The sequence below is a fragment of the Streptomyces sp. ISL-94 genome, from assembly GCF_018614075.1.
Lineage (GTDB): Bacteria > Actinomycetota > Actinomycetes > Streptomycetales > Streptomycetaceae > Streptomyces.
On sequence record NZ_JAGGOZ010000014.1, the window covers coordinates 52,179 to 104,356 of the forward strand.

The following is a 52,178-nucleotide window of genomic DNA, read 5'->3' on the forward strand; positions in this document are numbered from 1 at the left end:
ACGAGAAGCGCCTCGCCCTTTGGGTCCGTTGGGTGCTGCGCGCCTTGTCGATGTCGGCAGCCTCCTACGCCGCTTTGATCAACTACCAGTACGGCCAGGGTCTCGTCAGTCACGGACTCACCGCCGGCCAGACGCAGACCGCAGCCATGGGCCTTGCAGCCGTCACCCTCGGAGGCCCGCTCTTCTTCGAAGTCCGTCAGTGGGTCCTCACCCTTACCGCCGCCGTCGGTAACGCGAGGCATCGGCTTGAGAAGAAGGCCCGCGCTCGCCACGAGAAGGCGCGACGTGAGGAGTTCAAGGAGGTGACCGATCGCGCCAAGGCGCTCCTGCTTGCCGCACCCTACGGCGCCCTGTCGAAGGAAGAGGCGTTCACCCGCGCATGGTGGGACATCCAGGGCGCGCCTCCCGGGGTTACCGCCGACGTGATTGCCGACCGGCTTCAGGCTGAGGCGGACGTCGCCGCAGTTCTCGCAGAGGCGGAACGAACCCCTGAGCGGCTCGCCGTTGAGTTCCTCTTGGCCGACTTGTTCGGCTCGGAGGTAGGTGTTCCCGGCAAGCCCTCCAAGGGCGCACCTCAGGGCCGTACAGCCCTTGGGGGTAAAGGGAACGGACCGGTTCTGCGTTCGTCCGACGAGGACGCCTTGAAGCCCCTCGCGGAAGCTGATCTGGCCAAGGTGCGAAAGCTCGCCGATGCGCTTGGCGGACCTGACCGACTCTCCGCCCGCAACGTGCGTGAAGCAGTCGGATGCCGCAACGCCTACGCCCTCCGTCTTCGCGACGCAGTCCAGTCCGAGCAGCAGTAGCCCCCGATCAGGAGAGAGGAGATCGACCGTGACCACCGCCGCCCAACACCCGCGCTTGACCGCTGTCCCACCGCTGCCCGTCGAGGCGCCGGCCCCGCTCGAGGGTGTCGTCGTACCGACCGAGAAGCCCGCTGCCGAAGGCGTCCTGGCACGGGCCATCGACCACGCAGCAGAGCACCGGCTGTACGCGCCGCTCGCCAGCCGCGGCTACCGGCGCCTCGCAGCCCGGTGGCTCGACCGGTACCACGACGACTACCCCCACATGATCGGCACCGCCCGTCAGGCCATCGCCGCCACAGATGACGTCGGCGAGCAGCAGGCCCTCAAGGCCGTCGTCACCGAGCTCCGCGCCAACTCCCGCCGACACCGCATCATCCACTCCACCAAGACCGGCATGTGGGCCACGACCGCGGCGACCGCCACCACCGCCGGAACCCTGTCCGGCGGGCTGTGGGTCACCGCGCTCACCGCGCTCGGCGCCTACCTGTACGGCATCCGCCACGGCGTCGGTGACGAACCCCGCCACCCTACGATCGCCCTCCCCGCCCAGTTCCTGGAGCAGGCCATCAGCCAGGCCAACCGCGCCGCCGACGAGCCCGAGCTCCGGGGGGCCCTTGCCCAGCTCGGTTTCCCCAACATCACCATCGTCGCCAACCCGCCTGCCAACCCCGACGGCACCCGCACCATCACCTTCGACCTCGGCGGCACCGGCACCGTTACCGACCTCCGGAAGAGGACCGAAGGCCTCGCTGCCGCACTTGGCCGCGACGTCACCATGGTCGACATCGACAAGGTCCCCGGCCTAGCCGGACGCGCCAGCCTTTGGACGGCAGACAGCGACCCCTTCCAAGCGGCACGACCCTCGCCCCTGCTCCTGCAGCACGGCCCTATCGACTCGTGGAAGGACGGCATCCCCGTCGCATTCGGTAAGCGCGGCAACACGATCAAGCTGCCGCTCATGAACCAGAACACGCTCGTGGGCGGCATGAGCCGCTCCGGCAAGGGCGTCGGCGCATCCAACCTGATCGTCGGCGCGACCATGGACCCGTGGGTCAACCTGCGGATCGTGGCTGGCAAGCACAACGGAGAGTGGGACCCCTACGCGCGGGCCGGCGTCGCATCTACCTACTTCAAGCCCAGCCCTGAACGCCTCCTCGTCCTATTGCAGGGACTGCTGGCCGACAAGGACCGGCGCGAACGCGGCCTCGGAAAGCAGGGTAAATCCAAGCTGATCCACGGCCTCATCGGCGCCATCGGCGGTATTGAGTTGCTCGTCATCGACGAATTGGCCACCTACACCCGCCCCGGCAAGCCACTCCGCGACGAGATCCTTTCCGCCCTCGAAGAGCTGTCCGCAGTCGCGCTCGGCGCCGGCATCCTCATGGTGCTGATCACCCAATATCCGGAAGTCGATGTACTGCCGCAGGGGCTCGCGATGAACTGCGGCACCAAGTGGGCGATGCGCGTCGACAACGCCACCCAGTCCAACGCCATCCTCGGCGCGGGCTCCGCCGGGGCCGGCCGAGACGCCTCCAAGTTCGACCCGCCGCGGCCCGGCCTCGGCTGGCTCGTCAACCCCTTCGCCGACGTGACTGACCTCGCCCGCTCCTTCGACCTCGACGAGGACGAACGCGGGGAGATCGGCCTGCTCCTCCAGCGGGCCGTCGAGGTCCGTCGAGCAGCAGGCCGGCTCGTCGGGCAGTGGGACGACCCCATCGAGAAATACCTTCTCAACGCCACCAACCTGTCCTCGGCTGCCGGCGGCCCGAAGAGTGATGGCGTACCTGGGCGGTCGGTCGCCAACCTGACGATCGAGCAGCGCGTTCAGCGGGACGCCCTTCGCGGGGCCCTGATGGCCATGGACCAGCTCGGCCGGTCCGAGGCTCAGCTTGACGAGATGGCGCCCCTCATCGGCGAGACACTCACGCCTGAGGGCCTCGGGGCTCTCCTCAGGGCTGGCGGGGCAGGCGGCACCGTCAAGGTCACCGTCCCCCACAAGGAAGGCCGTGTGAACGGCTACCGGCGGGCGGACCTCGAAGACGCGCTGAAGTTCCTCGACGGGGCCTGACAACCCCCGGACAACACCCAGATCATCCCGGTATATCCGCCGGTCAGAGGGCGGACAGCACCCGGACGCACCCCGGACCTGTCCGCCCCGCGTCCACCTGCCTGTCCGGGGGACAAATCGCCGCAAATTGGGACTGTGTCCGCCCCGCCAACTATCGCAAACCGACCACGAAGGAGAACGCCATGAAGAGCTGGACCACCCGCCGCCGTGGAGACGAGAAGGATCTCAACCGCTGGCTGCGCAAGGGCAAGACCGTCTACATCGTCCGCACCCCCGAATACGCCGGGCGCTCCGCCCTTTGGAGCCACGCCCGCTACTGGGTCGCCCACACCTGCACCGGGCAGCACCCCCTCCTTGGCGGCTGGATCTTCGACAAGTCACCCACAACCACCGTCAGCGACCTCTTCGCGCTGGGAGACGGAACCATCCACGACAGCGTCCCCCGCGGCATCCCGCACGTCTCCGACCCCGGCCCCGACTGCCGCGACGAAGGCCTCTACGGGATCGGCCGCGGCCAGGAGTTCAAGGGCAACATCCACGACGGCATCGAGGAGATGGAGCGCCTGGGCGCCGAAGCGAAGGACCGGGCCAAGGAAGACAAGAAGGCCGGCCGCAGGAGCTGGTGGTAGAGATGCCGACGACCACCCTCACCCCCGTCGCAAAGGAGGTGGCCGCACCACTCACCCTCGATGACCGGCTCGCCCTCCGCGCCCTCGCCATGGACGACCGGCTCGACACCGCCTCCGCCGACCACGCGATCCGGACCGCCCACATCGACATCCCCGTCGTCTCACCGGGCCCGCCGATCCTCCCCGCCTGGCAGCCCCAGCACACCAGCCCCGTCGCCCAAGTCCTTGAGCGAGCCGGCCACCTCATCGCCGAGGCAGGCTGGTCCCGGCACTACCTGCGAGAGACGAGCGGCGCCCTCTGCGCCATCGGAGCGATACGCGAGGCAGCCCGCGGCCTCGGACTCGCCGAGCAAGCCACCTCCACGCTCATGGAGCAGATCCTCGCCGAATGCCCCGACCACCTGTCCATCGGCGCCTGGAATACGGCACAGTCCGGGCCGGCGCCCGTGATCCGCATGCTCGGCCAGGCGGCCCGCGAAGCCGACCGGCACTGACTTACCCGCGGCCCTGGCCTTCACCGGCCGGGGCCGCCTGCGTTGACACCGCACGCGCGATCCAGCCGAAGCCGTGCCGGTCAGACGGCGCCATCGTCGGCCGGGCACCCAACAGCTGGCACAAGCGGTCAAGCTCCTGCTGACACAGTTCCCGCGTCCGACCGCGGACCATGTACGAGACGTCAGAGACCCCCATGCGCACAGTGTCCCGCGCACGGGGGTCTCGGCGTTACGGAACGGGCAGGTTACGCCTGATCGGGCGCCCACTCCGGCCGGTAACCCGGATGCGCCGTGTACTCGAAGGCCATAAGACGCATTTGCAGCTCAGCAAGGCGACCTACGCGCCCCTCCACCCAGAGGTACGGATGGACGGTCTCCTCGAACAGTCGGATCTTGGCCTCAACCGCAGTCACCATCTCCTGTGCATGGGCCGTTGCCCGCTCGGGCTGGAGATTCAGCGCGCCAGCGTTCCGGGCCAGCACTCCCGCGGTCGACCGGACACGTTCCCGCTCATCGGCGAGGCGGGCACGGAGGAACTGCACGAGGTCATCCATGGCCAGAGCATCGCAGCCATCCGGCCGGAAGTCGCCTTCCTTGACTGGCTGATCATCGGTATGTCACAGTGACCTCGGCGTGGAACTGGTGTGCCCGCCTTCAGCTAAGCCCCCAGCAGTCGCCGGGGGCTTTTGTCGTTCCTGGGGGTGCCATGAGCCTCTACGACCTGTACGCCCACGACCTCGTCTTCGAGCACGAAGCAACCGAAGCGACTGGCGTCCCGGGAACCGTCATTCGCAAGTGGGCCAGTCGCGGCAAGATCCGGCGGTTCCCCGGTCGGTCTGCCGAATTCGCCGGCACCGGGCACGAGCGCATCGTCATGTACGCCCTCCCCGAGATCCGTGAACGGGCCGCCACCTACCGGCCCATGCCGCAACGGAATCCCAAAGCCGCCTGACCCGAAGCCCTGCGGCGCGGGCCAGAATCGGTCAGCATGAGGCACCCAGAACCGCGACCCAAGAGGTGCCCATGTTCGGCAGCAAGAAGACGCCCGAAGAGAAAGCGGCAGCCGCCCGAAACAGCAAGATCCGAGGCGCAGCCGCAGCAGCCGGCGTCACCATGTTCGGCGGGAAATTCCGGTCCCCCAATCAGATGGACGTGCCAGTCGAGGGCGCGAAGATAACGCTGGAGCGCGGCGAAGAAGCCAAGGCCCGCATCACCGCTACCCGGGTTGCCCTCACCGGGATCTTCGCCCTCTTCCTGAAGAAAGACATGACGCAGCTCTTCATCACCATCGAAGGTGCGGGCGGCGAGGTCCTCGTACAGCCTGTGCCGGCCAGCAAGGAACCCCAGGCCCGGATCTTCGCGACGCTCGTCAACGGCGAGGCCACCACACCCGGCGAGTAGCCCACCAGCCGCACGGCGCGGCGGATCTACCTCGAGGAGGTCCGCCATGCCGCTGCCCGACGGAGTCCAGACAGTCACCGTCACCGACACGCGTCAGCACCCCGACGGCGGGCCCATGCGCGGCAAGGTCATCTTTCGGCCGCGCGTCCGCACCGTCACGTCGACGGAACACGGCCTGATCGTCATGGGTGACGCCGTCGCCGAGTGGGTGAACGGCGCTCTCAGTGTCGAGCTGCTGGCCAGCGACGCCAGCGGCTTCACCCCCACCGGCTGGACCTACCAGGTCATCGAGCGTCCCTACGATGCGGCCAGCGACAGCTACGACATCCTCCTTGCCGCCAGCCTCGGGCCGTCGGTCGAGCTCTCCACGCTTGCGCCGACTAGCCCGGAGCAGGGCGAATACGTCACCGTCCAAGGCCCAGCAGGCCCCGCAGGACCTACCGGACCCCAAGGACTGACAGGTGCCACCGGCCCGTCGGGACCCGCAGGACCGACGGGCCCTGCCGGGGCTGACGGCGCCGATGGATCAAACGCCGACGCCGAGGCCTACACCGACGCAGCCATCGCTACTGAAGTCGCCAGAGCCGACGCGGCCTACGAGACACCCGCCGGCGCCACCGCGAAAATCGGGGCGCACGCCGCAGCCAGCGACCCACACGGAGATCGCACTTGGGCGAACGGCCAGTTCTACCAGCTCGCCTCAGGTAACACCCTGGACGGCAATCTCAGTGCCGCGGTCACCCGGATCGCTGCCATCGAGAACGGCACGGCCTTCCTTGCAGGCATGAACACGACCGCGCCCGCGAGGGTGATCAACACCGACCTGCGGGTCGAAGGCACAGGCGGAATCATCCGACACCGTCTCGACGGGGCCGCCAACACCGTGGGCTTCCACGGAGCCACGCCTGTCGCGCGGCAGACCATCAGCGGATCCCGCGCCGATGGGACCGCGCTCGCCGGCCTCATGACTGCCCTCGGCAACCTGGGGCTGATCACCAACAGCAGCAGCGTCGGCATCATCAACCAGTGGCGCCGCAGACACCTACCCGACCCGGTCATGGCTGAAAGCCTCTACAGCGGCGCCGCACCCTCAATCAGCACCGCCCAGACGACCACCCCTACCGCTGGCTACATCAAGTACGCCCCTGCTGGCGTAGCCCTCTCTGGCTCCGATGTCACCGCCCCGTTCACCTACGCCGGTGCCGGGAACTTCCAAATCGGAACCGTCAGCCCTGACACGAACTACGTGCTGCCGCTGTCTAAGTACCCGAACACCTACGCCAGTGGGCAAGGCGTGTGGTCCGTGGAGTTCGGCACGGATGCGGCAATCTTTCAGGTCCGCATGAAGTACATCAGCGCGGCGACGATGTACCGGCTCACCATCGACGGGCGTAAAGTCACCGACCTGATGCAGAGCAGTGGGGGCATCACCCCTGGCTCCGGTCACCTCATCACCATCGACTTGGGGTCTGCCGCCCCGCGGCGCATCAGGCTCGACTTCTCCACGTTCCCCTTCGGCGGTGTGTACATCCCTCCCACAGCCACTCTTTGGGGCGTACCGCTTCAAGGCGGGCGGTTCATGACCTTCACCGACAGCCTCGGAGATGGCTCAAGCCAGAACGCCGGCGCAGGTTGCGGAACTTGGGTTGACAGGGTTGGACGACTCTTTGGGGCCACCGATGTCTGGCGGCAAGGACGCGGTGGCACTGGTTACATAACCGCTGGCAGCTACGCCACCTTGGGCGATCGAGTCAATGCAGATGTCATCGGATGGAGCCCGGACAGGCTCGTCATCTGGGCGGGCTACAACGACAACGCGGGCAGTCAAAGCGCCATCGCCTCGGCCGCGGCCAGTCTGTACTCCACAATCCGGACCGGGCTTCCTTCCTGCGAGGTCTACGTAATCGGCTGCTGGTCACCCTCCGGGAGTCCAGCGATGTCCATCCAGAACACCGATGCGACACTCCGGACAACAGCCGCCGCTGCGGGCTTTCCGTTTGTCAGCCCACTCACAGGCAGCTGCTACAACGCCTCAGGAAGCCTGGTAGCCACCCACGGAGCATGGATCACCAGCGGCAACGCCGCCGGATACATCGGAGGCGACGGGGTCCACCCCAACGACGCCGGGCACATCTATCTCTCCCGGCGTATCGCGGCAGCCACCCGGGAGCTCATGCCTGCATAGCCCCCAGGGAGAGATGCCCCCCTGCTTGCCCCCCCGGGGCCCCCTCCCCCTCGACCCTTTGGGGGAGAGTCGGAGCACGCTTTCACGGCGTGGCCAAAGCACCCAGACGGCTCGCCCCAGAGGGAGGTGGACCCCATGCCGATGTCTCCACCCACCAGATGCGGAACCGTCGGATGTGCCGAGCTCGCCACCAACCGGGGCCGATGTGAAGAACATCAGCCGCCAGCCTGGGCCAACAGAGCACGCAAGCAGGACCGCTACGGGATGAGCTCGGGCACCATGCGCTCACTCAAGAAGCGCGTCACGGCTCGAGACAACGACAGCTGCTACGTCTGCGGTCGAGAGCGGCAAGACGACGAGATCTTCGACCTCGAACACATCAGGCCGATCAGCCAAGGCGGATCAGCCAGAGACATGGACAACCTCGGCCTGATCTGCCCTGAGGACCACGCCATCAAGTCCAAGGCCGAAGCCGCCCAAGCCAACCGATCAAGAGCCGGAAGGAACCGCAGGCCAGAGGGGTAGGGGAGTCCAAATCCCTGACTTGATCGCCTGGGGGCCCGCCGCGGTCAGTGAAAAACACCCGGACTCAGATCCTGGGATAGGGGGTCTTGATCATGGCCCGTACAGCTCAGCCCGCCGCCCTCAAGCTCCTCAAGGGCCAGGGCCCCGGCAAGGACTCGGGCGGCCGGGAGGTTAACCCCGGTCCAGCTTTCCGGCGCATCGCCCCGGAGCCTCCGGACTGGCTTTCCGCCGAGGCCGCGGCCGAGTGGCGGCGCGTGGTGCCCGGCCTGCAGCGCCTGGACATCCTGAAGCAGGAGGACCGCGCGGTCCTGGCCGCGTACTGCGAGACGTGGGCAACGTTCGTGGACGCGATCCGCCAGCAGCACAGCGAGGGCCTGACCATTGAGGCGAGGCAGGGCACTCTCGCGCACCCGGCTGTGGGCATCGCCCGGGCTGCTGGCCGTGAGCTTCGGTCTTTCGCCGCCCACTTCGGCCTGACCCCTTCGTCGGAGCAGGCCCTCGCGAGGGGGGCCGACGATGGCAACGAGGACGACAACCCGTTCGCGTAAGCGGGCGCCGGCGGGCGTGGATCTGGAGCGACTGCGGCTGTCCCCGGAAGTCGCCTGGTACCTCGAGGACCGCGGTTTCCCCATCCCGGACTGCCCGCCGCTGATCCAGACGCCTTCGCCGGGCGAGGCACCGGGCGCGGTCTTCGATCCGGTCCGGGTGGACAGGGTCATCCAGTCCTTCAGCTTGCTGCGTCACACCCAGGGCCAATGGGCGGGCCAGCCGCTGAAGCCCGACCCGTGGCAGGTCGCTTACATCCTGGCGCCGGTCTTCGGCTGGGTCCGCTGGGACCAGGACTCGGAGTCCTACGTCCGGGTCGTTCGTGAGCTGTATGTGGACGTGCCCCGCAAGAACGGCAAGTCGACGCTGGCCGGCGGCCTCGCCATCTACATGACCTGCGCGGACGGCGAGCAAGGCGCCCAGGTCATCACTGCGGCGACGACGAAGGAGCAGGCCGGATTCGTCTTCGAGCCGGTGAAGAAGCTCGCGGAGGCGGCGCCCGCACTGAAGAAGCACGTCCTGCCCCTCAAGGACAAGATCCTCCACAAGAGGTCCGGCTCGTACTTCAAGCCGATCGCCTCGGTGGCTGGCGCCCAGCACGGCGCTAACATCCATTGCGCGATCGTCGATGAGCTCCACGAGCACAAGACGCCCGAGCTGGTGGAGACCATTGAGACGGGCACTGGTTCGCGTCGGCAGCCGCTTGTCGTCATCATCACGACGGCCGACTCCGGCAAGCGGGAATCGGTGTATGACCGCAAGCGCAAGCGGGTCGAGCAGCTGGCCCGCCGGGTTTTCGCGGCTCCTTCGGTGTACGGCGTGGTGTGGGCTGCCGAGCGGGACGACGATCCGCACGTTGAGGCGACCTGGCGGAAGGCGAACCCCGGTTACGGGGTGTCTCCGACCCGCTCCTACCTGCAGGCTAAGTCCGACGAGGCGAAGCAGAGCCCCGCGGACCTGGCGAAGTTCCTGCGGCTGCACCTCGGCCGTCGGACTAAGCAGGAGACGAAGTTCCTCACTATCGAGTCCTGGAACGCGAACGCCGGGATGGTCGACGAGTCGAAGCTGGCCGGCCGGGAGGCCTACGGCGGCCTCGACCTGGCTGCGACCAGCGACCTTTGTGCCCTGTGCTGGCTGTTCCCGGACGATGAGAACGGCGGCTTCGATGCCCTGTGGCGGCTGTGGACGCCGGAGGACAACGTCGCCGTGCTGGATCAGCGAACGGCGGGCGCGGCCAGTGTCTGGGTCCGTGAGGGCCTTCTCGTGACCACTCCCGGCAACGTGGCCGACTACGACTACATCCAGCTTCAGATCGAGCGGGACCTGAACGCCTTCGATGTCCGCAGCATCGGCTTCGACCCGTGGTCGGCAGTCCCCTTGACGAACAAGCTTGCCGAGTCGGAGGCGCCGATGGTGAAGGTCCGACAGGGCTTCATCACGATGAGCCCGCCCTTGAAGGAGCTGCAGCGGCTCTTGCTGAAGGGGACTCCAGAGGTGCCGCAGCTTCGGCACGGCGGCAACCCGGCGGTGACGTGGATGGTCGACAACCTGGCCGTGGCGATGGACCCGGCAGGCAACGTGAAACCGGACAAGGCCCGAAGCGCAGAGAAGATCGACGCCGTGTCTGCCCTGGTGACCGCACTGTCCGAAGCGATGACCCGCGAAGCCCCTGTAAAGAGCGCCTACGACGACGGTGACCTGATGGTCCTGTGAAGGAGTTGCGATGCGTGAGGCGTACTTCGGCATCCAGGTCGACCCTGACGGGGTCACGCACCACGTTGCCGTCGTCTCACTGCATTCGCCATCCCAGTACCAGGTGTTGACTTTTGCCATTCATGGCTCGCGTGAGACCGAGTTCGTTGTTCGCCGCTCGCCAGACCGCCAGCATTCAGCCGCGATTGATCCCTGGTTCGGTTATGGCCTCGCGGAGCGGCTAACCAGATCAGGTGTACCAGCGAAGGTCGTGCGATTGGCATCCTCATCGCTCGTTGGCGCGGCGGACGACCGGGCTGTCGCGTTGGCCCTGCATCTTGCCAATCAAGTGCATGGGAGTGGCTGATGTTCTGGTGGCGTCGTACCGCCCTGCGCAAGCGGGTGGTGGTGAACCTGTCCGATAAGGCCTTCGCTGGAGTCCTGTGGGCGAAGCGTGGCCCGCTTCTGGTCCTGCGGGACGCCGTACTGATGCAGCACGGGGCAGCGGACACGCCCATGGATGGCGAGGTCGTCATCGAGCGAGCCCGGGTCGAGTTCATTCAGGTGGCGGGAGGCTGACGTGACGTTTGTCGTCTCCCAGGGGCAGCTTTCCGGCGTTGCCGTGGCCCCGTCCCTGGCCTTCCCTGCTTACGTACAGCTGGCCGCGGACGTCTATCAGGAGTACGGACACCTGTACCGGCGTCAGCCCCAGATTCGCACGGTGGTTTCCTTCCTGGCCAGGAACATTGCCCAGCTCGGGCTGCATTCCTACCGGCGGGTTTCCGACACGGACCGGGAGCGCCTCACGGATCACAGCCTGCCGCGGATTCTCGCCGCTCCGGGGGCGAAGCTCACCCGGTACCGGCTGATCGAGCGGCTGGTGTCGGACATCGGCATCTACGACAAGGCCTTCTGGGTCAAGGTCCGCATGGACTCCGGCGAACTGCTCGGGGTAATCCCCGTTCCGCCATCGCGGATGGAGATCAAAGGCGACAACTGGCTGGAGCCGGAGAAATTCGTCGTTCACGGCTCCAAGGGCGACCTCGAGCTGGATCCCGACCAGGTCGTGTACTTCCACGGCTACGACCCTGAAGACCTGCGGCACGGGTCCTCTCCTATTGAGTCGCTTCGTTCGCTGTTGGCCGAGGAGTTCGAGGCGACCCGCTCCCGCGAGCAGATGTGGCGCAATGGCGGGCGCATGTCGGGCGTCCTGAAACGGCCTGCCGATGCGCCTAAGTGGGACCCGACGACCAAGGCCCGCTTCGGCGAGTCCTGGAAGGCGTACACGGCCGGGGGAGGGAAGGCGGGCGGGACCCCGATCCTCGAAGACGGCATGGAGTACGAGCAGATCGCCCTCGACCCGGCTAAGGCCCAGTACATCGAGGCTCGCAAACTCACCCGCGAGGAGGTTGCGGCGGCGTACCACATCCCGCTGCCGATGGTCGGGATCCTCGACAATGCGACCTTCTCCAACATCAAGGAACAGCATCAGCATCTCTACCAGGACACGCTCGGCCCCTGGCTGACGATGATCCAGGAAGAGATAGGGCTGCAGCTGATTCCGGACCTGCCCGCCTCCGACGACGTATACGTCGAGTTCAACCTGCAGGAAAAGCTCCGCGGCTCCTTCGAGGAGCAGGCGAGCCAGCTGCAGACCGCGGTCGGCGCCCCGTGGCTGCTGCGGAACGAGGCCAGGGCGAGGATGAACCTCCCGGCGATCGACGGCGGCGATCAACTGATCACTCCGCTGAATGTTCTGGTGGGCGACATGGCCTCGCCGACCGACACGGCCCCGGAACCGGACACGCTCCCAAAAGCGCGTGGCCGCCTGGTGCTGATGAAGGCAGCGCCGGAGCGGCCCGACTTCGGGGACTTCGACGAGGAGCGTGACGCGTTCACGGCCTCGCTCGAGCGGTGGACGAAGCGCCAGTTCGCCGCTTTGGAATCCCGGGCCGGCGGTAAGGCGGGCGGCATGCCGGACCTGTTGGCCTGGTGGGACGAGGGGTCCGAGGATCGGCTGGCAGAGCTGGCCTCGCTGATATCTGAGCACGGCTACCGGATCGCCCAGCTAGCGGCCTGGGGGGTCCTGTCCGACTTCAACCCGGAGGCGGATGGCTGGGACCCCGAGGTGATGCTGCCCTGGCTGCTGGCCGCAGCGGAAACCCACGCCTCACAGCACGAGGACGCTGGCCGGGAGTCTGTGGCTGCGGTGGACGAGGAGGGTGACGGGTGGCAGGCCAACCTGCGGCATGCCGGCGAGGTGTGGGCCTCGGCGGCCACGGTGCGCGCCCTCACCGCGTCCACGGAAGCGCGCGGGTTCGGATCCCACGACGCGGCAGGCGCGTCCGGCCTCAAGAAGAAGGTCTGGCGCACCGGCGGCACAAACCCTCGCGCATCCCACCGCGCCCAGGACGGCGAGTCCGTCAGCCTCGACGACGTCTTCTCCAACGGCCTTCGCTGGCCCGGCGACGGTGCGGGTGAGGCTAAGGAAACAGCGAACTGCAAATGCCGTCTCGACTACGCAACGGAGTGACGATGCGGATCAAGAGCTGCCCCGTGCGCATCAAGGCGGCGGGCGAAAACGAAGGGACCGAGGAGGGGGTGTTCGAGGCGATCGTTGCCGCGTACAACCTCGACTCGGTCGGAGACAAGATCACGCCGGGTGCGTTCGCCGAGACCCTCGCCGCCTGGAAGTCGACTGGTGATCCGATCCCGGTCCTCTGGTCGCACATGTCGCACGATCCCGAATACCACATCGGGGAGGTGCTAGAGGCGGAGGAGCGCCCGGAGGGGCTGTGGGTGAAGGCCCGTATCGACCTCGACGAGGGCTCCAAGGCGGCCCGCGTGTACAAGCTGCTGAAAGGTCGCCGCGTAACCCAGTTCTCCTTCGCCTATGACGTCGAGGAGGGCGCGTGGGTCGACCAGAAGGACGGCGAGGGCTACTACGAGCTGCGCAAGCTCAAGCTCTACGAGGTCGGCCCCACGCTGATCGGAGCGAACCAGGCCACCGAGCTGCTGGACGTGAAGTCCGCCGACGGCGCCACGATGCGCATCGCCGTCGAAGGCGCCTCTGCGGCGCAAACCGAAGAGCTTCGCCAGGCCCTGACGGGGGCGATGGCGGCGAAGGCTGGGCGCACGCTCAGCCAGAAGAACGAGGAGCGCGTGAAGGACATCGCCCGCCTCGCCAAAGAGTTGCTGGACTCCCTGTCTTCCAGCACAGATGACGACGAGAAGGCCACGCCGACTCCGCCCGAGCAGTCCTCGCCGCAGAAGCCTGCGGCCAAGGAGACTCCGGCCGGTCCGAGCCCCGCCTCGCTCCGTCAGCTCGCCGACCTCGAAGCCCTTGAGGCCGAGGTCTCCACGCTCACGGGATGAGGAACCCCATGCCTGTTAAGACTGACGAGCTCACTGAGGAGCTCAAGCACCACCTGGTGGCCGCTCGCGAGATCGCGGCCAAGGCCGAGGCTGACAATGACCGCGACTTCACCGACGCCGAGCGCGCTCAGGTTGCCGAGCACATGGCCAAGGCCAAGGAAGCCAAGGAGGGCCTGGAGAAGGCCAAGGCGACCAACACCATGCGACAGGCCCTCGCCGATCTCGGCGACGGCGTCGAGCTCAACGAGAAGTCCGGCGAGCGCCGTACCCCGTCCGGTCTGGTGGTGCCGACAACCGGTAAGTCTCTTGGTGAACACTTCACCGAGTCCGCGGAGTACGCCGGCCTCATGTCCCAGGCTCCGCGCGGCGGCTTCGGCGCGAAGAGCCGGGTGCAGTCCCTGCCGGTCGGCTACAAGTCTCTCGTGACGGGCACCTCCGACACGTCCGCTGGCGCCTGGGTGACCAATGACTACTTGGGACAGCGGGTAGGCCTGGACCTGTTCCAGCGCCCCCTGCGCCTGCGGGACGTCGTCACCAACGGCACCACCACCAGCGACACGGTCGAGTATGTCCGCATCACTTCGACCACGAACAACGCCGCCCCGGTGGCCGAGGCAACCAGCTCGGCCGCCCCGACCGCCCCGGCTTCCGTGCCCGGCGCCCTGGTGAACAACGCGGGCGGCGGCTACAAGCCCGAGAGCGCCCTGGCGGCGGCGAAGGTCACCACGCCGGTACGTACAATCGCCCACTGGATTCCGATCACGAAGCGGGCTCTGTCGGACGCCTCTCAGATCCGCACCCTCATCGACTCCTTCCTGCGCTACGGCCTCGAGGAGGAGCTGGAGGACCAGATGATCGCCGGGGATGGCACCGGCGAGAACTTCGACGGGCTCGGCAACGTCTCGGGCGTCCAGGCCCAGGCCTGGGACACCAACGCCCTGACGACCCTGCGCAAGGCGAAGACGAAGGTCCGAACGGTCGGCCGCAGCGTCGCCAACGCGTACCTCCTGAACCCCGCCGACCTCGAGACGGTCGACCTCCTGCAGGACAACGAGGGACGCTTCTACTTCGGCGGCCCGGCTGGCGTCGGCTCAGCCTCCGTGCTGTGGGGCCTGCCGGTCATCGAAACCGAGGCTGTGCCCGCAGGCACCGGCTACGTCGGGGACTTCCGCAAGGCGATCCTCTGGGACCGCGAGCAGGCTTCCATCACGGTCACCGACTCCCACGCGGACTTCTTCATCCGCAACCTCGTGGCCATCCTCGCGGAGATGCGTGCGGCCTTCGGGATCCTGCAGCCGTCCGCCTTCGTCGAGGTCGACCTGACCGCCTGAGGAGGCTGACATGGCATACCTGAATGCTGGCGCCGGAGCGGCGCGCGAGGGTAAGCGGACCACCGCCGTCACGGACGCCGCAGCGGCCACCTCCGTGGTTGCCGCTGGCGCCAACCCGACAAAGGCTGAGTACGACGCCCTGCGAGCCGACTACCTCGCGCTCCGCACCAAGGTCAACGCGCTGCTAGCGGCCATGCGGACGTCCGGCCAGCTCGCACCGTGACGCTGATCAACTCACGAATGGTTCGAGGGCGGTGCCCGTGCGGCGCACGACACGCGGCGTGCGGACCGCCCTCAGCCAGCGTTCCTGTCGACGAGAATCTGGAGGTGGCCGTCGTGGGCGGACCGCTGCGCAAGTACAACGTCACCCTGCCTGGCGGCAGGAAGACCGTCATGAAGCTCAACGAGGCCGACGCCCAGCACTACGACGGCACCCCCGTGGACGGAGAGCCCGAGCCGGAGGCCACCGCGGCACCGGCCGAGGAGAAGGCGGACGAGGGGGCGCCGGACAAGTCCCGCACTCCCGCCAACAAGTCGAGGACGGCCCGCGGCAAGGCCGCCCCCGGTGACGGCTGACCTCCTCGCCAACCCCGAAGAGCTCGCCGCGTGGCTCCCGGTCGGCGCGGGTGACCCGAAGCTCCTCGCAGCACTCAACGCGGCCTCCCGGCGCTTCCGGGGCGCGGTCAGGCACCCGGTCTCCCTGATAGAAGGGGAAACCGTCACCCTCGACGGCAACGGCACCGCCTCGCTGCTACTGCCGGCGGCGCCCGTCACCGGAGTGACCGAACTCGAGGTCGATGGGGTGGCGCTCGTCGATGGTACGGACTACTCGTGGTCCGCCGACGGCTATCTGCGCCGCCTTGGATCCCTGGTCTGGCCGGACAGCCCGCGCTGCATCACGCTCACCTACAGCCACGGCTACGCGCTGATCCCGGAGGACATCCAAGAGGTGGTCATCGACCAGGCGCGGGCGCTGTACGCGATTCTGCCCGGCGTACAACAGCAGACCGTAGGCGCCCAGTCGGTGACCTTCGGGGTGCAGGCGGCGACGGGCGTGACAGCACAGTGGTCCGCCGCGGTCGAGCGCTACCAGCTCAACCGAGGTGACCGAGCATGATGTTCAACCAGTCGGCGGTCCGGATTCGGGCCGGCACCCGCCCGGACCGCGGCGGCAACAGCATCCCGGACTGGTCATCGGGAGCCGCCAGCAGCCTGACAGTGACCGGCCTGAACATCCAGCCGGCCAGCCAAACCGAGTCCGTCGATGAGCAGCGGACAGCCGCCGTGACCGGGTACAAGGTCCAGTCCGCCCCAGGCACCGCACCCGACATCAGGGCAGCGGACCGCATCCAGTGGGGCGGACTGCTGTACGAGGTCGACGGCGAGGTCGGCGTGTGGCCACAACTGTTCTCCGACACCCCCCATCACATCGATTTCCTCATGGTCCGCGCCACCGGATAGGAGACCGCCGTGCTCATCGACTGGCGACTCGACGCAGCTGGTGTACGGGAAGTACTGCGCGGTCCGGAGGTCCGGGATCTCGTCGATGGCCTCGCTCAGCAGGTCGCCGACAACGTGAAGGTGCTCGTCCCGAGCGGCACCCCGATCGAGGTCCGCAAGTACACCACGGACCGAGGGGCAGCCACCGTCGTGGTCGCTCACGTGCAGGCGATGGCCTGGCAGGCGAGGGACGGCGTTCTCACGAGGGCGGCCGGGTTCGTCGGTCTTGAAGTCAAGGCTTGGCAGCGATGAAGCCGCTGACCACGTTCGGCGACGTTCAGGCGGCCGGGGCCGGAGTCCTACGCACCGCCTTGGTTTCCCGGCCAGAGGCCTATGTGGCCGGGGTCGAAGTCGGCACAAGAGTGCCTGGTGACCGTGCCCCCGAGACGCCGCGGCTGCCCTATGTCGTTGTCCGAAAGGATTCCGACTTGCCGCATTCGTCCATGGCGAATGCCAGGTGCACGCTGCGCGTCACCGTGTGGCACGAGGACGCAGATCAGGCACACGACCTCGCCATGCTCTGCCAAGGCCTGTTGCTCGTCCATTCAGGACCGGTCATCCGGGGCGCCCGTCCCGCTACCGGTCCTCTTGCAGCCACAGATCCGGAGAGCGGCGTCGACTTGGCGACGTTCACCGTCCTGGCCAACGTCAAGCCCATCCCACTGACCGCCTGACCATCCGCCCACCTGCGGCGACAACCCTTACCGATAGAGGAGGACGCCGTGGCCGGCGACCCGCTGAAGGCAAATTTGTGGACGGACGCGGACGTCTACATCTCAACGAACCTCGCCGCGACCCTGCCCGCCAACGCATCCACTCCATTCGGGGTGGACTGGGATCTCGTCGGTCTCCTCGATGGAGACGACGGCTTCCCGGAGAGCCGCGACGAGGACACGGACGACAAGTTCGCGTGGGGCGGAATTCTCGTCAAGACCAGCCGAAACCACTTCAAGATGACCAAGTCCTTCACGGCGCTTGAGGACAACGACACGACCTTCTCGCTGCTGTGGCCGGGCTCGTCTGCGACGCAGATCGTGGTGCCGCGACCGGCGAAGGTTCTGGTTGCTTTCGAGACCCGCGAGGGCACCAAGGTCCGCCGGCTGATCACCGCGAACTATGCGGAGGTCAGCCTCGACGGCGACCACGGCGAGAACGAAACCGACCTCGAGAGCATGACGTTCGTCGCCACGATCTATCCCACGGGCGGCGGCGTTCTTTTCGACCGGCAGAACACCCCGACCCTGACCGCCCTGGACGTCACGCCCGCCACCAAGACGCTGGCCGTCGGCGCCATCGGCGCGCTGGTCGCCACAGCCACCTACAGCGACCTCTCCACCGCGGTGGTCACGGCGTCCGCGTCGTGGACGTCGAGCAACCTGACCAAGGCGACCGTGGAGAGCGGCTACGTCACCGCCGTGGCCACCGGCTCCGCCACCGTCACGGCCACCTACGGAGGGTTCTCCGACACCTGCGCCGTGACGGTCAGCTGATCGCCGGGGCGCGGTCCTTCGTCGCGTTTCGGCCGCGCCCCGGTGCACCACCCGAACCGCGAGGAGTGCCATGCCCGTCAGCTACACCGAGCAAGAGATCCGAGATCAGGCCCTCTATCTCGGGCTCATCGGCGACCGCCAGGGTGACGTTCCCAGGAACCTGCGCAGCAAGGTCATCGCCACCCTCGTGGAAGGGAACTGCCCGAGCGCGGTCCCCTCGCCAGGGGAGCCGCAGCTGGCCCAGGCAATCGTCATCCAGCCTGGCGGCACGGTCCTCGTCGATGGCGAGCCCTTCCCTTGGCTCATCACCAGGCAGCCCATGGAAATCAACCTCGACCCCGACGGCACCAGCACTGTGCGGCTGACTCTCATGGCCGCGAGCGTGCAGATCGTCCACCCCGAACCGCGACCCGAAAGCGAGTAGCGTCATGACCACCCGAACCGCGACCAGCAAGCCGTCCGACAGCAACCCTTTCGACTTCAACCTGGACACCGTCGAGGCGGAAGTAGACCTCATCCCCTTCCGCGTCCACCACGGCGGCAAGAGGTTCGAGTTCGCCCACCTTCAGGGGTTGGACGTCTGGGACCTCGTCGGCGCCGCCGAAGCGGGAGACATGGGCGCCACCCTCGGCCTGTTCCGCGTGGCCCTGGGCGACTCCTTCGACGACTTCCGGAAGGTCAAGCTCGCGCAGTACAAGATGCAGGCCCTCTTCGCCGCCTACCAGAAGCACTGCGGGCTGGAGCCGGGGGAATCCGAGGCCTCCGGGCGCTGATCCGGAGGCACGGCAAGGCCCTCGAGGCAGACCTCGCAGCTACCTATCCGGGTGTTCGCCTTCGTCATCTCCACACTGGAGAGATGACGTGGCGGGAGCTGAGCAGTTACGTACAGGGGCTGCCCCCGCACGCGCGCGTCCGCACCGCTCTGCGCGAGGGTCGAGAAGAGCCCACTGGCGAGCAGGTACTCCTCGCCGACGTCTTCGACATGCTCCAGCACGTGAACTGGACGCTGCAGGCGGTGAACGTCAGCGACAAGTCGAAGACGCCTAAGCCTCCGAAGCCCTACCCGCGGTGGTGGCTTGCTTCGACCTCCTCGAAGGCGCCGGACGCACAGCGGCTGGAGCGCCTCGAACGTGCCCGCGAGAGGGCACGGGACCGCAAGCGGCAGATCCAAGAGGGCGCCATCGCCTGACCCATGCAAAGGGGGACCGGTGCCCAACGTCGGCTACGCCACGATCCAGATCATCCCCTCCGTCCGCGGAATCTCCGACGAGCTGCGCCGGCAACTCGGCGGCCCGGCATCGGATGCAGGAGACCAGGCAGGCCAGCAGGCAGGGGGCCGCTTCTCCGATCGCTGGAAAGCGGCCCTCGCGGTTGGTGGTGCCGCTGCGGGCGCGGTGCTTGTCGCCGCGACGATCGGCGCCATCGAGAAGGAGAAGATGGTGGACAAGCTGTCCGCCCAGCTTGGCCTGTCCGGGAAGGGCGCACAGCAGGCCGGAAAACTCGCCGGCTCCCTCTACTCGAAAGCAGTCGTCGCATCCTTCGAGGACGGGGCCGCCGCAGTGCGGGCCGTCATGGGCTCCGGCCTCATCCCGGAGAAGGCCACCACCCAGAGCATCGAGGCGATCACCACCAAGGTCGCAGACCTCGCGGCCACCTTTGACCAAGACCTGACGGGCACGGCAAACGCCGCCGCCCAGATGATCCGCACCGGCCTCGCCAAAGACGGTGAGCAAGCCCTCGACCTGCTTGCGCGCGGGTTCCAGTCTTCGGCCGACAAAGCCGGCGACTTCGCCGACACCATCAATGAGTACGGCACGCAGTTCCGTAAGGCGGGCCTGGACGGTGCGACCGCTATTGGCCTGCTCAATCAGGCGATCCGCGCAGGCGCCCGCGACAGCGACGTTGCCGCAGACGCCATCAAGGAGTTCTCGATCCGGGCAATCGACGGGTCGAAGACCAGCATCGACGGCTTCAAAACGCTCGGACTGTCCGCGGACGACATGGCGGCGAAGTTCGCCCAAGGCGGCTCTGCCGCCACCGGCGTCCTCGATATCACCCTCGGCCGGCTGCGGGATATCAAGGATCCCGTCCTGCAAGCCCAGACCGCAGTGGCACTCTTCGGCACGCAAGCCGAGGACCTGGGTAGCGCGCTGCTGGCGATGGATCCGTCTACGGCTGCGGCCGGGCTCGGTTCGCTCGAAGGAGCCGCGAAAGCCGTCGGCGACACCATCAGAGGTAACACTTCGACTGAGCTGGCGATCCTTCAGCGGCAGCTGATGAGTGGCGTTGGAGTCGTCGTCGACAATCTGGTACTCCCTGCCCTGCTCGGCCTTATCGCGGCTTTCCGGGGTATCGGCGACGTGGTTCGGCCGGCCATCGAGTGGTTCCGCGAGTGGGGTGTCTGGTTGATCCCGGCAGCGATCCTTGTGGGAGGGCTGACGATTGCCCTGAACGCGCAGGCCATCGCGATTGCAGCGGTTACGGCTGTCTTTTCTGTCTACCGTGCGGCGATCCTGATTGGCACTGCGGTGACAAACGGTTTCGCCGCAGCACAAGCGGTACTCAATGCGGTCATGGCGCTGAACCCGATCACGCTGATTGTGATTGCGCTAATCGCACTGGCGGCCGCGATTGTGATCGCGTACAAGCGCAGCGAAACGTTCCGGGCCATCGTGCAGAGCGTGTGGCGGGCCATTCAGGCGGCCGCACTGGTCGTCTGGGAAAACGCACTGAAGCCCCTCTTCACGGGGTTCATGATCGGGCTGCGTGCGATTGGTGATGCCGCGGTCTGGCTGTGGGGTGTCCTGCAGCCGGTCTTCAGCTTCATCGGTGAGGCCGCGAAGATCCTCGCCACGATCATCCTCACCGTCCTGATCGCGCCCGTCTATCTCGCGGCCAAGCTGCTGGGCGCGGTCTTCGGCTGGCTGTGGGACGTGGCGATCAAACCGGCATTCGACGCTATCGCCACCGGTGCGATGTGGCTGTGGAGCAACGGCATCAAGCCCGCCTTCGACAACTTCATGTCTCTGGTCCGCACGGCCGGGGCGGTCGTCATGTGGCTGTGGACTAACGCCATCCAGCCCGCGTTCCAGTTCATCGGCGGCTTCATTGCCTCGTGGTGGACGCAGACCAGGGGCAACCTGCAGTCCGCAATGGATTTCATCCGGGGCCCCCTGGCCGGCGTCTTCGTCTGGCTGTGGCAGAACGTCATCAAACCGGTTTGGGACGGCATCGGCACCGCCATCCGATGGACCTGGCAGAACGTCATCAAGCCTGCCTTCGACGGCCTGTCGCGCGGCGTCGGATCCGTTCGGGACTCATTCGAGACCGGGGTCAGCTCTATCGGCCGAATCTGGGACTCTCTCCGGGACATCACCCGCAAGCCGGTCCAGTTCATTATCGATACCGTCTACAACAACGGCATTCGCAAGGTGTGGAATGCGGTCGCGGACTTCACCGGCGCCAAGCAGCTTGGCGTCCTCACCTTCGCCACCGGCGGCTCGGTGTTCGGGGCGGGCACCGCCACCTCCGACTCCATCCCTGCTCTTCTCTCCAACGGCGAGCATGTATGGACGGCGGCCGAGGTTCGCGGCGCCGGCGGACACTCCGCCGTCGAAGCACTCCGGGCCCAAGCCGCCCGCGGTGGCTCTGCCTTCGCCAACGGCGGGGTGGTCGGGATTCCTCGCTTCGCTGATGGCGGCATCGTCGATTGGTTCTCAGGCAAGGCGCGTCAGATCGGCGGCGCCCTCATGGACGGCGTCCAGTTCATGACCAGCCCGAGCAAGGCCTGGGATGCCGCAACGAAGTTCATCCGCGACCAGATCGGCTCCAACCTGACCGGTTCGCAGTGGGCACAGGCCCTTTCGCAGTTCCCGATCAAGATGCTGCAGGGTCTGAAAGACAAGGTCGTCTCCGCCGCAGAGAACCTCATCGGCGGATCGGCCTCCGGGTCAGTCGCCGCGGCGATGGGCTTCGCCAGGTCGCAGGCAGGAAAGCCCTATCAGTGGGGCGGCGCCGGTGATCCCAGCTGGGACTGCTCCGGGTTTATGTCCGGCATCCAGAAGGTCATCCAGGGTTTGTCCCCGGGCGGTCGCCTTTGGTCGACGTTCTCCTTCCAGGGGGACACCGCTCCGGCCGGTTGGCACCGCAACCTGAAGAGCCCGTTCATGATCGGCATCACAAATGACGGGGTCGGCCACACCGCCGGAACCCTCGCCGGAATGAACGTCGAGTCGCGGGGAGGCGACGGCGTCATCGTTGGCAGCCGAGCCCGCGGTTACAACAATCCGCTTTTCCATGACCGGTACGGATTCGCGCCCGCGCTGAAGAAATACGACAGCGGCGGGTGGCTCCAGCCAGGGGTCACTACCGCGGTCAATGCAACCGGACGGCCTGAGGCCATCCTGACCGCGCCCCAGTGGGACGCCCTGATCGCCGCCAGGGGAAACCGGCCCGACCAGCGCTCGTACCAGATCACGCTCCAGGGCTCGCAGATGACAGCAGCCGAGCAGGCGGCCGACCTCGTTCGGCACCTGCAATTCACCACCTGACAGGAGGAGCCGCATGGCCACGCTACTAGGGCTCCTCCCTGTCACCCTCGGCTCGCTGGACCTCCTGGCGACTGACGGCGCCGGAGTCGACTGGGTCGTAACGGACCTGAAAGGGTGGGACTCCCCAGGGGTCCGAAGCGAGTCGGCGCCCAGGCAAGCCGATCACGGCACCTGGGCGTCACCCGTCTACCTGGACTCGCGCCCCATCACCATCACCGGCAGCATCGACGCACCCACCCAGGGAGCTCGCGACGCCGCCGTGGAGCAGCTCGTCGCCGCGGTCGCGCTGACCGACACCCTTCTGACGGTGGGCGAGGCCATCCCCAAGCAGGTCACGGTCAGGCGGTCCAGTCCGCTGCTCATTGAGCTCCTCGGACCATATGCAGCCAGGTACAGCGCCTTGGTGACAGCGGCGGATCCCCGTCGCTACAGCACGACCCTGCAGTCCAAGTCGACAGGCCTGCCGTCGGTCACGGGCGGCCTGACTCTGCCGATCACCCTGCCGATCTCCATCAGTACGACAGCCACCGGCGGGGCCTTCACGCTCGACAACGAAGGCTCGATAGCGACACGGCCAACGTTCACGATCACCGGACCTGCCAGCATGCCGATCATCTCCTGCACACGGCCCGACGGCACCGTTACGCAGCTCATCTACTCGGACAGCCTCGGAGCGGGCGACACCCTCGTCATCAACACGGCCGCGCACACCGTGACCCTCAACGGCGCCGTATCACGCCGCCGGTATCTGTCTGGCGCCTGGCCCGAGATCCTCCCTGCCAGCTCCCTGTCTGTGCAGTGGAGCGCCCTCGCCTACGACGCCGCCGCAATGCTGACCGGCATCTGCCGCTCGGCCTGGATGTAAGGAGCCCGCTTGTGGTTGCCACCGATCCGCTCTGGCTCCCCTCTCTCAGCTACGACGAGACCGAGCTCCGCAAGATGGACGCCATGATGGCCATGGCCGACGGCACAGCCGGCGGCTCCCGCGGCGGGGTCAGGCCGGGCGATACCGGCCTCGCCGTCTCGCTGGCCGGTACGACGATCAACGTTACCGCCGGGGTCGCTCTGGTTCCGCGTGCGGGGCAGGGCGCGTACCGCGTGCAGATGGCGGCAACCAGCCCGGGGACGCTGACGGCCGCCAATGCCTCCTTCACGCGTATCGACTTGGTCTACCTGCGCGTGTGGGATACCGCCGTTGATTCATCCGGCCTGCGCAAGGCGGACACGGTGTATCTCGCCGGCACGGCTTCCGGGTCCCCGGTGGCACCCACCCCGGGCGGCACCGAGATCTACACTCCACTCGCCACGATCACCGTGCCTTCGACGGGCGGCGGCGGCACCGGGGCGGCAACCGTCTCGACCGCGGTACGGCAGGTCACGGTCGCACCGGGCGGTGTCCTGCCTGTCACGTCGACCGCGGACCTCGCCATATCGGGCACGTACACCGGGCAGACCCGGTACAACACAGTGCGGGGCTCCATGGAGACATGGACCGGGGCAGCGTGGGTGGCACCCGGCGACTGGGTTACCTACACGCCGACGTGGGCAGGCACGACCGGCGCACCCACCCTCGGTAACGGTCTCCTCAAAGGCCGATACTCCAGGATCGGCCGGACGTGCACTGTCCAAATCTTCCTGAAGATCGGCTCCACGACGACGCAAGGAAGCGGCTCCTGGTCCTGGACGCTCCCGTTCAACCAGGCCTCGGCAGTGGATGCAGCCGAAGGCTTCGCCGGGTCCGCCTTCGCCGGTGTCGGGGCCGGCTACCCGGCACTCTCTCTCATCCAGTCCAACGTCGGCTTCGCCAACAAAATGGTGCTGATGCTCGCCGGCAGCCCAGGAACACTCGTCGGGCCGGGCGCCCCGATCGTCTGGACGACCGGCTCGACGCTGTCGGCGACTTTGACCTATGAGACGACGTGAGCGCCCTCGAACTGGACTGGTACGGCTGCGACCTACGCACTGGCGCCATCGCCGAGGAACTACCGCAGCTCACCGCTTCACAGCTCTCTCGGCGCCTGGGGGCGGTCACGAGCAGCAGCTTTGCGCTGGACCTGTCCGAGGCGCCCACCGAGTGGGAGGCGGCTACAGATCCGGGCAGGACGATGCTCGTCGCAGTCGACCGGCAGACGGTCACCCCCCTCTGGGCCGGACTGTCCCTGACCCGAAGCGGGGGATCAGGCACCCAGGTGGAGCTCGCCGCCTGCTCCCCAGAGGGATACCTCGACCGCCGCTACCCGGGCACGTACACGGCCACGCAGGTCGACGCATCCACCGTCATGGCCGACCTTGCCGCGCCGATCGCATCCACTGGATTGCCGATCACGTTCGACACCACAGCCAGCGGGCTGCTCATCGACTACGAGAGCGTCGACACCGACGACAAGACGATCCTCTCCTCCTTGCAGACCATCTCGGCGATGGCTGGCGCACCGGAGTGGACGATCGACGTCGTGTGGGCGGACGCCGCCGAGACCGCGTTCGCCCTAGTCCTGCGTATCCGGCCGACGATCGGCACCGTCGACACTGCCCCCGAGGCCGTCTTCGACCTACCCGGCTGCATCAGCGACTACCACCTCTCCGAGTCTTACGAGCAGGGCAAAGGGGCCACTGTCGTCGTGGCGTCAGGCGAGGGCGAGGGCAACGCACGCATCCAGTCTGACGTGCAGACGGCCGACGGCCTCATCGCCGCGGGCTGGATCCGCTGGATCCATCGCTACACGCCCGGCACCGGCATCATCTCCGTGGGCCAGCTGAACGCGCACGCTCAGGCCACGCTGCAGCTGCTGCAGACCGGCTCACGGGCTTGGACCGTCGACGCCGTGGCATCCGAGGCGCCGCGGCTGGGCAGCGACTGGAACCTCGGCAACAGCGTCAGCATCCAGATCACCCGATCCCCGCGGCATCCCGCCGGCGCCTCCGTCGTGGCCCGCGCCTACGGATGGGATCTCGACGTCGCAGGGAACAAGGTGTCCCCGATCCTGTTGGAGGGCTGACTCGTGCCGATGCCGTCCGCACAGCTGCCGTCCGGGCCGGCCGCCATCTGGCAGGCCATACAGGAGATCCGCCGCGACCTCCGCGAGCTGCGGGCTTCCCGCCGCGCCGAGCGGACCGGCGCCCTGCGCGTGTACACGTCGGCCGGCGTTCTGATCCTCGAGACCGGATCCATGCCCTACGCGCACACCACGGGCACCGATCAGCAGGGCATCCGCGTGTACCGGGAGGATGGCTCCCTCGTCGCCAGTGTGCAGGCCCAGCCGACCGTGACGGGCGTCGACCGACAGTCGCTGACCCTCTACGACTGGGGCAGCAACGCCATCGTCGGGGATGATCCGATCTCCGGAGTCGGGCTCGCCCGCCCGTACATACCGATCTCATTCGCCGACTCCAACTACTTGGAGTGGCCCGCCACCTTCAGCGTCCCATGGGTGGACCTGAAGCAGACGACGATCAAGAAGCAGCAAGCAATGGCCTACGTCGCCATCGGCTACACGATGGACACCTCCGGCGCTACCGGCGAAGTGCGCATCAGCGTCAACGGGTCACCGGTCTCGACATACAGCGTGACGTTCTTCGTGACGACCGCCACCGTCGGACCTTTCCCTCTGCCTGGCGACTACCTCGATGACGTCGACATCCGCCTTCAGGCCCGCTTCACCGGCGGCTCCGGCAGCCTGCGCGGACAAGTCCTGGCCGCCTCACAAATCCAGTCGTAGGAGGCGCCTTGTGTCGACACCACCCGAGGAACCGCCGGGCGCCCGCAACATCACTGTCCAGCTGCCGTTGCCGCTCTCCGAGCAGAACCCGCCCGATCTCCCGCCGCCCCCAGACCCGCCCGACCCGAACCCTGGCGGTGGCGAGGCCACCCTCGCCACCTGACCACCCAGCCCCGGACCGCACCGGCCGGGGCTTCCTCAAGCCCAGGAGGCCTCATGGCCTGGTACCCCGGCGCCGTCCGGATGGAGCTCCAGCCCGAGTCAGACAACCAACAGGCGATCGATCCGACGCAGCTGCTCTTGCACAGCATCGCCGCTCCGTGGACACCCCGGCGGACCTACGAATTCTGGCGCGACAGCACCAACTTGGAGTCCCACTGGGGGCTTGGATACGACGGGTCACTGGCGCAGTACATCGGCACGCAGACCCGCGCCGACGCCTGCTTCAGGGCCAACAGGCGGGCGGACGGAACCGGGGCCCTCTCTCTGGAGAGCGCTTCCAACCTGGACCACAGCGACCCGTGGACGCCCGCGCAGATCGAAACCATGATCCAGCTCGGCGTCTGGGTGCACCGTCAGCACGGGATTCCGCTGCGTATTTGCCGCACTTGGACCGACCCCGGGTTCGGATACCACCGCATGTTCCCGGAGTGGTCCGACGGCGGCACTGACTGCCCTGGCGACGCCCGAGCCCGCCAGTTCCACGAGGTCGTCTTCCCGGGCATCGTCGCCCGCGCTGCCGGGGCTCAGCCCCCGGCACAGCCGCCGACGGTCCCCACCACCCCTGAACCCCCGCGCCGCCGTCGGCCGCGCGCCTACCGAGCGATCGGAGCCTGACCATGAGCACGCCTCCCCCGCCTGCACGCCCCAAGATTCCCCGCCCCGCTGGTGCGCTCCTCACCAAGAGCAAGGGTGGTGGCCGCGGCGGCAACGACGCGACGGTCTTCGTCGCCTTCGCCAACGGCATGATCCGTCGTCTCACCGACGCTGAATTCGCCTGCTGGGACGACGTCACGATCGACTACCTCATCCCCGTCGGGGCTGAGTTCGACTACCAGTACACGGCCCTCGTCGCCTACGACAACGCCCTCCGGGCCTGAAGGGAACCCCCGTGAAGCACTTCAATCGTGAGCCCGCGCTCTGGCTCGGCCTCGTCGCCATCGGCGTGAAGCTGCTCGCCGCTTTCGGCATGGACGTCAGCTCCGAGCAGCAGGCTGTCATCAACGCCGTCGCCGCAGCCCTGGTCGGCCTGATCCTCGCCGTCGTCGCGCACGATGCGATCGGTGCAGCAGTCCTCGGCTTTGCCCAGGCGGCCATCGCTCTCGCGGTGGGCTTCGGCCTCGACTGGTCCGCCGAGCAGCAGGCCGTCGTCCTCGCAGCAGCGGCTGCGGTCGTCGCCATGTGGGACCGGACGCAGATCACGGCTCCGGCGCCGGCCGCCGCGGTGGCTCCGGTCCGGGCGGTGTAGATGCGGTGCCGGGCGGCCCGGCGGCTGCGTCGACAACTGGGCCGCCGCGGCACCATCCTGTCCTGCTACGGACTCGTCTGGGTCCTCATCGGCTACGGGCAACTGGTGATGCCACAGCCCGACCAGCGCGGCCTGCAGACCATCCTGCAGCTGATGCCGCTGTCCGCCTGGGCATGCTGCTGGATCGCCGCCGGCCTTATCGCACTCGCGTCTGCATGGGCTCCGCCGGGCCGAGACGCTGCGGGATTCCTCGCCCTCGCGCTGATCGTGGTGCCGTGGGCGACTTCCTACCTGGCCGCCTGGGCGCTGGGGGACTACCCCCGCGGCTGGGTGGCGGCAGCGATCTGGATGGGCATCACCGTCCCGGTCATCGTGGTGGCGGGATGGTCCGAGCCAGCCCGCCGTAAAAGAGCGGACCCCCCTTATGAATGTTGAGACCTGGGCGTCGGTGGGCGTCTCACTGGCGACCGGCGTATGCGGAGCGTGGGCAGCGCGTGCCGCACGCCGCACGCCCAGGCAGGAGAAGCGCGACGATTTCACCGCCATCACTGACCGACTGAACGGCGAGATCGAGCGGCACGCCAAGCGCATCGACCTCCTACAGCGGCGGGCCGACCAAGCGGAGGAGCGCGCCGACCACGCCGACCGCCGTCTCGAGGGCGCCATGGCGGCGGTCGCCTACCTCATCGACCGCGTCCGCGGCCTGTCCGGCTACATCCGCTCCACCGGCATGGAACCGCCAGCTGCCGCGCCGATCCCCACTGCTGCACGCGAGTTCATCAACAACGACATGTGAGAGCAGCCCCCACCCCTCGCAGGTGGGGGCATTTTGCTGTGGCTGAGGCTGGTGGACCCCGCCCGGAGAGGGCCGCTGGGACGGGATTCCCTCGCCCGAACCGCCCCAACCCGTGCGCAGCAGATCCTCAACTCCCTTGGACGGGCCACGATAAGATGCCGTATTGCGGGCCCGCTCCCACTTGGAGCGGGCCCTTCGCCTTGCCCGGAATCAGTGCGGCAAGCAGAAGCAGAACGAGCCGTGGCACATGTAGCAGCTGGGGCGTCCGACGCAGCGGCACGACTGCAAGCAGTACACCGGCTCGGTGTGATGCTTGACCGCCTCCTCGTCCGACTCGTCGTAGTCCTGTCGGCAGGTGGTGCATGTCGTCATGGAGCGAGTGTGGCAGATCTCTGGAAAGCCTGACGGACGCCAAGTAGATGGTTGATAATGCCAGTTATCCAACATGTCACGCTCCATACCAGGGAGTGATCCAATGCGCGTTCCGATCCACGTCGTGAACCAATGGCGCCCTCAGCAGTGCCGAACCACCGGCTACCTTCCCGGCGAGAACGTCATGCCGTACCTGAGGGAGAGCGACTACTCCACCCGCATCAAGCCCGACACGATCATCGTGTTCTGTGAACGCAAGGCGTACCGGGTCGTTGAGATCAGCGAACGCCCGGTCGATCTCTGGCCGGAGCACTTCGTCAAGCAGTGGGAGCGGTACACCGAATGGTGGGTGGCTCAGGTCATCTCCGGCCGCGACATGGGCGAGCAGCCCGAGAAGGAAACCTGGGAACACCGTCCGCTCGTCCTGACCGTCCGGCCTGCCGACGAGCCCACGGCCAAGCCTACGGACTACGCCGTGCGCGCCGACCGCCCGTTCTACGTGCTGCCCGAGCACTACAGCGTCTGCCGTCTCTGCAACGAGATTCCGCCCTGCACGCACGTCACCACCGAAGCCGCCGTCGACCATGAAATGCAGAAGACGGACCGGCTCATGGCCATCCGCAGCGGCTGTTGCCTCGGCTGCGGGGAGCCGATCACGTCCCGCATGAAGGCCATCCGCTTCCCCGGCCCGAACCTGTGGCGGCCCGACATGGGCAACGACTCTGCGGTGTTCCACTCCCGGCGCAACTGCGCGGACAGCATGTCCTCGTACCGGCAGCAGTGGGAACAGAAGGGGCACGCCACTCTCCAGCCCGAGCTGCCCGAGGAAGCGGCGTGACCGCCCTCGTCCCGCGCCAGTCGTCCGAAGTCTCCACCGCGCGGCACGACCCCCGCGACGACTGGCCCGCCGAAGCCCGCGGCCTCCGCGACCAGCTGACCGAGGTCTACGGCGACCAGGACCCGCTGCCCAACGCGGCGGGCGCCTGGTGTGCCCGACAGAAGAGCGCCCACACGCGCCGCGCCTACGCCCGCAACCTCCTCCGCTGGGAAACCTACGCCCGTGGCGTCGGCATCCACCCCTTCCAAGCCAAGCTGCCGCTCGCCGACGCTTACGCCAACCACCTCACCCAGCAGCCCGGACGGGGCGGCAACACGCTCTCCCCGTCCGGTCAAGCCCAGGCCCTCGCGGCGGCCGGGTCGTTCTACGACTACGCCGTCCGCATTCAGGCCATCCCCGCGAGCCCGTTCACCCACGTCGAGCGGCCCTACGTCGACCCCGACCACAGCCCCACCCAAGGCATGACCCCCGACGAGGTCGACAAGCTCATCACCGCAGCCCGCGATTGGGCGCCCCGCTCCTACGCCCTCGTCGCCCTGCTCTACCTCCTCGGCACCCGCATCGATGAGACCCTCGCCCTCAACGTCACCGACCTCGGCTACGACCGCGGCCACCGCACCCTGCCGCTGCGCCGCAAGGGCGGCAAGCGGCAACTCGTCCCCGTACCCCCGCTTGCGCTCAACGCCCTCGAGCAGCATCTCGCCGGCCGCACCGAGGGGCCGCTCTTCACGACCGAGTCAGGCCGGCGCTGGTCCCAGCCCGAAGTCTGGAAGCACCTACGCGTCCTTGCCCGCGCGGCAGGCATTCCCGGCGCCGCCAGCATCAAGCCCCACACCTTGCGGCACCAGTTCATCACCGACAATCTCGCCGAGAACGTGCCGCTGGAGCGGGTCCAAGACGCCGTTGGGCACAGCGACCCCCGGACGACGCAGAGATACAACCGACGGCGGCGCGCCCTCGACGACCACCCGACCTACGGCCTCGCCGCCCGCCTGGCCGCACGACTTGAGCAGGGGAAGTAGACCAGTGAATCGACCCTGGGTGCGAAGGAACATCGGCCAGACCCGGCTATGGATGTCTATGCCTTACGACAAGGGCAACCGGGCGTGGATTCACGAGGCCTTGAATGAGCGGATGCGACCTGAATGGAACCGTGGGGCGAAGCGGTGGGAGATCGCCAAGACACATCTTCGCCCGCTGGTCGAGGCTCTCGCCGCACGCTTCGGCGAGGTAGATGTCTACCTGCAGTTCTCGCGCCTCGAGCAGTGTCACGGCATGTGCCAGCGCGCTAGCGGCGACGACTGCACCTGTTCCTGCATGGGAGAAAACCACCAGGGTGCCGCGTACTGGAAGCGGTGGATCAACGTCGGCGATGACGTCCTCGTCTCTGCCGAACGGCAGGAGCGTCACTTCCTGGTGCGCCGCAACCCCTAACAAGACGTTAAGCGCTACCTGGAAGGAGTGAGTATGGACGCGACGGACCTCGACTGGGCGTTCACGCAGGGCTGGCCGGGCGATCCGACACTGAACGGCTTCGTGCCGCAGGTGGGCGAGCACGTGTTCTGCTACCGGCCGTCGGACGGTGCAACCCGGTGCGGCACGGTCGACGACAACAGGGCCGGCCTCTTCCTGGCCACGTGCGCCAGCGGGCGCGTGGCACTGACAGCCGCCCGATGGGCAGTCACGGCAACGCCCGCCGCGGCCTGCGCGTGAGAAGTGTTCGGTTCGGTTGCCCGGCGCCGGACCGACCCCCTCCGGCACACTGGAGCCTCGCCGTCGTAGGAGGTACCGTGCCGCTGCTCGACCGCCCCACCCTGTCCGTGTCTGACGCCAGCGCGCTGCTCGCCGAGACTCGGAGCGACGCGTTGTTGCACGCAGCGGCGTCCCTGATGCTGCTGGCCGGCGCTCGACCTCAGGAGGTCTCCGAAGCGCGCGTCGCCGACTACCAGCCAGGGGCCGAGCCCCGAATCTGGCTCGGCCAGCGGTGGATCAGCCTGCGTCAGATCCGCATCGCCCCCGCAGCCGCCCGCGCCATCGACGAGTACCTGGCCACGCAGGACACAGATCCGGAGGAACCGCTGCTGATCGGGCTGCAGAGCGTAAACGAGGTGCACAATCTGGTCCGGCTCGCCGCAGTGCGTGCGGGTGTCGATGCAGGTGCGCACTCGCTGCGCCAGGCGGCGATTGCCGCAGCGCTGTACGACGGGGCGCCGCCGCGTCACATCGAGGCGTACTTCGGGATGAACAAGTCTCTCGACCCTGTGCAACCGGCGGGGGTGCCGGAGGGCTACGACGTGGCGATGGCTCGCACGCTCGAGGCGGCATTCGGCGGATGACGCCTGTCGCACTGAAGCCCCCGCCTTCGGGCGGGGGCTCTTGCGTATCCGGAACTTCCCCTGTCATATGCCTACCGACCGCAGTCGGCCCGTGCGTATGGTGTGGCTCCGGACCATCCCGGGCCCGTCGCCCTCCCGGCTCCCCACGGGAGGGTTGTCGCGCGCCTACGCCACGGGTAGTGAGCCTCGCCCTCCCAGCCAGCCCGCCGCAGGAACGCCACACCGCCGGATTGCGCACACGCGCCAGCCGGGTGAACCTGAAGGAGATCCTGACCCCTCACACACCAGGGATAGCCATGATCAAGAAGCTGCACGAGATGGGCATGCGTAGCGAGCACGCGTACATGGCAGCGTTCGCCTCGATCGGTCTTTCCATCGCCACATGGGTGACGTCACTCAAGGCCGAGCCGGGTGCCGGCCTCGATCGCGCTGACCGGTGGGGAATCTTCGTGGGCGAATGGGCCCCCACCTTCTTCGGGCTCGGCCTGGCCCTGTCCCACTACGAGCAGTCGGAAGGCACCCTCCTCGCCAGCGTCAGCGACATCCGCGAGGAACGCGAAGCCATGTAGCACCTACGTCAGTCCAGCACGCCGAGCAGGGTGTCGGGGCTGCAGTACGGGCACGGCGGAATCTTGTCGACGCCGAGCGCGCGCAGGGCCGCCTGCCGGCTGATCGGCCGCATCCGCCAGCCCTTGCCGCCCATGGTGCAGCCGCCGGCGTGGACCCGGACGGGGTGCCGGCCGAGGTCGGTCTCCAGCTCCCAGTCCGGCGGCGGGGCCTGCGGCAAGCGCGCGGCCTGCTCGGTCAGGCGCTGCTCCTCGGCCACGATCCAGCCGCGGGTTCGCTCCAGGTCGCGCAGCTGCACCTTCTCCAGGAACCGGAGCAGGTCGAGACGAGGAGCGGAATTATCGGACACGTGTTCGAGTCTACCGCTGGAGAGAGCCGCCGTTGTCAGTGGCCAGCGATACGCTCATCGCATCATCCGCAGGCACTCCTACCTTGCGGGGATGCTGCGGGCTGCAGCTGCTCGATCCCGCCCCACCGGACCCCGATCCCGGGGACAGCGCCCGGCGGGGCGGCGGCATGTCAGGCCGCGGGTTCGACCTCGGTGTGGATCGCCGCCTGCCACTCCTCGAGCAGCTGCTGATACTCGGGCGCCCCTGCGCCACCGGCTGCCACGAGGGCCCGGATGTGGGCGTTGACCTCGGCCGCAGGGCGCGCAGTGCCACGGTCGGATGAGGTGGGGGACATGTCGCACAGGATATCGGGCCACACCCACAGCGCCGTAGGCTTGCCGACATGATTCGGACTGTCGTGCTGGACGTCGGCGAGACACTCACCAAAGACGACCGCTACTGGGCGAGCTGGGCGGACTGGCTCGACGTCCCCCGGCACACCCTCTCCGCGCTAGTCGGCGCCGTGGTCGTCGATGGCCGCGACAACGCGGACGCCCTCCGCCTACTGAAGCCCGGCATCGACGTCACCGCCGAGTACGCTGCCCGCGAGGCCGCCGGCCGCGGCGAACAGCTCAACGAAACCGACCTGTACGACGACGTCCGACCCGCCCTCGCCACCCTGCAGGACATGGGCATTCGTGTCGTGATCGCCGGGAACCAGAGCACCAAAATGGGGAGCCTGCTCCGCGCCCTGCAGCTGCCCGCGGACCTCGTCGTAACATCCGCCGACTGGGGCGTCGCCAAGCCCAGCCCCGACTTCTTTCATCAGGTCATAGGTGCTGCCCAGGCCCCCGCAGATCAGACGCTGTACGTTGGCGATCACCCGCAGAACGACATCTTCCCCGCCGCCGCTGCCGGGCTGCTGACCGCGCACCTGCGCCGCGGGCCGTGGGGCTACTGGTGGGCCGACGACGAGACTGTGCAGCAGGACGCCGACTATTCCATCGACTCCCTGCTCGACATCCCCCACCTCGTCAACCCGTCTCAGGGAAAGGCCAGTCCACACTGACCGGGCCCGGTAGCGTGCGACCACCAGCCTGAACGGAGCACTCCGTGGTCGCGGACACCCACCAGATCGGGCAGCGCATCGCAGCCCGCCGCAGAGCCGCCCGCATGACTCAGGAAGACCTGGCCACGGCAGCAGGGCTGTCCTACGCCATGGTCCGCGCCATAGAGCGAGGCGCCCGCGGCCCCAGCGACACCAGCCTGGAAGCCCTGGCTGGAGCCCTCGGGGTAGACGCGTCTCGGCTCACCTCCGGTTACACCGGTACCGCGCTACGCGTCCGGGCGGCACTCCCCGAAATCTCGGCCGCCATCGCCGGCTACGACATCCCCTTGGACCCACCCACCATTCTGCTGGGCCAGCTACGCGAGGAGCTCGCCGCCGCGGTCACCTGGAGGCTCGCAGCCCAGTACGGAAAGATCGCCTCCACGATCCCGGCGATACTCACGTCCGCGCTCCAGCACCTGCACGCCGCCGATGCGGCTGGCCGGGCCGCGGCTGCCGCGCTGGTCGTCTCGGCAGCCCGGACCGCCGACGCGGTCGCCTACAAGCACGGTTCCCGAGACCTCTCAGCCCGCCTGATCGACGTCATGCGGTGGGCCGCCGCCCAGACCGGCGACGCCATCCTGCAGGCCTCAGTCGCCTACACCGGCGCCGAGACTTTCCTCGCCGCCCGCGCCTACCGCGTCGGACAGAAAGCCCTCGAGGCAGCCATCGACGCAGGACCGCATCCCGTCAGCCCCGAGGCCGCAGCAGCCCAGGCAGCACTCCACATGCGAACCGCGGTCGTCGCCGCCCGAGCCCAGAATGCGGACGCCGCACACGACCACCTGCAGCACGCGCGCACTCTCTCCAACGACCTGACCGAGGGCATCTACCTGGGTACGGCGGTAGGCCCTTCCTCGGTCCGCATCCATGAAGTCGCTGTAGCGGTCAGCCTCGGCGGCGAGCACGTGGGCGACGCCCTGGCCGTGGCCAAGGAGTGGAAGCCCGGCGAGGAGATCCCCGCGGAACGCCGCAGCGGCTTCTACGTCGAGCTCGGTCGGGCCCAGCTGTGGGCCGGCCGCCCGGACGACGCATTCGAGTCCCTGAAGGTGGCCCGTCGACTGGCCCCGCAGGCCGTCCGCGAGCACCCCTGGGCTCGCGAGGACATCGAGACGATCCGCAGGCTCAAGCGGGCCGACGCCGAAAGCCTGACCGCCTACGCCGAGTGGATCGGGGTGCTCTGAAAACCGCTACACGATGTAGCAGTTGTGCCCATCCCAGCGGTCCATGATCTGGCTGTGCCCACACCACAGCAGATCGGAGGGGCTATGACAGACCCTGCCCTCGACGGCGTCAGCATCGCCCGCCTCCACGGCGAGGCGTGCTGGGACTGCGGCGCCGTCAACACTGCCCTTCACCCCGCAGGCGCCGTCACCACCGAGGCCGGCAAGGAATGGCTGATCGTGAAGTGCGACGAGCATCGCGCGCGGCCCATCTGCCGCCTTTGCCAGCAGCCCATCGCAGCGGATCCGGTACGGGTCATTCGTCACTCGGCAAGTGGCGTGCGACCTGACGACATGGAGCACTCACCCCGCGATCCCGAATGCAGCCCGATCGTGGCGAGCGCCCTGCGGCGCCGAGCGCGCCGCACCTGAGCTCCCGCTCCTCCTGACTGCGGCGGCGGCCGGGAGGAGCGGGAACCCGCCAGTCCGGTAGTGTTCACTTAAATTAAGTTTCGCACGGGCGTTCGAGTATAGGTCAGTGAACTGTCCGTCAGGTGATGCCTGTTGGCGGCGTTTGCGCAGGTGGCTCGCGGCCGCACGTGCATATATCTGCGAAGCCCATGGCGCTCGGTGCATGGGGCAGGCAGACTGGGGCAATCGCGCTGAGTGGCCGAAAGGTCTCTATGCGTTTGGCGGTAGCAAGCTCTTCACCGAGACCCGGAGGACGCAGGCGATGCGCAGGAGGTTGCTGAACTTGGCGTCCGTGGTGCCTCGCTCGATGCGCTGGATGGTGGACCGATCGATGCCGGCGCGCTCGGCCAGCCGCTCCTGGGTGAGGTTCTCGTGGAGGCGGGCGACGCGGACGCGGTCGCCCAGTTCTACCTGAGCCTCGCGAATCCATTGATCTTGATCGGCTGGCACCAGCTCAGGTCAGCTCAACAAGATCAACTTGTCAGCAGCAAAATTGAAGCACTTTATGATCTTGGTGGATCGGTCGGCCGATAGAGCGGCGGCCGATTGACGCGGGGCACCTCCCAGACGAGGCCCCTCAGACGTGCCGGGCGCCTGGAGGTGGTGGGGCCATCGCCTCGTACCCGGCACAGGGCGGCCCCCCTCGCGGAAACCGAGGGGGGCCGCTCCGTATGCGTTCGTGACCAGCGCACTTTCACGGATCCCCGTAGGGGACTTTTAGGGGATGCGGCCCACCTTGCAGCCTTCCATCAGGTTCCAGCAGACCACCAGCAGGTTCCGAGAAAACAGCAACGCCCAGACGAGAGAAGGGCTCTCACCTGGGCGTTCTCCGCAAACGTGCTGTTCAAAATGGCAGGGGTGGCAGGATTCGAACCTACGACATCTGGTTTTGGAGACCAGCGCTCTGACCAGCTGAGCTACACCCCTTCGGTGGGACCAACCATGGCATGGGGCGGGCCGAAGATCCACTGATTTCGTGGATCAAGTGGGTGGAAATTTGGAGCGGGTGTGAGCGCCGCAGGCCCGGGGCCAGTCGACGAGAGCGCCATTTCTGCTGGTCAGCGCAGTGTCCAGCAGGTTTTGTGCGCAGCGACCGATCCAGCCGCCGTCCACTCCGCGAGACAGCAGCAACCGTGCGGTGGACAGTTGACCGCCGTGCAGGAACTCCAGGAGGCAGTGTCTGGACAGTGCCGGCGCCCGTCGGTGGCGATCCGCCGGGACCGCGGGCGGCTCGGGTGGCGGGGGTGGCGGGGCTGGCGCGACCCGGGGCCGGGGAGGATCGTGGGCAGGGTGATCCGTGGATCGGGCGGTTCCGACATGCCCTGCCGCCTCCGCCGGGTACGCCACGCAGCGGAGGCGCCCCGCGGTCATGACCCGCGGCTCCCCCGGCCGCCGCTGGGCCGGCAGCCGCGCCGGCGTCCGGAGCGCCGCCGGGCAGCCCTCGCCGCTCTCGTACTCCTCATCCCCGCCCTGCTGGGCGCGGCCCCCGCCGGGTCCGGCGAGACCGTCTCCCTCTCCGGCACCGAGCCCGGCCAGCGGCTCGACGTGACCCTGGTGCGCGTGGTCGACCCGGCCCTTCCGGCCGACCCCGCGGGCCCGGCGCCCGACGCCTCGACCCGGCTGGTCGCGGTGCGGTTCCGCCTGGAGAACACCGGGACCGCCGTGTACAAGGACTCCCCCGCCCCGGCCGCACACCTGCTGGACACTTCCGGGCAGCGGTTCGCCGGTCTCAACACCGCCACCACGGCCGGGAACTCCTTCCCCGACACCGTCACGCTCAGCCCCGGCGGCGCCGCCGACGGCCACGTCACCTTCCGGCTTCCCGAGGGCGCCGTACCGGCAGCCGTCCAGTTCGCCCTGAACGGCGGCCTCGCCGACGACGTCGGCCAGTGGAGCCTCCCACAGCACTAGGCCCGTACTTCGCAGGTCACCCGTTAGGAACGCCTCAACTCAAGATCGTTGGCCGATCTCGGCCGCGTTGGCCCAGCCGTGACAGACCGCACGGCGTCAACTATCCGATGGCGACCGATCGCGACCGGTTGATCTTCACGATCGGGTGACCTGCGAAGTCCGGGACTAGGTCACGCCAGGCCGCCGGCCCCCACTCCCTGCGGTCGGCATTTTCGGCGGCCGCCCCCTTGACCGCTCTGGTCCAGACCAATAGTTTCCGGCATGCACCGCGCACGCGCTCACGCCTCACTCCCGCATCCGCAAAGGAAGCCCATGCGCCGCAGCATGCTCGGCAGGCTGGCCGTCGCCGCCTGCTCCCTCTCCCTGCTGACCGCTTTCGCGCCCGCCGCCGGCGCGCACGGCGACGCGGGGGGCGGCCACGACCGCTCGTACAAGAAGGTCGGCTACTTCACCCAATGGGGCGTCTACGGAAGGGACTTCCAGGTCCAGGACCTGGAGGCGAACGGCGACGCCGGCAAGCTCACCCACATCAACTACGCCTTCGGCAATGTCAGTCCCGAAGGCAAGTGCTTCACCGGCAACGTGCCGGGCGAGGCCGACGCCTGGGCCGACTACGTCCGCCCGCTGGACGCCGAGAACTCCGTCGACGGGGTCGCCGACACCTGGGCGCAGCCGCTCGCCGGCAACTTCAACCAGCTGCGCGAGCTCAAGGCCAAACACCCCGGCCTCAAGGTGCTGATCTCGCTGGGCGGCTGGAGCTGGTCCACGCACTTCTCGGACGCCGCCCTCACCCCCGCCTCCCGCAAGGCCTTCGTCGAGTCCTGCATCGACCTCTACATCAAGGGCAATCTGCCGCAGGACGGCACCCGCGGCGGCGCGGGCGCGGCCGCGGGCCTCTTCGACGGGATCGACCTCGACTGGGAGTGGCCCGGTTCGGCCGGTGACACCGAAACGAAGTTCCGGCCGGAGGACAAGCGCAACTTCGCCGAGCTCGTCAAGGAGTTCCGCACGCAGCTCGACGCGTACGCGCGCACCCGGCAGCCGAAGGCGAAGTACGATCTGACGGCCTTCGTCCCGACCGCCCCCGCCAAGATCGACGCGGGCTTCGACGTCCGCCGGATCATGCGCGACCTCGACTTCGTGAACCTCCAGGGCTACGACTTCCACGTGTCGGGCGAGGCCACCACCGCCCAGCAGTCGGCGCTCTACGCCCGCGGCGACTTCAGCGTCGACGGCACGGTGGACGCCTGGAAGCGGCGCGGCGCACCCGCGCACAAGCTGGTGGTGGGCATGCCGTTCTACGGGCAGGGCTGGACGGGCGTCAGCGGCGGCGGGGACGGCATGGGGCAGCCCGCCACGGGCCCGGCGCCCGCCACCTGGGCCGCCGGGTACGAGGACTACAAGGCGCTGAAGAAGCTGGCCGACTCCGGGGCGTACCAGGTCCACCGCGACCGGCGGGGCGGGCACGCGTGGCTGTTCGACGGCGCCACCCTGTGGACGTACGACGATCCGCAGGTACTGCGCGCCAAGACCGTCTACATCCGCGAACAGGGCTTGGGCGGCGCGATGTTCTGGTCGCTGGACGCGGACACCGCCGACGGCGAACTGATGACGGCCGTCGACCGGGGCCTGCGCGGCCGCTGACCGGCCGCCCAAGGCCCGGCCCAGCCCCGGGCTCAGCCCCAACCCCCCGCCCCCCGACCGGCGCCGCCGGGCCGCGGACAACGATCCGGCCCGGCGGCGTCCCACCACATACGCTCACGCGCATGAGGAACTCGACGGTACGGGCGGTCAACCGCCTCACGAAGCGCTGGGCCGCCGCGCAGCCCCCCGCGGGAGGCACGGACACGGCGTTCACCGCGGCCGGGGTCTGGCCGCTGCTCGCCCTGCTCGCGGACGGATCCGGCGGCCCGGCCCGCGCCGAACTGGCGGAGGCGCTAGGGATACTCGCCGACGCCGCGGCCGGAGCCGCACGGGAACTGCTGGCCGCGCTGGCCGACGTACGAGGTCTTCAGACGGCGACCGGGCTCTGGGCCAAGGCCGGCCTCCCCCTGGAGGAGGACTGGTCGGCGAAGCTCCCGGCGGGCGCCCGGGGCACGCTCACGGGCGAGGAGGACACCGACCGCAAGGCGCTGGACGCGTGGGCGTCGGACCGGACGGGCGGCCTGATCGAGCGCATGCCGGTTGCCCTCCGCGAGGACACGCGGCTCGTCCTCGCGTCGGCGCTCGCGCTCCGGCTGACGTGGGCGGAGCCCTTCCGGGAGATGGCCGGTCCGGCGCCCGAGGGCCCGTGGGCGGGGCGGATTCTGCGGTGGCTCATACGCACCACCGCCTCGCTGGACGGCGTGCGGGTGGCCCGGGGCCCGGCCGGACCCGTCACAGCCGTGGAGGTGACCGGCACCGGGGACGTGGACGTGCATCTGCTCCTCGGCGAACCGGAGGCGCTGCCCGCCGGCGTGCTGGACACGGGTATCGCGGCCGTAACCGGAGCCGTCCCGTCCGTCAGCGGCAGCGCACTCCCCGAAGGGAATCCGGGTCCAGGGCTGGCGGTCAGCACCGTGGAAGCGCACTCACCCCGACCGCTGCTGCTCCTCACCACCGTGCCCTTCTCCCTGCTCGCCGAGCACGACCTGCTCGACCACGCCCCGCTGTTCGGGCTGGAGACCGCCTCGGACGCGGACTTCGGGCACTTCCCCGGTATCAGTTCCGAGCCGCTGGCGATCGGTTCGGCCCGGCAGTCGGCGATGGCCCGCTTCCACGCGGCGGGCTTTGAAGCCGCAGCCGTCACCGCCATCGCGCCGCGGGCCGCCGGCGCGGCGCCGCGTGAGCGCTGCCGGGCCCGCCGGGCCGAGGTGCACTTCCACCGGCCCTTCGGCTTCGTGGCCGTCCACCGGACCTCCCGGCTGGTGCTGGCCGCGGGGTGGGTCAACGAGCCGGGTACGGTCTCGGAATGACTGCAGAAACGATCACCGCGGCCGCGGCCGGCACCTGGACGCTCGGCGACCCGACCGTCAACCGGATGGGTTTCGGCGCGATGCGCCTGCCGCAGAGCAGCGGGGCGGCGTTCGCCGCCGACGCGGCCGCGAGCGATCGCGGCCGGGCGATCGGCGTGCTGCGCCGGGCCGTCGAGCTCGGCGTGAACCACATCGACACCGCCTCCTTCTACTTCTCCCCGCTGCGCTCCGCCAACGAGCTGATCAACAGTGCGCTCGCGCCGTACGCCGACGATCTGGTGATCACCACCAAGGTCGGGCCGGGCCGCGATCCGTCCGGTGCCTTCTACTGGGCCGAGCCGGGGCAGCTGCGCGGGCAGGTCGAGGAGAATCTGCGCCAGCTGGGCCGGGACCACCTCGACGTGGTCAACCTGCGCCTTCCGTCCCCGGCGGCCGGCACCTCGCTCGCCGAGCACTTCGGGGCGCTCGCCGAGCTCCGCACGGCCGGGCTCATCCGGCACCTCGGAATCTCCAACGTCGCCGCCCACCACCTCGCCGAGGCGCAGGCCATCGCGCCGGTCGTGTGCGTGCAGAACCCGTACGGGATCGGCTCGCCGGCCGAGGAGCACGCCTTCGTCGACGCGTGCGGGGAGCAGGGCGTCGCCTTCGTGCCCTTCTTCGCCATCGCCGGCGCGGGCAAGGAGGCGGGGGCTGCCGGGGACGACGGCGAACGCGTGCGCGCCCTCGCCGAGATCCACGGGGTGTCCGTCGCCCAGCTGCGCCTCGCCTGGACGCTGAACCGCGGTCCGCACGTCCTGGCGATCCCCGGCACGGGGAACCCGGACCACCTCGCCGAGAACATCGCCGCGGGGGCCCTGCGCCTGAACTCCGAGGAGATCGCGCTGCTCAACTCCCTTTAGCCCACCGGCGGCGGTGCGCGGCGGCCAGGGCCGCCGTCTCCGCGAAGGCGGGGACGCGGCCGGTGCCGCCGCGGCCGGAGACGGAGAGGGAGGCGGCCGCCATGCCGAGGGCCACGGCGTCCGCCAGGCTGTCGCCCAGGGCGAGCCGGGCGGTGGCCGTGCCGATGAAGCAGTCGCCCGCCCCGGTCGCGTCGACGGGGGCGGGGTTGGCGGGCACGGGGTGGTACGCCGCCCGCGTCCCGTCGTCGAGCAGCAGCCGGCCGGCGCCCGCGGTGACCGCGACCGTACGGGCGCCGAGCGCGCGGTAGCGGGCGGCGGCGGTGGGCGGGTCGTCGGTGTCCACCAGCGCCAGGGCGTCGGCGGGGCAGGAGGTCTTGAGCAGCCCGGTCAGGGGTGCGATCTCGGCCAGCAGTTCCCGGGCCGCGGCGCGGCCGGTCAGCCCAGGGCGGAAGTTGGGGTCGTACGAGAGGTGCCCGCCGGCCCCGTGGACGAGGCGGGCGGCGGCCGCCACGGCCTCGCGGCTGCTCGGCGAGAGGGCACCGGTGATGCCGCTGGTGATGAGCGCGGCGGAGCCCGTCAGCAGCGCGCGCCAGGACTCGACGTGCCGGGGCGCGAGGGTCGAGCCGGCGCTGCGGGTGCGCCAGTAGACGAACTCGCGGTCTCCGCCGGTGTCGGCGGAGAGCAGGTAGGCGCCGTTGGGGTGCGGGGCGCGGCGCACGTGGGAGACGTCGACGCCCAGTTCGGCGGCGCGCCGCAGCAGCGGGACGCTGAGGTCGTCGTCGCCGACGACGGCGAGCAGGGCGGTGCGGGCTCCGGCGGCCGCGGCGGCCGCCGCCGCGTTCAGGGCGTCCCCGGAGTAGGAGAGGCGGGCCGGTGTGCCGTCGGCGGCGTCGCGCAGGGCGGCGCCCGCGTGGATCTCGACGAGTACCTCGCCGAGGACGAGGACGTCGTACCCTCCGCTCACCGCGGGTCCCGCGCGCCGGCGCCGGTGCACCGGGCACAGCACGGCCGGGCCAGGCCGGCGAATACCGCGGCCAGTTCGGCGGGGTCGGCCGGGAGACCGCTGCCGATGCCGACGGCGGCCGCTCCGGCGGCGAGCCAGGCGTGGACCTCCCCGAGGCGGATGCCGCCGGTGGGGATGAGGAGGGCATCGGGCAGGACGGCCTTGAGGGAGCGGAGGAACCGGGGTCCGGCGACGTGGGCCGGGAACACCTTGGCAGCGCCCGCCGAGCGGACGGCGGCCGCGATCTCGCCGGGGGTGAAACCGCCCTCGACGAAGACGGCTTCGCGGCGCTCGGCGGCTTCGCGGACTTCGGGGGCCGGGTACGGGGAGATCAGGAACCCGGCGCCAGCGTCGAGGGCGGTCTCGGCCTGGGCGGTGGTGGTCACCGTCCCGACGCCGATGAGGGCGGGGCGGCCGTGCGCGTCGGTCAGCGGGACGGTACGGGCGAGGGCGTCCGCCCAGTCCGGGGTGGAGGTGGTCAGCTCGACCGTGCGGCAGCCGGCGGCGAGCAGGGCGGTGGTCCGGCGGACGGCTTCGTCGGCGTCGGCGCTGCGCAGCACCGGCAGCAGTCGCTGGGCGGCCATCACGGCGTACGGGTGGCAGGACAAGGGACCCCCCATTGTTCCACGTAGCGGAACGCAGTAGCGTGTAATGGACCAGGTGGTCTAGACCCTACACAGTCGGGGAGTTCCCGTGTCAACGGACGGAACGCAGCGGGAAGCGGCCGGAGGTTCACGCGGCGGCCGGACCTCCGCCGCCGGATCCGCGCTGGAGAAGTCCCTGCGCATCCTGGAGGCGGTGGCGGCGCCGGGCGGCCCGTACCGGCTCGCCGAGGTGACGGTGGCCGCGGCCGTGCCCAAGTCCAGCACCTTCCGGATCCTCGCCTCGCTGATCGAGCAGGGCTTCGTACGCCAGGAGGGCGACAGCCGGTACGGGGTGGGGCCCCGGCTGCGCGGGCTGTCGGCCCTGGTGAGCGGTGGGGAGCCGGCGAGCATCGAGCGCATCCTCGGCGAGCTGCGGGAGACGACCGGCCAGACGGTCCATCTCGCCCTGCACAGCGGGGAGACCATCACCTACATCCGGAAGCTGGAGAGCGACCAGCCCTTCCGGACGGCTTCCCGGGTCGGCATGCAGATGCCGCTGCACTCGACGGCGATCGGCAAGAGCATCCTGGCGCACCTTCCGGCCGAGGAGGTGCGGGATCTGATCGCCGCCGCCGGACTGCCGCCGCGGACGCCCCGGACCCTCACGACCGCAGCGGCGCTGCGCGCGCAGCTGGCGGAGATCCACGAGCGGGGCTTCGCCGTGGACGACGAGGAGAACGAGGCCGCCATCCGCTGCATCGGCGCCGCGGTCCTCGGCGCGGACGGCCGCCCGATCGGCGGGGTCAGCGTCACCACCGTCACCTTCCTGGTCTCCCGCGAGGCGATCGAGGCGTACGCGCCGGCCCTCCGCGCGGCCACGGAGGCCCTGGCCCCACTGCTGTGAACCCCGGACCCCCGCCTCCGCCCCCGCCTCCGTCCCGCGATCAGCGCCCCGCGACCACCTCGGTTCGCGCTTCCCGCTGCGGCTCGTCACCGCCCAGGGCCCCGGCAGTGCCCCGCAGCGCGAGGGCCACACCCAGCGCCACCGCCACCGCCAGACCCGCCGCCGCACCCAGCGTCAGCCCGTCCGGCGAGGTCAGCGCCTGGCCCCGTAGGGCCTGCCAGGTGGTCAGGGCCACCAGACCGGCGTATCCGGCCCCCGCCACCACGACCAGCCGCGTCCGTACCGCCGCACGCGCGGCCCATCCGTACCGTCCGGCAGCGAAGGTCAGGGCGAGCGCCAGGAGCGGCAGCAGCTGGAGCGCGTGCATCCCGACGAAGTGGGCGATCCGCAGGTCGCCGCCGGTGGCGGCCCAGCCGGTGACCGGCAGGTGCGGCCCGCCGTCGGGGACCCCGACGCTGTGCGCGCCGACCGTGTCCGAGATTCCCGCCGCGCGCTGCGCCTCCGTGGGCCGGACCATCAGGAAGCCGACGGCGAGACCGGCGAGTCCGATGACCGAGCCGAGGCGGATCGCCCAGCTGGTGGCCCGGTCGGCGAGCGGCTGGCGCCACAGCACCACCGCCATCACCAGGGTGGCCAGCCACAGCACGACGATCGTCATCCCCATCAGGGAGAACAGGGCCGAGTCCAGCGGGGTTTCCTGGTTGAAGTGGCTGCGCTTCCCCCGGACCACCTGGCCGACGATCACCGCCATCTCGATGACGCTCGCCGCCACGACCACCGTGCCCGCCCACCAGCCGACCCGTCGGCCGCGCGTGAGCAGCGAGTGCATCCAGGCCAGCGTCAGCCCGTAAAGGGTGAAGGAGAGGGAGAACTTGAAGGGCTTGTGCCAGATCGGCGATCCGACCAGCACCCGGTCGTCGACGATCAGCCCGGCCCCCGTGACCAGGGTGAGCACACCCATGGCCGCCGCGAAGACGAGCAAGGGCCGGTGCCATCCTTCGATGTGGTTACGCATCTTGCACCCCCGTAGTGGATACCGGCACTATCCAGTATCCGATAGCTCGACTATCCATAATGTCGTCCGAACCCGCAAGCCCCTGGGCCGTACGAAAGAGAGAATTCACCTTGCGCATGGGAGAGTTGAGCCGCGTAAGCGGCGTGCCAGTGCCCACGATCAAGTTCTATCTCCGCGAAGGCCTGCTGCCCGCCGGTGAGTTGACCAGCCCCAACCAGGCCCGCTACGGCGAAGAGCACGCCCGCAGGCTGCACTTGATCCGCGCCCTCACCGACGTCGGCAGCCTCCCGCTGGCCTCCGTCGCCAAGGTGCTGGAGGCGGTGGACGACCGCGAGCGGCCGGTCCACAAGCTGCTCGGCGCCGCCTCCGGCACGCTCACCCCCGTCTACGCGCCGGATCCCGACCCCGCCAACAGCGAGCGCGCCCGGGCGCTGGTAGCGGATCTGATCGCGCGCCGCGGCTGGCAGGTCCAGGCCGACAGTGCGCCGGCGGTCGCGCTCACCGCCGCCGCGTCCGCCGTGCTGGCGGTCGGACTCGGGGACTATCTGGACTACCTGGACGAGTTCGCGGCGTCCGCGGAGCAGGTCGCAGCCGCCGACCTCTCCTTCGTCGCGCGCGCCGAGGCCGCGGAGGACAAGGTGGAGCGGGTGGTGCTGGGCACCGTCCTCGGCGACGCCATGCTGGCCGCCCTGCGCCGGCTCGCCCAAGTCGACGCCTCCGCGCGGCGCTACCCGGGGCCGGCCGGCACACCGGATGCCGGGGAACCGACTTCCGGATAAGTGTTATCCAAGCCCCGCTCGACGGTCTCCCAGTCATCGGGCATCATCGACCGCCGGTACGGACGGGGATCATCACATGAGTACTCAGCACACGGCAGAGCTGGTGGCAGCGGCCCGCGCGGGCGATCCCCGCGCGCAGGACGAGCTCGTCGCCGCCCATCTGCCGCTGGTCTACAACATCGTCGGGCGGGCCCTGAACGGGTCCTGCGACGTGGACGACGTGGTGCAGGACACCATGCTGCGGGCGCTCGACGGGCTGGGCGGCCTGCGCGCCGACGACAGCTTCCGGTCCTGGCTGGTCGCGATCGCGATGAACCGGGTCCGGGCGCACTGGCAGTCCCGGCAGAACGGCCTCGGCGAGAGCACGCTGGAGGCGGCCGGCGAGGTCGCCGACCCGGGGGCCGACTTCGTCGACCTGACCGTCGTACGGCTCAACCTGGCGGGCCAGCGGCGGGAGACGGCCCGCGCCACGCGCTGGCTGGAGCCCGACGACCGGGCGCTGCTGTCGCTGTGGTGGCTGGAGTGCGCCGGGGAGCTCACCCGGACGGAGGTGGCCGCCGCGCTGGAACTGCCCCCGCAGCACGCGGCCGTACGGGTGCAGCGGATGAAGGCGCAGCTGGAATCGGCGCGGGTGGTGGAGCGGGCCCTGGACGCGCAGCCGGGGTGCGAGGGGCTGCGGGCGGTGGTGACGGGCTGGGACGGCCGCCCCTCGGCTCTGTGGCGTAAGCGAATAGCCCGTCATGCGCGTGAGTGCGTACGGTGCTCCGGCCTGTGGAGCGGCCTGGTTCCGGCGGAAGGGCTGCTGGCCGGGCTGGCCCTCGTACCGGTCTCGGCGGCCCTGCTGGCAGGAGCGCGCACGGCCGGCGCGGCCGGCTTCGACCCCGCGGGCTCTGCCTTCGCCGAAGGCACCGGAGCGGGCTTCCCCGACGGCACCGGGGCCGGCACCGGCACCGGCACCGGGGCAGACTTCGCCGAAGCCTCGCACCGGATCGAGGCAGCCCCGGAGGGCGGCCGCGGCGCCCTGCGCAGGCGCCGCCAGAACCGCCGCCGGGTCATCGGCGGCGGGGTGCTGGCCGCCTGCGTCGCGGGCGGCGGGCTGGTGTACCTGGGCACGCTCCCCGGAACCGCCGGCCCGAAGGACGGCGGTCCGGCGCCGGCTGCTCCGCTGGCCGCGCTCTCGGCGACCGGGTCGGCACTCCCCCCGGCCTCCCCCTTGCCCTCCGGCTCCCCCTCCGCCTCACCGTCGCCCTCGGCCTCCGCCTCGCCGACCCCCGCGAGCCCGACCCCGGCGCGGACCCGCAGCACGCCGCCGACCCCGCGAGCCTCGGCTCCGGCGCCCGCGCCCGCCCCGCAGGGCGCCGCGGGGCAGGTCGTCGCCCTGGTCAACGCCGAGCGGGCCGCGGCAGGCTGCGGTCCGCTCCAGGAGGACGCGCAGCTGCGTACGGCCGCTCAGCGGCATTCCGACGACATGGTGAACCGGGACTTCTTCTCGCACACCAATCCCGACGGCGCGGACCCGGGCCGGCGGACGACCGCCGCCGGGTACAAGTGGTCGACATACGGGGAGAACATCGCGAAGGGACAGCAGACCCCGCAGTCGGTCATGGACTCCTGGATGAAGAGCCCGGGCCACCGCGCGAACATCCTCAACTGCTCCTTCAAGGACATCGGAGTCGGCATCCACCAGGGCGCGGGCGGTCCCTGGTGGACGCAGAACTTCGGGGCGCGGTGACCGGCTCGCGGGTGCGGTTCAGCGCTGGATGCCGCGCAGCTTCTCCGGGTTGATGGCGAGCCGCAGCGCGGTGATCCGCCCGTCCACCGCCTCGAAGGTGAGGGCGCCGGCGTTCACTCCGCCGGACACCAGGAGCAGGCCCGGCACGCCGTTGATCTCGGCGGGGCGCATCTCGACGCCCTGAACCTCGGGCTTGGCCAGGACGCCGAGGAACCAGCGGGCGACGTGGTCGGGCCCGTACAGCGGACGGCGGGCGGCGGTGACGACTCCGCCGCCGTCCGACCAGGAGACGACGTCGGGGGCGAGGAGGGCGAGCACGGCGTTGAGGTCCCCGCCGGTGCAGGCCTCGCGGAACTTCTCGGCGACCTCGCGCTGTTCGGCGGGCTCGGCGGTGAACCGCGGGCGGCGGGCCTGCACGTGCTCGCGGGCGCGGTGCGCGGACTGGCGGACGCTCACCTCGGACTTGCCGATGACCTCCGCGATTTCCGCGTAGGTGTACCCGAAGACCTCCCGGAGCATGAACACCGCCCGTTCGGTCGGGGTCAGGGTCTCCAGCACGACCAGGACCGCCATCGAGACGGTGTCGGCCAATTCGGCCTCCTCCGCGATGTCGGGCGAGGTGAGGAGGGGCTCGGGGAGCCACGGGCCGACGTACGCCTCGCGGACGACCTGGGCCGACTTGAGCCGGTTCAGGCTCAGGTTGGTGACGGTGCGCACCAGATAGGCCTTGGGGTGCTCGACGGCCGCCCGGTCCGTCCGGTTCCAGGAGAGCCAGGCGTCCTGGACGATGTCCTCGGCGTCGGCGACGCTGCCCAGCATCCGGTAGGCGGCGGCGAAGAGCAGTCGCCGGTGCTGCTCGAAGGCGTCGGTGTCCGTGCGGGTGTCTGTGTCGGTCATGCGGCTCACCGTGGCATCCGCAACCTGAACGATCAAGGAGCGGCTCAGCGTCCGGCCAGAGCGCGCAGCCCGTCGACGCAATTCGCGTGGGCCGGGCTCCACCCCAGTTCCGCCTTCGCCTTGGCGTTGGACACCCGCATGCTCGTCGTGGCCATCGTGTAGGCGTAGGAGAAGGGGCGCATCAGCCAGGCGGGTGCGTTCATCGGCTCCGGGGCGCCGAACGCCTCGGCCACCGCCCTGACGTGTGCGCCGAAGCCCATCGGGCTGTCGTCCACGATGTTGTACGCCTGCCCCGGCCGGCCGCCTTCGACGGCCAGGGCGACGGCCCGGCCGGCGTCGGCCAGGTCCACCCACGGCAGGACCCTTCCGTGGTCGGCGACCGCCGGAAGCCTCTTCTTCCGCAGCATCTCCACGAGCGCCTCGGTACCCCCGGCGCCGTAGAAGAGGCCGAAGCGCAGGGCGATGCCCTCGATGCCCTCGGTGCCCAGCACCAGCCGCTCCTTGACCCGCATGCCGTCGAGGTGGCGTTCCACGGCGCGGTCCCCGGCCGGGCCGAACCGGTCGGCGTCCTCGGTGATGACGTGGTCGCCGAAGTCGCCGTATCCGTAGCCGAAGACCATCGACTCGGCGATGAAGCGGCGGGCGCCGACGGTGCGGGCGGCCTCCATCAGGTGGCCGGTCCCGATCCGTCGCAGGTCGTCGGTGGCGAACATGTCCTTGTGCCGCATGGGCGCCTTGCGCAGGGCGGTTGCCGCGTGCACGACCGTGTCGACCTTGAGCCCGTCGACCGCGCGGAGCAGCTGGTCGCGGTTCATCAGGTCGGCCCTCACATCGGCTCCGGCGCCCCGGCCGAGGCCGATCACGGTGTATCCGGTGCGGGTGAGCGCTGCGGCGATGTGGCGTCCCAGGACTCCGCTCGCCCCTGCCAGCAGTACGTTCTTGGTGTCGTTCATGCTCATGGGACAAGCCACCTCCGCCGAACGTGACACCCTTCGGATGTGACCTGCATCACACGATGAGGCTTCCCGATCGACCCTCGGCCCCAGCCCGGCCGGAGGGTTTCTCGAAGACGGCTGGAGGCCGCCCGCCGGTCCGGCCCCCCTTTGCATCAGAAGCGGGGCAGGATGGGGGCTGGAGGCAAATGACCTGATCACCGGGGGTGGCGACCATGCGTAAGGGGAGGAAGGAACTCCGGCCGCATCAGCGCGAGGCAGTCGACGCCGTGGTGCGGGCACTGGAGCTGCCCGCCGACGGCCGGGTGCCCGAGACCGGTCTGCGCACCCAGGTGATCATGGCCACGGGCTCGGGGAAGTCCTTGGTGGCCGTCCGCTCGGCCGAGGAACTGCGGGCCGGTCGGGTGCTCGTGCTGGTGCCCTCCCTGGATCTGCTGGTGCAGACCGCGACGACCTGGCGGGAGGGCGGCCGCACCGGCCGGTCCCTCGGCGTCTGCTCGCTGCGCGGGGAGGACGCGGGCGTGCCGACCACCACCGATCCGGCCGAACTGGCCCGCTGGGCCGGCCCGTCGGGGGCCCGGGTGACGGTGTTCGCCACGTACGCCTCGCTCGGCCTGGGGACCCTGGAGCGCGCCCATCTGGCGGGGCTCCCGGGCTGGGACCTGATCGTGGTCGACGAGGCGCACCGGACCTCCGGGCGGATCGGCAAGCCCTGGGCGGTGGTGCACGACAACACCCGGATCCCGTCCCTGCGGCGGCTCTACATGACGGCCACGCCCCGGGTCTGGCAGGACGGCGAGGAGGCCGGGGAAGGCGAGGAGAGCGCCGGAGGCGAGGAAAGCGCGGGAGGCGAGGACAGCGCGGCGAGCGGGCGGCGCGGGCGGGGCGAGCTGGTGGCGTCCATGGAGGACGATCCACGGGGGACCTTCGGGGCGCGCTGCTACACGCTCCCCCTGTCCGAGGCCATCGACCGGGGGATCTGCGCCCCGTACCGGGTGGTGTGCGTGGACGTCACCGATCCGGACTTCCGGTCGGCCGTGCTGCTGGGCCGCGACGGGCGCTCCGACGCGGTGCGCGGGGCGCGGCTGGCGGCCCTCCAGACGGCGCTGGTGAAGGCGGCCGCCCACGAGGGGTTCCGGCGCACGCTCGTCTTCCACCACCTGACCAAGGAGGCGGAGGCCTTCGCGGCCGGGCTGCCGGAGGTGGCGAAGCGGCTGCGGCTCACCAGCCGCAGCCCCTTCCCGGTGTATCCGCGTACCGTCTGGGCGGACTGGCTGTCCGGGCAGCACTCGGCGGCCCACCGGCGGCGGGTGCTGGGCGCGTTCGCGGACGGCCGGATCGCCGAGAAGGCCTTCCTCGGCAGCGTCCGCGTGCTGGGCGAGGGCGTGGACACCAAGGAGTGCGACTCCGTCTACTGGGCCGACGTACGGGGTTCCATGCCCGACCTCGTCCAGGCCGTCGGGCGGGCGCTGCGGATCCGGCCCGGGGAGGGGAAGGTCGCCTCGCTGGTGGTGCCGGTGCTCCTGGGCCCCGGAGAGACGCCCGAGTCGATGCTCACCTCGCGGGCGTACGGGGACCTCGCGCGGCTGCTGGAGGCGCTGCGGGCGCACGATTCCCGGCTCGTGGAGTCCCTGGCCCAGCCGCAGGCACCGAGCCGGACGGCTCCCCCGGAGGCCCCGGCGGCCTCCGGGGTGCGGACCGGCGCGCAGGCGCTGCTGAGCTTCTCCACTCCGCGGGATCCGGCGCTGCTGGCCGCCTTCGTCCGGCTGCGCGTCCTGCATCCGGAGCGCGAGCACTGGCGGCGCGGGATCGAGGCCGCCCGGATCTACGCCGCCACCGCCGGGGACCTCAAGGTGCCGTTCGGCTTCAAGGTGCCGGCGACCGGCGGGCCGTGGCCGCCCGGGCTGGCGGGGTTCCCGCTCGGCCAGTGGATCGCGGACGCACGGCGCACGTACCGCCGGGGCGCGCTCGGCCGGGAGCGGGTGGCGCGGCTCGACGAACTGGGCATGGTGTGGAGCCACTTCGACGTGGCCTTCGAGGAAGGACTGGCGGCGGCCCGCGCGTGGGCGGCGGAACACGGCCATCTGCTGCCGCCGGCGGATGCCACCTGGCACGGCGCGCCGGTCGGGGTGTGGGTGAAGAACCAGCGGGCCGCGGCCCGCCGCGAGGGGCCGGGGGCCCTGTCTGTGGAGCGCCGGGAGGCCCTGGAGGCCATCGACGCCTCGTGGTGTCCCGCGTGGGAGATCTCCTGGCAGCGGGCCTTCCACCTGACCCGGGTCCATCTGGACGGGGGCGGCCGGCTGCCGCTGGGCGCCGGCAAGGTGGTGGTCCAGGGCGAGGACCTGGGCGCGTGGGTCCGCGCGCAGCGGCTGAACTGGGAGCGGCTGTCCTGGGCGCAGCGCTGGCTGCTGGAGCACACCCTCGGCGTGACCCCGGCGACGGAGGCGGAACGCCCGCCGCCGCGCCGGAGCCACGCCGCCGCGTGGGCGGACCACCTGGAGGCGGCACGGCAGTTCCACGCCCGCGAGCGGCACCTCAGGGTGCCCCGTACCCATGTCGAGCCGGTCGCCGGCCGGGAGCTGCGGCTGGGCGCCTGGATCGCCAACCAGCGCTCCCGAGCGGGTTCCCTCTCCCCGGAGCGGGTCGCGGCGCTGACCGCGCTGGGGATGCGCTGGTCGGCGCCCCGCGCCTGAGCCGTCTCTTTCGGATCTTGTCGGCCAGGCCCACGGCAGCCGGCACCGCGGGCTCGGCCGACAAGATCCGAAAGGACGGGCCTAGGGCCTGTTCTCGGTTG

63 protein-coding genes and 1 tRNA gene (1 of these 64 only partly in view) are annotated in these 52,178 nt (G+C 69.6%); 52 read left to right on the forward strand and 12 right to left on the reverse strand.

All coding sequences use genetic code 11. From position 1 onward, the window contains the following. From J7E94_RS04920 to J7E94_RS04935, 4 genes are all read left to right on the forward strand, one after another. On the forward strand, positions 1–803 hold the 3' portion of the coding sequence (locus J7E94_RS04920; RefSeq protein WP_215012635.1) for a hypothetical protein. The gene continues 376 nt to the left of window position 1, outside the view; only the last 803 of its 1,179 coding nucleotides appear in the window; the start codon falls outside the window, past its left edge; its stop codon occupies positions 801–803. A 55-nt stretch (positions 804–858) separates the two neighbouring features. Beyond that, positions 859–2,871, forward strand: coding sequence for a hypothetical protein (locus tag J7E94_RS04925; RefSeq protein ID WP_215012637.1), 2,013 nt, complete (start codon positions 859–861; stop codon positions 2,869–2,871). Positions 2,872–3,053: 182 nt separating this feature from the next. After that, the gene (locus J7E94_RS04930; protein ID WP_215012639.1) at positions 3,054–3,500 is read left to right on the forward strand and encodes a hypothetical protein; all 447 of its coding nucleotides are present in this window, start codon (positions 3,054–3,056) and stop codon (positions 3,498–3,500) included. Between the two features lie 2 nt (positions 3,501–3,502). After that, entirely contained in the window at positions 3,503–3,994 is a 492-nt protein-coding gene (locus J7E94_RS04935) for a hypothetical protein (protein ID WP_215012641.1), read from the forward strand. Positions 3,995–4,239: 245 nt separating this feature from the next. Here J7E94_RS04935 and J7E94_RS04940 read toward each other — a convergent pair whose 3' ends face one another. Continuing rightward, a complete protein-coding gene (locus J7E94_RS04940; protein ID WP_215012643.1) occupies positions 4,240–4,548 on the reverse strand; it encodes a DUF6221 family protein in 309 nt (102 codons plus the stop codon). A gap of 152 nt (positions 4,549–4,700) precedes the next feature. Here J7E94_RS04940 and J7E94_RS04945 point away from each other — a divergent pair, with 152 nt between their 5' ends. The 32 genes from J7E94_RS04945 (at position 4,701) to J7E94_RS05100 (ending at position 28,569) form a co-directional block, all read left to right on the forward strand. After that, positions 4,701–4,946 carry a hypothetical protein gene (locus tag J7E94_RS04945; RefSeq protein WP_215012645.1) on the forward strand — a complete coding sequence of 82 codons (246 nt, stop codon included), beginning with the start codon at positions 4,701–4,703 and terminating at the stop codon, positions 4,944–4,946. 71 nt (positions 4,947–5,017) lie between these two features. Beyond that, entirely contained in the window at positions 5,018–5,395 is a 378-nt protein-coding gene (locus J7E94_RS04950; protein WP_215012646.1) for a hypothetical protein, read from the forward strand. Between the two features lie 46 nt (positions 5,396–5,441). After that, positions 5,442–7,580: a GDSL-type esterase/lipase family protein gene (locus tag J7E94_RS35325; RefSeq protein ID WP_215012647.1), complete on the forward strand. Its 2,139-nt coding sequence runs from the start codon at positions 5,442–5,444 to the stop codon at positions 7,578–7,580. 264 nt (positions 7,581–7,844) lie between these two features. Further along, positions 7,845–8,105: an HNH endonuclease gene (locus J7E94_RS04960; protein WP_251056148.1), complete on the forward strand. Its 261-nt coding sequence runs from the start codon at positions 7,845–7,847 to the stop codon at positions 8,103–8,105. Positions 8,106–8,197: 92 nt separating this feature from the next. Then, positions 8,198–8,653, forward strand: a complete 456-nt coding sequence (locus J7E94_RS04965; RefSeq protein ID WP_215012649.1) for a phage terminase small subunit P27 family — start codon at positions 8,198–8,200, stop codon at positions 8,651–8,653. After that, entirely contained in the window at positions 8,622–10,364 is a 1,743-nt protein-coding gene (locus tag J7E94_RS04970; RefSeq protein ID WP_215012650.1) for a terminase large subunit, read from the forward strand. Before J7E94_RS04965 ends, J7E94_RS04970 begins: the two co-directional genes overlap by 32 nt. Before the next feature lie 10 nt (positions 10,365–10,374). Further along, the gene (locus tag J7E94_RS04975; RefSeq protein ID WP_215012651.1) at positions 10,375–10,710 is read left to right on the forward strand and encodes a hypothetical protein; all 336 of its coding nucleotides are present in this window, start codon (positions 10,375–10,377) and stop codon (positions 10,708–10,710) included. Then, positions 10,710–10,922 (forward strand): hypothetical protein, encoded by a 213-nt coding sequence (locus tag J7E94_RS04980; RefSeq protein WP_215012653.1) that lies wholly within the window; start codon positions 10,710–10,712, stop codon positions 10,920–10,922. Before J7E94_RS04975 ends, J7E94_RS04980 begins: the two co-directional genes overlap by 1 nt. A 1-nt stretch (position 10,923) precedes the next feature. Next, the gene (locus J7E94_RS04985; protein ID WP_308344568.1) at positions 10,924–12,876 is read left to right on the forward strand and encodes a phage portal protein; all 1,953 of its coding nucleotides are present in this window, start codon (positions 10,924–10,926) and stop codon (positions 12,874–12,876) included. Between the two features lie 2 nt (positions 12,877–12,878). Beyond that, positions 12,879–13,718 (forward strand): HK97 family phage prohead protease, encoded by an 840-nt coding sequence (locus J7E94_RS04990; protein ID WP_215012657.1) that lies wholly within the window; start codon positions 12,879–12,881, stop codon positions 13,716–13,718. 8 nt (positions 13,719–13,726) lie between these two features. Further along, positions 13,727–15,049 (forward strand): phage major capsid protein, encoded by a 1,323-nt coding sequence (locus J7E94_RS04995; RefSeq protein ID WP_215012659.1) that lies wholly within the window; start codon positions 13,727–13,729, stop codon positions 15,047–15,049. 10 nt (positions 15,050–15,059) lie between these two features. After that, positions 15,060–15,272 (forward strand): hypothetical protein, encoded by a 213-nt coding sequence (locus J7E94_RS05000; protein ID WP_215012661.1) that lies wholly within the window; start codon positions 15,060–15,062, stop codon positions 15,270–15,272. 104 nt (positions 15,273–15,376) lie between these two features. Then, positions 15,377–15,625 carry a hypothetical protein gene (locus J7E94_RS05005; protein WP_215012663.1) on the forward strand — a complete coding sequence of 83 codons (249 nt, stop codon included), beginning with the start codon at positions 15,377–15,379 and terminating at the stop codon, positions 15,623–15,625. Further along, positions 15,615–16,166, forward strand: coding sequence for a mobile element protein (locus J7E94_RS05010; protein WP_215012665.1), 552 nt, complete (start codon positions 15,615–15,617; stop codon positions 16,164–16,166). Before J7E94_RS05005 ends, J7E94_RS05010 begins: the two co-directional genes overlap by 11 nt. Further along, complete coding sequence (locus tag J7E94_RS05015) at positions 16,163–16,510, forward strand: hypothetical protein (protein ID WP_215012667.1); 348 nt, start codon at positions 16,163–16,165, stop codon at positions 16,508–16,510. The genes J7E94_RS05010 and J7E94_RS05015 overlap by 4 nt, the downstream gene beginning before the upstream one ends. 9 nt (positions 16,511–16,519) lie before the next feature. Continuing rightward, positions 16,520–16,801: a hypothetical protein gene (locus J7E94_RS05020; RefSeq protein ID WP_215012669.1), complete on the forward strand. Its 282-nt coding sequence runs from the start codon at positions 16,520–16,522 to the stop codon at positions 16,799–16,801. Further along, positions 16,798–17,223 carry a hypothetical protein gene (locus tag J7E94_RS05025; protein WP_215012671.1) on the forward strand — a complete coding sequence of 142 codons (426 nt, stop codon included), beginning with the start codon at positions 16,798–16,800 and terminating at the stop codon, positions 17,221–17,223. The genes J7E94_RS05020 and J7E94_RS05025 overlap by 4 nt, the downstream gene beginning before the upstream one ends. Before the next feature lie 48 nt (positions 17,224–17,271). Beyond that, positions 17,272–18,039, forward strand: a complete 768-nt coding sequence (locus J7E94_RS05030; protein ID WP_215012673.1) for an Ig-like domain-containing protein — start codon at positions 17,272–17,274, stop codon at positions 18,037–18,039. Positions 18,040–18,109: 70 nt separating this feature from the next. Further along, on the forward strand, positions 18,110–18,463 hold the full coding sequence (locus tag J7E94_RS05035) for a hypothetical protein (RefSeq protein WP_215012675.1): 354 nt from the start codon (positions 18,110–18,112) through the stop codon (positions 18,461–18,463). Between the two features lie 4 nt (positions 18,464–18,467). Continuing rightward, positions 18,468–18,812, forward strand: a complete 345-nt coding sequence (locus J7E94_RS05040) for a hypothetical protein (protein WP_215012677.1) — start codon at positions 18,468–18,470, stop codon at positions 18,810–18,812. Between the two features lie 83 nt (positions 18,813–18,895). Continuing rightward, complete coding sequence (locus tag J7E94_RS05045; RefSeq protein WP_215012679.1) at positions 18,896–19,228, forward strand: hypothetical protein; 333 nt, start codon at positions 18,896–18,898, stop codon at positions 19,226–19,228. 19 nt (positions 19,229–19,247) lie between these two features. Further along, complete coding sequence (locus J7E94_RS05050; protein ID WP_215012681.1) at positions 19,248–22,589, forward strand: phage tail tape measure protein; 3,342 nt, start codon at positions 19,248–19,250, stop codon at positions 22,587–22,589. 13 nt (positions 22,590–22,602) lie between these two features. Further along, positions 22,603–23,454 (forward strand): phage tail family protein, encoded by an 852-nt coding sequence (locus J7E94_RS05055; RefSeq protein WP_215012683.1) that lies wholly within the window; start codon positions 22,603–22,605, stop codon positions 23,452–23,454. A gap of 11 nt (positions 23,455–23,465) precedes the next feature. Further along, positions 23,466–24,512: a hypothetical protein gene (locus J7E94_RS05060; RefSeq protein ID WP_215012685.1), complete on the forward strand. Its 1,047-nt coding sequence runs from the start codon at positions 23,466–23,468 to the stop codon at positions 24,510–24,512. Further along, positions 24,509–25,585, forward strand: a complete 1,077-nt coding sequence (locus J7E94_RS05065; RefSeq protein ID WP_215012686.1) for a hypothetical protein — start codon at positions 24,509–24,511, stop codon at positions 25,583–25,585. The genes J7E94_RS05060 and J7E94_RS05065 overlap by 4 nt, the downstream gene beginning before the upstream one ends. 3 nt (positions 25,586–25,588) lie before the next feature. Further along, positions 25,589–26,305 (forward strand): hypothetical protein, encoded by a 717-nt coding sequence (locus tag J7E94_RS05070; protein WP_215012687.1) that lies wholly within the window; start codon positions 25,589–25,591, stop codon positions 26,303–26,305. A 10-nt stretch (positions 26,306–26,315) separates the two neighbouring features. Then, complete coding sequence (locus tag J7E94_RS05075) at positions 26,316–26,468, forward strand: hypothetical protein (protein ID WP_215012688.1); 153 nt, start codon at positions 26,316–26,318, stop codon at positions 26,466–26,468. Between the two features lie 53 nt (positions 26,469–26,521). Beyond that, positions 26,522–27,142 (forward strand): N-acetylmuramoyl-L-alanine amidase, encoded by a 621-nt coding sequence (locus J7E94_RS05080; protein ID WP_215012689.1) that lies wholly within the window; start codon positions 26,522–26,524, stop codon positions 27,140–27,142. Positions 27,143–27,144: 2 nt separating this feature from the next. Further along, the gene (locus tag J7E94_RS05085) at positions 27,145–27,405 is read left to right on the forward strand and encodes a hypothetical protein (RefSeq protein ID WP_215012690.1); all 261 of its coding nucleotides are present in this window, start codon (positions 27,145–27,147) and stop codon (positions 27,403–27,405) included. An 11-nt stretch (positions 27,406–27,416) separates the two neighbouring features. After that, the gene (locus tag J7E94_RS05090; protein WP_215012691.1) at positions 27,417–27,773 is read left to right on the forward strand and encodes a hypothetical protein; all 357 of its coding nucleotides are present in this window, start codon (positions 27,417–27,419) and stop codon (positions 27,771–27,773) included. After that, on the forward strand, positions 27,774–28,208 hold the full coding sequence (locus tag J7E94_RS05095; protein ID WP_215012694.1) for a hypothetical protein: 435 nt from the start codon (positions 27,774–27,776) through the stop codon (positions 28,206–28,208). It abuts the gene before it with no gap. Continuing rightward, the gene (locus tag J7E94_RS05100) at positions 28,198–28,569 is read left to right on the forward strand and encodes a hypothetical protein (RefSeq protein WP_215012696.1); all 372 of its coding nucleotides are present in this window, start codon (positions 28,198–28,200) and stop codon (positions 28,567–28,569) included. Before J7E94_RS05095 ends, J7E94_RS05100 begins: the two co-directional genes overlap by 11 nt. A 210-nt stretch (positions 28,570–28,779) precedes the next feature. Here the strand turns inward: J7E94_RS05100 and J7E94_RS05105 are convergent, their stop codons facing one another. Further along, a complete protein-coding gene (locus J7E94_RS05105; protein ID WP_215012698.1) occupies positions 28,780–28,941 on the reverse strand; it encodes a hypothetical protein in 162 nt (53 codons plus the stop codon). A gap of 103 nt (positions 28,942–29,044) precedes the next feature. Here J7E94_RS05105 and J7E94_RS05110 point away from each other — a divergent pair, with 103 nt between their 5' ends. From J7E94_RS05110 to J7E94_RS05135, 6 genes are all read left to right on the forward strand, one after another. After that, positions 29,045–29,779, forward strand: coding sequence for a hypothetical protein (locus J7E94_RS05110; RefSeq protein ID WP_215012700.1), 735 nt, complete (start codon positions 29,045–29,047; stop codon positions 29,777–29,779). After that, positions 29,776–30,801, forward strand: coding sequence for a tyrosine-type recombinase/integrase (locus J7E94_RS05115; RefSeq protein ID WP_215012702.1), 1,026 nt, complete (start codon positions 29,776–29,778; stop codon positions 30,799–30,801). The genes J7E94_RS05110 and J7E94_RS05115 overlap by 4 nt, the downstream gene beginning before the upstream one ends. A gap of 58 nt (positions 30,802–30,859) precedes the next feature. After that, a complete protein-coding gene (locus tag J7E94_RS05120; RefSeq protein WP_251056149.1) occupies positions 30,860–31,213 on the forward strand; it encodes a hypothetical protein in 354 nt (117 codons plus the stop codon). 33 nt (positions 31,214–31,246) lie between these two features. Next, entirely contained in the window at positions 31,247–31,492 is a 246-nt protein-coding gene (locus J7E94_RS05125) for a hypothetical protein (protein WP_215012706.1), read from the forward strand. Between the two features lie 77 nt (positions 31,493–31,569). Beyond that, positions 31,570–32,115, forward strand: a complete 546-nt coding sequence (locus J7E94_RS05130) for a hypothetical protein (protein ID WP_215012708.1) — start codon at positions 31,570–31,572, stop codon at positions 32,113–32,115. 296 nt (positions 32,116–32,411) lie between these two features. Then, positions 32,412–32,684: a hypothetical protein gene (locus J7E94_RS05135; RefSeq protein WP_215012751.1), complete on the forward strand. Its 273-nt coding sequence runs from the start codon at positions 32,412–32,414 to the stop codon at positions 32,682–32,684. Between the two features lie 8 nt (positions 32,685–32,692). Here J7E94_RS05135 and J7E94_RS35590 read toward each other — a convergent pair whose 3' ends face one another. Further along, the gene (locus tag J7E94_RS35590; protein ID WP_215012709.1) at positions 32,693–33,031 is read right to left on the reverse strand and encodes a DUF6233 domain-containing protein; all 339 of its coding nucleotides are present in this window, start codon (positions 33,029–33,031) and stop codon (positions 32,693–32,695) included. A 170-nt stretch (positions 33,032–33,201) separates the two neighbouring features. Next, positions 33,202–33,366 carry a hypothetical protein gene (locus J7E94_RS05145; RefSeq protein ID WP_215012711.1) on the reverse strand — a complete coding sequence of 55 codons (165 nt, stop codon included), beginning with the start codon at positions 33,364–33,366 and terminating at the stop codon, positions 33,202–33,204. Positions 33,367–33,414: 48 nt separating this feature from the next. Between J7E94_RS05145 and J7E94_RS05150 the strand changes: the two genes are divergently transcribed. Together J7E94_RS05150 and J7E94_RS05155 are read left to right on the forward strand one after the other, a co-directional pair. After that, positions 33,415–34,080, forward strand: coding sequence for an HAD family hydrolase (locus tag J7E94_RS05150; protein WP_215012713.1), 666 nt, complete (start codon positions 33,415–33,417; stop codon positions 34,078–34,080). Between the two features lie 44 nt (positions 34,081–34,124). Continuing rightward, a complete protein-coding gene (locus J7E94_RS05155; protein ID WP_215012715.1) occupies positions 34,125–35,303 on the forward strand; it encodes a helix-turn-helix domain-containing protein in 1,179 nt (392 codons plus the stop codon). A 6-nt stretch (positions 35,304–35,309) separates the two neighbouring features. On the opposite strand, the gene J7E94_RS05160 is transcribed toward J7E94_RS05155, so the two are convergent. The 3 genes from J7E94_RS05160 to J7E94_RS05170 form a co-directional block, all read right to left on the reverse strand. Further along, complete coding sequence (locus tag J7E94_RS05160; protein ID WP_215012717.1) at positions 35,310–35,609, reverse strand: hypothetical protein; 300 nt, start codon at positions 35,607–35,609, stop codon at positions 35,310–35,312. 354 nt (positions 35,610–35,963) lie between these two features. Continuing rightward, positions 35,964–36,203, reverse strand: coding sequence for a helix-turn-helix transcriptional regulator (locus tag J7E94_RS05165; protein ID WP_308344576.1), 240 nt, complete (start codon positions 36,201–36,203; stop codon positions 35,964–35,966). A gap of 400 nt (positions 36,204–36,603) precedes the next feature. Beyond that, a tRNA-Trp gene (locus tag J7E94_RS05170) sits at positions 36,604–36,680 on the reverse strand. A 363-nt stretch (positions 36,681–37,043) separates the two neighbouring features. Between J7E94_RS05170 and J7E94_RS05175 the strand changes: the two genes are divergently transcribed. From J7E94_RS05175 to J7E94_RS05190, 4 genes are all read left to right on the forward strand, one after another. Continuing rightward, positions 37,044–37,664: a DUF4352 domain-containing protein gene (locus J7E94_RS05175; protein WP_215012719.1), complete on the forward strand. Its 621-nt coding sequence runs from the start codon at positions 37,044–37,046 to the stop codon at positions 37,662–37,664. Between the two features lie 312 nt (positions 37,665–37,976). Then, entirely contained in the window at positions 37,977–39,308 is a 1,332-nt protein-coding gene (locus J7E94_RS05180) for a glycoside hydrolase family 18 protein (RefSeq protein ID WP_215012721.1), read from the forward strand. Positions 39,309–39,430: 122 nt separating this feature from the next. After that, entirely contained in the window at positions 39,431–40,618 is a 1,188-nt protein-coding gene (locus J7E94_RS05185; protein WP_215012723.1) for a serpin family protein, read from the forward strand. Then, positions 40,615–41,517, forward strand: coding sequence for an aldo/keto reductase (locus J7E94_RS05190; RefSeq protein WP_215012725.1), 903 nt, complete (start codon positions 40,615–40,617; stop codon positions 41,515–41,517). Before J7E94_RS05185 ends, J7E94_RS05190 begins: the two co-directional genes overlap by 4 nt. Here the strand turns inward: J7E94_RS05190 and J7E94_RS05195 are convergent. Both J7E94_RS05195 and J7E94_RS05200 read right to left on the reverse strand, forming a co-directional pair. Continuing rightward, the gene (locus tag J7E94_RS05195; protein WP_215012727.1) at positions 41,504–42,481 is read right to left on the reverse strand and encodes a PfkB family carbohydrate kinase; all 978 of its coding nucleotides are present in this window, start codon (positions 42,479–42,481) and stop codon (positions 41,504–41,506) included. The two genes, J7E94_RS05190 and J7E94_RS05195, sit on opposite strands and share 14 nt — an antisense overlap. Next, on the reverse strand, positions 42,478–43,128 hold the full coding sequence (locus J7E94_RS05200) for a bifunctional 4-hydroxy-2-oxoglutarate aldolase/2-dehydro-3-deoxy-phosphogluconate aldolase (RefSeq protein ID WP_251056150.1): 651 nt from the start codon (positions 43,126–43,128) through the stop codon (positions 42,478–42,480). Before J7E94_RS05200 ends, J7E94_RS05195 begins: the two co-directional genes overlap by 4 nt. An 85-nt stretch (positions 43,129–43,213) precedes the next feature. Here J7E94_RS05200 and J7E94_RS05205 point away from each other — a divergent pair, with 85 nt between their 5' ends. Next, positions 43,214–44,008 (forward strand): IclR family transcriptional regulator, encoded by a 795-nt coding sequence (locus J7E94_RS05205; RefSeq protein WP_215012729.1) that lies wholly within the window; start codon positions 43,214–43,216, stop codon positions 44,006–44,008. A gap of 40 nt (positions 44,009–44,048) precedes the next feature. On the opposite strand, the gene J7E94_RS05210 is transcribed toward J7E94_RS05205, so the two are convergent. Continuing rightward, on the reverse strand, positions 44,049–45,023 hold the full coding sequence (locus tag J7E94_RS05210; protein ID WP_251056151.1) for a hypothetical protein: 975 nt from the start codon (positions 45,021–45,023) through the stop codon (positions 44,049–44,051). 116 nt (positions 45,024–45,139) lie between these two features. Here J7E94_RS05210 and J7E94_RS05215 point away from each other — a divergent pair, with 116 nt between their 5' ends. Both J7E94_RS05215 and J7E94_RS05220 read left to right on the forward strand, forming a co-directional pair. Next, a complete protein-coding gene (locus J7E94_RS05215; protein ID WP_215012731.1) occupies positions 45,140–45,802 on the forward strand; it encodes a MerR family transcriptional regulator in 663 nt (220 codons plus the stop codon). 76 nt (positions 45,803–45,878) lie between these two features. After that, on the forward strand, positions 45,879–47,534 hold the full coding sequence (locus J7E94_RS05220) for a sigma-70 family RNA polymerase sigma factor (RefSeq protein ID WP_215012733.1): 1,656 nt from the start codon (positions 45,879–45,881) through the stop codon (positions 47,532–47,534). Between the two features lie 18 nt (positions 47,535–47,552). Here the strand turns inward: J7E94_RS05220 and J7E94_RS05225 are convergent, their stop codons facing one another. Both J7E94_RS05225 and J7E94_RS05230 read right to left on the reverse strand, forming a co-directional pair. Then, positions 47,553–48,431 carry an RNA polymerase sigma-70 factor gene (locus J7E94_RS05225; RefSeq protein WP_215012735.1) on the reverse strand — a complete coding sequence of 293 codons (879 nt, stop codon included), beginning with the start codon at positions 48,429–48,431 and terminating at the stop codon, positions 47,553–47,555. Between the two features lie 44 nt (positions 48,432–48,475). Continuing rightward, positions 48,476–49,390, reverse strand: coding sequence for an NAD(P)-dependent oxidoreductase (locus tag J7E94_RS05230; RefSeq protein ID WP_215012737.1), 915 nt, complete (start codon positions 49,388–49,390; stop codon positions 48,476–48,478). A gap of 209 nt (positions 49,391–49,599) precedes the next feature. On the opposite strand from J7E94_RS05230, the gene J7E94_RS05235 reads away from it, so the two are divergent. After that, the gene (locus J7E94_RS05235) at positions 49,600–52,077 is read left to right on the forward strand and encodes a DEAD/DEAH box helicase (protein ID WP_215012739.1); all 2,478 of its coding nucleotides are present in this window, start codon (positions 49,600–49,602) and stop codon (positions 52,075–52,077) included. Positions 52,078–52,178 lie beyond the last annotated feature (101 nt).

What these genes read in the sequence shown, in the direction of transcription:
- J7E94_RS05105 (WP_215012698.1), bottom strand. Translation starts at nt 28,941, where the DNA reads ATGACGACATGCACCACCTGCCGACAGGACTACGACGAGTCGGACGAG.
- J7E94_RS04935 (WP_215012641.1), top strand. Translation starts at nt 3,503, where the DNA reads ATGCCGACGACCACCCTCACCCCCGTCGCAAAGGAGGTGGCCGCACCA.
- J7E94_RS04990 (WP_215012657.1), top strand. Translation starts at nt 12,879, where the DNA reads ATGCGGATCAAGAGCTGCCCCGTGCGCATCAAGGCGGCGGGCGAAAAC.
- J7E94_RS05120 (WP_251056149.1), top strand. Translation starts at nt 30,860, where the DNA reads ATGCCTTACGACAAGGGCAACCGGGCGTGGATTCACGAGGCCTTGAAT.
- J7E94_RS04960 (WP_251056148.1), top strand. Translation starts at nt 7,845, where the DNA reads ATGAGCTCGGGCACCATGCGCTCACTCAAGAAGCGCGTCACGGCTCGA.
- J7E94_RS05000 (WP_215012661.1), top strand. Translation starts at nt 15,060, where the DNA reads ATGGCATACCTGAATGCTGGCGCCGGAGCGGCGCGCGAGGGTAAGCGG.
- J7E94_RS05025 (WP_215012671.1), top strand. Translation starts at nt 16,798, where the DNA reads ATGAAGCCGCTGACCACGTTCGGCGACGTTCAGGCGGCCGGGGCCGGA.
- J7E94_RS04975 (WP_215012651.1), top strand. Translation starts at nt 10,375, where the DNA reads ATGCGTGAGGCGTACTTCGGCATCCAGGTCGACCCTGACGGGGTCACG.
- J7E94_RS05230 (WP_215012737.1), bottom strand. Translation starts at nt 49,390, where the DNA reads ATGAGCATGAACGACACCAAGAACGTACTGCTGGCAGGGGCGAGCGGA.
- J7E94_RS05190 (WP_215012725.1), top strand. Translation starts at nt 40,615, where the DNA reads ATGACTGCAGAAACGATCACCGCGGCCGCGGCCGGCACCTGGACGCTC.
- J7E94_RS05180 (WP_215012721.1), top strand. Translation starts at nt 37,977, where the DNA reads ATGCGCCGCAGCATGCTCGGCAGGCTGGCCGTCGCCGCCTGCTCCCTC.
- J7E94_RS05100 (WP_215012696.1), top strand. Translation starts at nt 28,198, where the DNA reads ATGAATGTTGAGACCTGGGCGTCGGTGGGCGTCTCACTGGCGACCGGC.
- J7E94_RS04965 (WP_215012649.1), top strand. Translation starts at nt 8,198, where the DNA reads ATGGCCCGTACAGCTCAGCCCGCCGCCCTCAAGCTCCTCAAGGGCCAG.
- J7E94_RS05185 (WP_215012723.1), top strand. Translation starts at nt 39,431, where the DNA reads ATGAGGAACTCGACGGTACGGGCGGTCAACCGCCTCACGAAGCGCTGG.
- J7E94_RS05125 (WP_215012706.1), top strand. Translation starts at nt 31,247, where the DNA reads ATGGACGCGACGGACCTCGACTGGGCGTTCACGCAGGGCTGGCCGGGC.
- J7E94_RS04945 (WP_215012645.1), top strand. Translation starts at nt 4,701, where the DNA reads ATGAGCCTCTACGACCTGTACGCCCACGACCTCGTCTTCGAGCACGAA.
- J7E94_RS05220 (WP_215012733.1), top strand. Translation starts at nt 45,879, where the DNA reads ATGAGTACTCAGCACACGGCAGAGCTGGTGGCAGCGGCCCGCGCGGGC.
- J7E94_RS05040 (WP_215012677.1), top strand. Translation starts at nt 18,468, where the DNA reads ATGACCACCCGAACCGCGACCAGCAAGCCGTCCGACAGCAACCCTTTC.
- J7E94_RS05110 (WP_215012700.1), top strand. Translation starts at nt 29,045, where the DNA reads ATGCGCGTTCCGATCCACGTCGTGAACCAATGGCGCCCTCAGCAGTGC.
- J7E94_RS05095 (WP_215012694.1), top strand. Translation starts at nt 27,774, where the DNA reads ATGCGGTGCCGGGCGGCCCGGCGGCTGCGTCGACAACTGGGCCGCCGC.
- J7E94_RS04970 (WP_215012650.1), top strand. Translation starts at nt 8,622, where the DNA reads ATGGCAACGAGGACGACAACCCGTTCGCGTAAGCGGGCGCCGGCGGGC.
- J7E94_RS05035 (WP_215012675.1), top strand. Translation starts at nt 18,110, where the DNA reads ATGCCCGTCAGCTACACCGAGCAAGAGATCCGAGATCAGGCCCTCTAT.
- J7E94_RS05080 (WP_215012689.1), top strand. Translation starts at nt 26,522, where the DNA reads ATGGCCTGGTACCCCGGCGCCGTCCGGATGGAGCTCCAGCCCGAGTCA.
- J7E94_RS04995 (WP_215012659.1), top strand. Translation starts at nt 13,727, where the DNA reads ATGCCTGTTAAGACTGACGAGCTCACTGAGGAGCTCAAGCACCACCTG.
- J7E94_RS04950 (WP_215012646.1), top strand. Translation starts at nt 5,018, where the DNA reads ATGTTCGGCAGCAAGAAGACGCCCGAAGAGAAAGCGGCAGCCGCCCGA.
- J7E94_RS05015 (WP_215012667.1), top strand. Translation starts at nt 16,163, where the DNA reads ATGATGTTCAACCAGTCGGCGGTCCGGATTCGGGCCGGCACCCGCCCG.
- J7E94_RS05055 (WP_215012683.1), top strand. Translation starts at nt 22,603, where the DNA reads ATGGCCACGCTACTAGGGCTCCTCCCTGTCACCCTCGGCTCGCTGGAC.
- J7E94_RS04980 (WP_215012653.1), top strand. Translation starts at nt 10,710, where the DNA reads ATGTTCTGGTGGCGTCGTACCGCCCTGCGCAAGCGGGTGGTGGTGAAC.
- J7E94_RS05235 (WP_215012739.1), top strand. Translation starts at nt 49,600, where the DNA reads ATGCGTAAGGGGAGGAAGGAACTCCGGCCGCATCAGCGCGAGGCAGTC.
- J7E94_RS04930 (WP_215012639.1), top strand. Translation starts at nt 3,054, where the DNA reads ATGAAGAGCTGGACCACCCGCCGCCGTGGAGACGAGAAGGATCTCAAC.
- J7E94_RS05045 (WP_215012679.1), top strand. Translation starts at nt 18,896, where the DNA reads ATGACGTGGCGGGAGCTGAGCAGTTACGTACAGGGGCTGCCCCCGCAC.
- J7E94_RS05135 (WP_215012751.1), top strand. Translation starts at nt 32,412, where the DNA reads ATGATCAAGAAGCTGCACGAGATGGGCATGCGTAGCGAGCACGCGTAC.
- J7E94_RS05215 (WP_215012731.1), top strand. Translation starts at nt 45,140, where the DNA reads ATGGGAGAGTTGAGCCGCGTAAGCGGCGTGCCAGTGCCCACGATCAAG.
- J7E94_RS05145 (WP_215012711.1), bottom strand. Translation starts at nt 33,366, where the DNA reads ATGTCCCCCACCTCATCCGACCGTGGCACTGCGCGCCCTGCGGCCGAG.
- J7E94_RS35325 (WP_215012647.1), top strand. Translation starts at nt 5,442, where the DNA reads ATGCCGCTGCCCGACGGAGTCCAGACAGTCACCGTCACCGACACGCGT.
- J7E94_RS05150 (WP_215012713.1), top strand. Translation starts at nt 33,415, where the DNA reads ATGATTCGGACTGTCGTGCTGGACGTCGGCGAGACACTCACCAAAGAC.
- J7E94_RS04940 (WP_215012643.1), bottom strand. Translation starts at nt 4,548, where the DNA reads ATGGATGACCTCGTGCAGTTCCTCCGTGCCCGCCTCGCCGATGAGCGG.
- J7E94_RS05225 (WP_215012735.1), bottom strand. Translation starts at nt 48,431, where the DNA reads ATGACCGACACAGACACCCGCACGGACACCGACGCCTTCGAGCAGCAC.
- J7E94_RS05210 (WP_251056151.1), bottom strand. Translation starts at nt 45,023, where the DNA reads ATGCGTAACCACATCGAAGGATGGCACCGGCCCTTGCTCGTCTTCGCG.
- J7E94_RS05085 (WP_215012690.1), top strand. Translation starts at nt 27,145, where the DNA reads ATGAGCACGCCTCCCCCGCCTGCACGCCCCAAGATTCCCCGCCCCGCT.